The following is a 57,671-nucleotide window of genomic DNA, read 5'->3' as shown; positions in this document are numbered from 1 at the left end:
GTCTTGCCAAGAAGGTTTATGCCTTTGACGTGCAGGAGCAGGCGCTCGAAAAGACTCGTCAACGCTTGTCGGACTTGGAAATTGAAAATGCGGAACTCATTTTAGATGGCCATGAAAATCTGGACCGTTATGTCACGGAACCGATTCGTGCAGCTATTTTCAATCTGGGCTATCTGCCATCTGCAGATAAGAGTGTTATCACCAAACCCCACACGACTCTTGAGGCCATTGAGAAAATTCTTGACCGCTTAGAGGTGGGTGGTCGTTTAGCTATTATGATTTACTATGGTCATGATGGCGGCGATATGGAGAAGGATGCTGTGCTTGAGTACGTTATCGGTTTGGACCAGCGTGATTTTACAGCCATGCTTTACCAACCCCTTAATCAAATTAATACCCCACCATTTTTGGTGATGTTGGAGAAATTACAATGATTACAGATATTAAAGAGAAGCTTGCAGATATGCAGGCCAAATATATAGATAAGCAAAGTGCCGAGGATACTTTAAAAAAGGTTGATAATCGTAAAACGGCTAAAATTAAGAAAAAGTTAGCTAGTCTTGAGGTTGAACGTTGCCATAAACTTTTGGCCAAAGAAGATGTCACTGCCATTGATAAAAAAATTAGTAAGCAAAAAGAACTATTCTCAAACTGTTGTCATAAGGAAGGGTAGGAGGAGCTATGCATTTATCATTAGCTTTGCTTGTTCTTCTTTTTAGCTTGATTTTATCGAATGTTATCAATCGTGTCTTTCCACGTCTTCCCCTACCTTTGATTCAAATTATTTTTGGAGTGGGTATTGGTTTTCTTTTGAAGGGACGCGCTTTCGAGCTTGAAACAGAACTTTTCCTAGCTTTCATTATTGCTCCCTTGCTGTTTCGGGAGGGTGAAGAAAGTGATATCACCAGTATTCTACGTAACTGGAAACTTATTCTATTTTTGATTTTTCCAGTTATCTTTGTGTCTACCTTGGGAATCGGTTATCTTGCTAAGGCCGTCTTGCCTGCTGCTGTGCCTTTGTCTGCCTGCCTAGCCATTGGGGCGGCTCTTGGGCCAACGGATTTAGTGGCCTATTCAGCTATTTCTAAACGTTTCAGTTTTCCAAAGTGGATTAGCTACATTTTGCAGGGGGAAGGTCTTCTGAACGACGCCTCTGGCTTGGTCGCCTTTCAGGTGGCGGTGACTGCATTGACCACAGGTACCTTCTCTCTCCTTGGGGCGAGCTGGAATTTGGTTATTTCTGTGCTTGGTGGTTTTTTAGTTGGCTTGATTACAGCCTTATTTAATCGTCTCTTTTTAACCATTTTGGACAATATGGATGCTGCTGATGTCACAGGTGCTCTCTTACTAGAGTTGGTACTACCGATTTCCTCTTACTTTGTAGCCGAGGAAATTCATGCTTCTGGAATTATTGCTGTTGTCGTAGCAGGGATTTCGCTTGCCAGTCGTTTCAAAAAAATCACCGTTTTTGATGCTAAGTTGGATAGTGTTTCTCATACGATTTGGGGAACCATTACCTTCATGCTTAATGGCATGGTCTTTTTCCTCTTGGGAACAGAACTTCCAACCCTAGCAGCCCCAGTACTGCGTAGCAGTACTTACGATAATCTCTGGATGCTTCTTGCTATCATCCTTCTAACAGCGACCATGTTTGGTATTCGTTTTGTTATGATTAGTGCAGTATTTGCTCAAAGAGCTTGGAGGGCCAAACGATCACTAAAAAAAATCTGGAAGGGTGCTACTCTGTTAACCTTTTCAGGTGTTAAAGGAACGGTTTCCATTGCAACCATCCTTTTGCTTCCAGTTGCCAATATGACTGCTCTGGAACATAGTCTTTTGCTCTTTACGGTAGCGGGTGTGACCTTGCTGAGCTTCTTAACAGGGATTTTAGTCCTACCTAAGCTAGCGACTGGACCAGCGCACACGACCAACCATTATATGCAGATTGCCATTCTCAATGATGTGGTCGATGAGTTGGAAAAAGATCTAAAACAGTCTACCAATCAAGGGGCTGTCTATGCTACTATTGACAACTACAATCAACGCTTGGAAGATTTAATCTTGGAGCAGGAATCAAATGATGTCAAAGAAGAGTTGGCCAATATCCGAGTAATGATTATGGAAATTGAGAGTGAGGGTCTGGAATATGCCTACAAGAAGGGTAAGATTTCAGAACTCGAATACAATCTCTACCAACGTTATATCAAGGGCTTGGAACGTCGTATCAACCGTGGTTTTGTCTCTAGCCTTTCTTACGCCCTAGCTGTCTTTGTGCGTGGCCTTCGTAGATTGTTACACTTAGCTCTTACTTTCAAGTTTCATATTGATCAGGATGAAACGAGAAGAGGTCCTAGGTTGACGGAAGAAAACCGCGACCATATGACTGAGCTCTATTTGACAAATACTGAGCAGATTTTGGAAGCCCTGAGTAATCTGGAAGGTGTTTATCATTCAGATCTCTTGTCTTATCTGAAACGCAGTCGCCTTCAAGAGGCTGAGATTATTCAATCAGGTGCCTTTGTTGAGCGGGTTATCACCCATCTTCATCCAGACAATATTGATGAAATGTTGCGTGGCTACTATTTGGAACGTAAGGTTATCAACGAGTACGAGCAGGCTGAACTTATTTCTAGCCGTTATGCCAAGCAGCTTCGTAAGGAAGTCAATACTTTGGAGGATTACTCTCTCAAAGAAACTAGCAACACGTTAACCTATGATATGATTAATCTGGCTCGAGGTCGAGCTTAAGCAATGAATGTTATCACAAAAAGAAGCCAAGAAAAATTTTGGCTTCTTGTTCATATATTTTTATAGAACAGCTTATCGTTCCAGCCTTAATTTTGTACGGCGTATCGAAAATAAAAGAGGAGTAGCCATAAAAGAACAAGTCCCCTAGACCTAGTCTGGGGGACTTCTTGTTTTGATGTTGTTTTAGAATTGGACCTAAATCAAGCTACTTTATGACTGATCTCTATAAAAGAGGGTTAATGTAAAAACGATGGTCGTCAATTGGAATAATTTGAACAGGATTTTGATAGAAGTCAGCTAAGACTTCTGGTGTGATGACATCATTTTTGGGTCCTTGTGCTACGATCTTTCCTTGACGGAGTAGGAGAATATGGTCCATGTTTTCAGTGATTTCCTCAGCGTGATGAGTGACGTAAAGAACCAGTGGAGCATGAGGAAGCGAGGTAATACGATCAATCTGACGCAAGAGTTTTTCACGAGCAAATAGATCCAAGCCAACAGTTGCTTCGTCAAGGATGATGATGTCGGGATCTTCCATCAGACTACGAGCAATTAAACAGATTTGCTTTTCTCCCTGAGAGAGACCACGGTATTTACGACCAATCAAATCACCAGCACCAAGTGAAGTCAGCATATCCTTGGCTTCTTGTAGCTCTTTGTCTCCATAGGCTTTGTAGAGGATTGAGCTCTTGTATTTACCTGTAAGGACGATTTTTTCAGCTGTCATATGTTGAGGAAGACGCTCAGTGATGAAGGAGCTGACGATACCGATATGTTGACGAAGACCTGTGATGTCTCCATTCCCAAAGGTGTAGCCTAGTATCTCAGCCTTTCCCTCAGAAGGAAAGAATTCAGCTGTCAACAAACGTAGGAGGGTTGATTTTCCAGCACCGTTAAGTCCCAGAATAGCCCAAGTTTGACCTTTTTCAACTGTCCAGTTAAGGCCAGACAAAAGTGTTTTTCCTTGGCGGGCCAAACTGACATTTTCTAATCGTATAAGTGACATAAGTCTCTCCTTTGATGATAAATTACTCTAATTATAGCATAAAATAGACACCTTTATTGGGAAATTATGGTATAATGAAAGTCAGAATTTTTTTTTAGAGGAGAAGAAAAAATGGAAGACTCGAGTGGTCAGTCCTTATTATTTCAATCTATTTTACTACTAATTTTAACCTTGCTTACAGCCTTTTTCTCAGCATCTGAGATGGCTCTCGTATCACTTAACCGCTCACGTGTAGAGCAAAAGGCAGAAGAAGGTGATAAGAAATTTATTCGCCTACTCAAGGTTCTTGAAAATCCAAACAACTTCCTATCAACTATCCAAGTTGGTATTACCTTTATTAGCCTCTTACAGGGGGCCAGTCTCTCTGCGTCACTAGGTGCAGTGATAGCGACTTGGTTTGGTCATGCGGCTTGGGCTAAGACAGCAGGTAGCATGATTTCTTTGGTTGTCTTGACCTATATATCTATCGTTTTTGGGGAACTTTATCCAAAACGTATCGCTATGAATCTTAAAGAGAACTTAGCCATCTACTCAGCTCCTGTCATTATTGTTACAGGTAAGATTGTTACTCCCTTTGTTTGGATTCTTTCGGCATCAACTAACCTTTTATCTCGTTTGACACCTATGACCTTTGATGATGCGGATGAGCAGATGACACGTGATGAGATTGAGTACATGTTGACTAAGAGTGAGGATACTCTTGAAGCCGAAGAAATTGAAATGCTTCAAGGGGTATTCTCTCTTGATGAATTGATGGCGCGTGAGGTTATGGTCCCTCGTACAGATGCCTTCATGATTGATATCGAAGACAATACTCAAGAAAATATCCAAGCTATTCTCAAGGAAAGTTTCTCACGTATCCCTGTTTACGAAGATGACAAGGATAAGATTATCGGTGTCATTCATACTAAAAACCTTCTAAAAGCAGGTTTTGAACTTGGTTTTGAAAATATTAAACTTCGTCGAATCATGAACGAACCTCTCTTTGTTCCAGAGACTATCTTCGTAGATGATCTCTTGGCAGCTTTTCGTAACACCAATAATCAGATGGCTATCTTGCTTGATGAATACGGTGGCGTTGCTGGTCTTGTTACCTTCGAGGACCTTTTGGAAGAAATCGTTGGTGAGATTGACGACGAAACAGATAAAACTAGTGTGGAAGTTCGTGAAATTGGTGAGAATACTTATATTGTCGAAGGAGCTATGACTCTTAACGACTTCAATGAACATTTTGATACAGAACTTGAGAGTGATGACGTTGATACTATCGCAGGTTATTATTTGACTGGTGTGGGGGCCATCCCAACTCAAGAAGTCAAGGAACACTATTCAGTTATCAACAAGGACAAACACCTCGAATTTATCAATGATAAGGTTAAGGATGGTCGCGTAACCAAACTTAAGGTAATCATCACGGTAGCTCCAGAAGAGGCAGAAGAATAGTTTTTTCCACGTTTTTATTAGAAAATGTTGGAACCCAAAAACGACTATCTACTAATTAGGCATTTTCTCTCATTATGAGTGAAAGTGCTTTTTCTTATCTATCTTGGAATATCCGCTTATCAAAATAATAAGATTAGAAAATGTCTATAAAGTACGTTATAAAGCCTTTTTTAACTATCCAAACTGCTAGACTTTGTCATAAAAAGAACTATAATTTTGGAGATACTCTAACATATTTTAGCGTGTTGATAGATTTAGAATAAAAATAAATAAGATTTTAATTAAAACAGTCTTTTATTACTTTTTTTATGGTAGAATATTAATTAACTGATAAATGAAAAAAAGGAGAATCTTAATGGCTTCTAAAAAATCTATATATAGTAGCTTGCTTTTACTCACCCTTACCCTAGGAGCTTTTGTACCAGTAACTTCTTTTGCGGACGACGGTATTGCGACAAATGATGCTGTTCTTACACAACCAACGACAGATCGTGTAGCAACAGGTCCTTCAACAGCCCCAAGTGATGGTGACTTGGCTCGTAGCAATGATTCAAACACAGGTGCGGCAACGCCAACAACACCTACAGCTCCTGAAGTACCAGCTGAACCAACAACACCAGCAACTCCAGAAACACCTGCGACACCGGCTCCAACAGCTGATTCATCAACAACACCAGCTGATAAACCAACTGAGAAACCAGCCGATAAGCCAGAAGAACCGGCCTCACCAACTGATAAAGGGACAAGTGAATCACCTCAAAACCCTGAAACACCTGCAGTGAACGTTAATGGACAACCTGTTGTTACTGTAACACCAACAGCTCCAGTTATCACTGCAGCTGGCCAAACAATTGTGTCTACACAAAACAGCCAAATTGTCATCGCCAACACTGATGGTACAACAAGTGTTGTTGCTCCTGAAGCAGTAGGATTCAAAGTGAATGCTGACGGTACATTGACTGGTAAAGATGCTAAAGGTAAGGAAGTTACACTTCCTAAGACTGGTGAAGCATCAACAGTAATCTTGACATTGGCAGGAACATTTTTCCTTGCTGCTGCAGCCTTTTTGGGGCTCAAGAAACGTGCCTAATAATATAGATGATAAAAGACTGGATTTTTCCAGTTTTTTACTTTTTCTTCTGGTATAGTATAGATATCATTTAATTTTAGATGTATTATAGTATAACCTTTGCTTGAATTGAGGCAGATATGGAGCATGTTTCCGATAAAAGAGGTATAATAAAAACATGTAAAAAGCGTTTACAAGGAGGCTGCCATGGCAGAAATTGATTACAGTCAGGTGACTGGACTTGTTCATTCAACCGAAAGTTTTGGATCCGTAGATGGTCCGGGTATCCGTTTTATTGTTTTCATGCAAGGCTGTAAGATGCGTTGCCAATATTGTCATAATCCAGATACTTGGGCTATGGAGTCAAATAAGGCTGTTGAACGTACGGTTGAAGATGTCTTAGATGAGGCTCTTCGTTTCCGTCATTTCTGGGGTGAGCATGGTGGTATCACTGTATCAGGTGGTGAAGCCATGCTTCAGATTGATTTTGTCACTGCCCTCTTTACAGAGGCTAAGAAGCTAGGAATTCACTGTACGCTTGATACTTGTGGGTTTGCTTACCGCAATACTCCTGAGTATCATGAAGTTGTTGACAAACTTTTGGCTGTGACTGATTTGGTTCTACTTGACATCAAAGAGATTGACCCAGAGCAACACAAGTTTGTAACTCGTCAACCTAATAAGAACATTTTAGAATTTGCACAATACCTGTCTGATAAACAAGTGCCAGTCTGGATTCGTCATGTTTTGGTACCTGGCTTGACTGACTTTGATGAGCACTTGGTTGAATTGGGTGAATTTGTGAAGACCTTGAAAAATGTCGATAAATTTGAAATTCTTCCATATCATACGATGGGGGAATTCAAGTGGCGTGAACTTGGCATCCCTTATCCATTGGAAGGTGTCAAACCACCAACTGCAGATCGTGTTAAAAATGCTAAGGCTCTTATGCATACAGAAACCTATCAAGAATATAAGAATCGTATCGGGGTTAAAACCTTGGATTGAAAAAGAAGCTCTTGACAAGAGCCTTTTTACTTTGTTATTATTTAGGAAGCAATAAAGAGCAGGTAAATTATGTTTCGTATTTTAAAAATTGATGATGACTTTGTTTACCTTAGTCATCCCGATGGGCGCCTGAAAAAAATAGATCGTGCCCTTTTTGATTTTGATATAACATTAGGAAATCGTGTTGAGGTCTATCAAGATGGAGAATTGACAGTGGTTACTCCAGCGGAAGTCCAAACGGACTTGAGCCTTGAGGGAGACAAATCTGTTAAGTCTCATCTCTTGCAAGGGATTTTAGATCTTTTCCTTGAGACTCTTAATATTCACAACAATCATTTGAGTGACTTGAAGAAGATTTTCACGCAATTATTGATTACACTCTTCATGGCTTGGAGCTTGTTGGGAGTTATTCTGGTTGAGATTCTTCTCTTTGCAGAGTCAATTATTGTCTTCCTATGGAGACTCTTGGTTCGTCTTATTAAGTGGATGCATATTAAAGACAACACTAAGGTCTTGATTGATGAGACGCAAAAACGTCATGCTAAGCGTGAGCGTCAAAAAGCTCAAAGACTTGAGCAGGAAAGACGTCGTCAGGAAGAGCTAGAAGAACGTGAATACCTTCGTGAAACAGAACGTCAAAAGGAACTCATGATTGTTGAAGCTAGCCTTAGTCAGGAAGCAGAGCGTGAGAGCCTTTCAACTAGCCTTGCTTTGGAGCAAGCAGGTGCCTCAAGTCAATCTGCTAGTGAAGACTTGGTCGAAGAAAGCCAGTCAACTTCAGAGTCAGAAGTGATGTCTGAATCAGCAAAGTCTGAAAAATAGAACAAAAAAAGAACTGAGAGTTAAAATCTCGGTTCTTTTTCATATGAAAAAAAGCACCAGAGGTGCTTGAGAGAGGTGACTAAAGTGTTTTTTCAGAGTCACGAACAATGAGCAAGTCAACTTTTGCGTGACGGAGAATGTATTCAGAAGATGAACCAATAAGCAAGCGTTCAAAAGTATTGAGACCAGTGGCACCAACCATAATAAGGTCAACATTTTCCTTATCAGGGATATCAACAGCCAAGAGGCTCTTAGGATTACCGAACTCAATAACTTTGCGAATCTTGGTTAAACCAGCTTCTCTGGCTTGGCGTTCAAAGTCAGCCAAAACAGCTTTAGCTTCGTCTTCTAGTTTTTCATAGATATAAGAGTCGAAAGTCGCAACGCTTTGAAGGGCGCGTGTATCGATAACGTGTACCAATAGTAACTGAGCATTATTACGTTTTGCAACGTGCACACCTTTAATAAAGGCCAGTTCTGATTCGTAAGAACCGTCGACAGCTACCATAATACGTTCATATTGTTGAGACATAAGCTCTACCTCCTATCTTTAGCTTTATTATACTCCTTTAATTTAAAAAATGAAAGCGTTGTTATGGATTTTCTGAAATCTTTTTTTGACTGCTTACTTTAGGATGTCCGTAGTAATGTGAAGATTTCAGTATTATCTAAAAATTGAAGATTGCATGAAAAAGAGGTATAATACAATCTGTTATTAGCTTCGTAAGAAACATGATAATTAAACAATAGGAAGACAAGTCTTCAGAAATGATACCAAATGGCTGAGCCTAAATAAAGTTGGTGTCAATAAAAGTGGAAATCCCCATCAGGTGTTGAATTTTCTTATTTTCTGCTAGATGTATCTGCTTTTAGTATCTTTTGAAAGGATTAACTTATGAAAACATTTGATAAATCATCAAAGTTGGAACACGTTGCCTATGATATTCGTGGACCAGTTTTGGATGAAGCCAACCGTATGATTGCTAACGGTGAAAAGATTCTTCGTCTTAATACGGGAAATCCTGCGGAATTTGGCTTTACAGCACCGGATGAAGTCATTCGTGATTTAATTATGAATGTTCGTAACAGTGAAGGGTATTCGGATAGTAAAGGGATTTTCTCAGCTCGTAAGGCGATTATGCAGTATTGCCAGTTAAAGGGATTCCCAAATGTAGATATTGATGATATTTATATTGGTAATGGTGTTTCAGAGATGATTTCCATATCTATGCAGGCCTTGCTTGATGATGGAGATGAGGTCTTGGTCCCAATGCCAGATTATCCTCTTTGGACAGCCTGTGTCAGTCTAGCAGGCGGTAATGCCGTACACTATGTATGTGATGAAAAATCTAACTGGTATCCAGATATTGATGATATCAAATCAAAGATTACATCAAATACTAAGGCAATTGTAGTCATCAATCCCAATAATCCTACAGGTTCGCTCTATCCTAAGGATGTTCTTGAACAGATTGTGGATATTGCTCGACAAAATGATTTGATTATCTTTGCGGATGAGATTTATGACCGCTTGGTTATGGATGGTAAAAAGCATACTGCGATTGCTAGTCTTGCACCAGATGTTTTCTGTGTGTCTATGAATGGTCTTTCTAAGTCTCACCGTATCTGTGGTTTCCGTGTAGGTTGGATGGTTCTCTCTGGACCTAAAAAGAATGTCAAAGGCTATATTGAAGGGCTTAATATGTTGGCCAACATGCGTCTTTGTGCTAATGTGCTCTCCCAACACGTTATTCAGACTTCACTTGGTGGTTACCAATCCGTGGATGAACTCTTGATCCCTGGTGGGCGTATCTATGAACAACGTGAGTTTATCACGAATACCGTAAACGCTATTCCAGGGCTTTCGGCTGTTAAGCCTGACGCAGGGCTTTACATCTTCCCTAAGATTGACCGTAACATGTATGATATTGAAGATGATGAAGAATTCTGTCTTCGTCTCTTGAAGAAGGAGAAGGTTCTCCTAGTTCCAGGTAAAGGCTTTAACTGGAATGAACCAGATCACTTCCGTATTGTCTACCTTCCTCGTGTGGAAGAGTTGGCTGATCTCGGTAACAAAATCGAACGAGTCTTGTCATATTACAAGCGTTAATTTCTTAAAAAACTGGACAAAAAGGCTTGTCCAGTTTTTATTGTCTCTAAAAAGGGGATGTATTTGAGTAAAATCCGAACATTTTTCCTAAAAATGCCATAATATACATAATATAATGAATAGTAAAATAATAAATAATTTTCAGACAATTGTTTGCAATTTCTGGGTTAAGTGTGCTATAATGATAGGGCTAGTAGGTCTTGACGCAGAAGATTAGTACAAGGCTTGATATTATTATGATTACAATAGAAAGTGAAGACAATAAATATGGCAAATTTGCTGGCTAAAACACGTAAAATTACATCTATCTTGCAACGCTCAGTAGACAGCTTGGAAGGAGATCTTCCATACAACAATATGGCTGCTCAATTGGCAGATATCATTGATTGTAACGCTGCTATCGTTAATGGTGGTGGTGCTCTCCTTGGTTTTGCCATGAAGTACAAAACCAACAATGATCGTGTAGAAGAGTTTTTTGAAGCCAAACAGCTTCCAGAAGAGTATACACGTGGTATCAGCCGTGTTTATGACACTCAAGAAAACATTGGTATTGACAGTGACTTGACCATTTTCCCTGTGGAATCAAAAGATGACTTCCCAGATGGTTTGACTACAATTGCCCCTATCTATGGTGGTGGGATGCGTCTTGGTTCTTTCATCATTTGGCGTAACGACCATGATTTTGTGGATGAAGATCTTATCTTGGTTGAGATTGCCTCTACGGTTGTTGGTTTGCAGTTGTTGAACCTTCAAACAGAGAACTTGGAAGAAACAATTCGTAAACAAACGGCTATCAACATGGCAATTAATACCTTGTCTTACTCAGAAATCAAGGCAGTTTCAGCTATCTTGAATGAGTTGGACGGTTTGGAAGGTCGCTTGACAGCGTCTGTTATCGCTGACCGTATCGGAATTACACGTTCAGTTATCGTTAATGCCCTTCGTAAGTTGGAATCAGCTGGTATTATTGAGAGCCGTTCACTCGGTATGAAAGGGACTTATCTTAAAGTCCTTAACGAAGGTATCTACGATAAATTGAAAGAATACGAATAAGAAGAATACTGAAAGAAAGTGAGGTAGGAGGAGCCTGCCCCACTTTTTTTAAAGGAGAAAGTAATATGACAAAGGCATTGATATCAATTGATTACTCTTATGATTTTGTGGCAGATGATGGGAAGTTGACGGCTGGTAAGCCTGCTCAAGCCATTGAAGACCGTATTGCTCAGGTAACTCAAGAGGCCTATGACAATGGGGATTATATCTTCGTTGCTATGGACCGACATGATGAAGGAGATACCTTCCATCCTGAAACCAAGCTCTTTCCACCGCACAATATTGCAGGGACGTCTGGGCGAGAACTTTATGGTAAGTTAGCTGAAGTATATGATGCTATCAAGGATGATAATCGTGTCTTTTGGATGGACAAGCGACACTATTCAGCCTTTTCGGGAACGGATTTAGATATTCGTTTGCGTGAGCGTCGTGTGACGACAGTTGTTTTGACAGGAGTTTTAACGGATATTTGTGTCCTACATACAGCCATTGATGCCTATAATTTGGGCTATGATATCGAGGTTGTAGCGAGTGCAACAGCTTCCTTGACACCTGAAGCTCATGACTTTGCTATTGGGCATTTTAAGAATGTTCTTGGAGCAACAATTGTGGAGTAAGAAGATTTATGATTGAGAGTGGGAATCTGTCCTACTCTCGTTTTTTGTCGAAATCATAGGATAGTATCAGTTTTTCGTAGTTTACTATAAGAAAACGATTCCATATTAGTATATACTATTACTGAAATAATCTTGAATCATAAAGAGGTAGAACAATGACTAAAAAAATGACTTTTCCTGATGGATTTTTGTGGGGTGGGGCGACAGCGGCCAATCAATGTGAGGGTGCCTATGATGCTGATGGGCGTGGTCTAGCCAATGTTGACGTGGTGCCAATTGGTGAGGATCGCCTTTCTATTATCACTGGACGTCGTAAGATGTTTGATTTTGAGGATGGCTATTTCTATCCAGCTAAGGAAAGTATCGACATGTACCATCGTTACAAGGAAGATATTGCTCTCTTTGGTGAAATGGGATTTAAGACCTATCGTCTTTCTATTGCTTGGTCACGTATTTTTCCTAAGGGTGATGAGGCTGAGCCAAATGAAGCTGGGCTTGCCTTTTACGAGGACCTCTTCAAAGAATGTCACAAGTATGGCATTGAGCCTTTGGTGACAATCACACACTTTGATTGTCCCATGCACTTGATTACAGAGTATGGTGGCTGGCGTAACCGTAAGATGCTTGGTTTCTATGAAAATCTTTGCCGTACCCTTTTCACACGTTATAAAGGTTTGGTTAAGTACTGGCTCACATTCAATGAAATCAATATGATTCTCCATGCACCATTTATGGGAGCAGGACTCTGCTTTGAAGAGGGTGAGAATGAGGAACAGGTTAAATACCAAGCAGCTCACCATGAGTTGGTAGCTTCAGCTATGGCGACGAAGTTGGCCCATGAGATTGATCCTGAAAATAAGGTAGGTTGTATGTTGGCAGCAGGTCAATATTATCCAAATACAGCCCACCCACGTGATTACTGGGCAGCCATGCAAGAAGATCGTAGTAGCTATTTCTTTATTGATGTTCAGGCTCGTGGAGAGTATCCAAATTATGCTAAGAAGCAGTGGGAACGTGATGGCATTGAGATTGAGATGACTGAAGAAGATTTGGCCCTTCTTAAAGAGTATACTGTTGATTTTATTTCTTTCTCTTACTATGCAAGTCGTGTGGCTTCAGGTGATCCAGAAGTTAATGAAAAGACCGCTGGAAATATCTTTGCCTCTATTAAAAATCCATATTTGGAAGCTTCAGAGTGGGGCTGGCAAATTGACCCACTAGGTCTTCGTATTACCCTTAACGCCATTTGGGATCGTTACCAAAAACCGATGTTTATTGTTGAAAATGGTCTCGGTGCTGTGGATACACCAGATGAAAATGGTTATGTCGAAGATGATTATCGTATCGACTACTTGGCAGCTCACATCAAGGCCATGCGTGATGCTATCAATGAAGATGGTGTAGAGCTTTGGGGCTACACAACATGGGGCTGTATCGACCTTGTTTCTGCTGGAACTGGTGAAATGAAGAAACGTTATGGCTTCATCTATGTAGACCGTGACAACGATGGTAATGGTAGCCTGAAACGCTCTAAGAAGAAATCATTTAACTGGTATAAAGAAGTTATCGCAAGTAACGGTGCCTCTGTAGAATAGTCTATGAGTTGAGAGGTGTTCGCTGTTTTAAACCACGTGCTAGTCTGAATTCTATTTTACGCGTTTAACGAACACTAAAAGAAAATTGATCTCCAATTAAAGTCAGCCTTAGGGTTGGCTTTTTTTGTAAGAGATAGAAATTGTAATGTTTTCTAAAAAATGATATTCTTATTAGAGTTTGAGAGGAAGAAAACATGGGGAAAAAATCAGTTGTATTTGTAGCAGAGCTATCCTATATGGAAAAGTTAGAGGTGGCTCTAAAATCTTTGTGTGCACATAAAGGGCAGTGGAAAATTTATGTGCTAAATGAGAATTTACCAACAGAATGGTTTACGCTGATGAATCGTCGTCTAGAGGCTATTGATTCTGAAATTCTCAATTGTCGTGTGTCTGCCGAAAGCTTTAAACAATTTTCGCTTCCAAGTACGCATATTCATTATGCGACTTTTTTCCGTTATACAATTCCTGAGTTTGTTCAAGAAGATCGCGTTCTCTATTTGGATTGCGATATGATTTTTACGCAGGATTTGTCACCACTTTTTGAAGTGGATCTTGGCGGATTTGGTATTGGAGCGGTGGTGGACCGTCCGACGACGACAGATGGTTTTAACGCTGGCTTGATGGTTATTGATACCGATTGGTGGCGACAACACAAGGTGACAGAGTCTCTTTTTGACTTGACAAAAGAGCATCATCAAAATGTTTATGGGGATCAAGGAATCTTGAATCTTTATTTCAAGGATGCTTGGTATCAACTCCCATGGACCTATAATCTCCAAGTGGGTTCTGATAAGGACCAGTATGGTTATGGAGATTTGGAATGGTATGATGCTTTTAAAGGGGTACCAGCGGTTATTCATTATACTTCCCACAATAAGCCTTGGACGTCCAAACGTTTCAATCGTTTCAGGGATATTTGGTGGTTTTATTATGCCCTATCTTGGGAAGAAATCTTATTGAGAAAGCCATCCTTAAAGCTTAGCTTTAGTGACATGGTAGGTGATTTTCCTTACCATACGGCGATTTATACTAATACTGCAGACATCTTTGAATTGGAACATTTGCTGCAGGCTCTTCCAGATGTAGCTTTTCATGTTTTGGCTCATTCTCATTTCGGATTTAATTTGGTGAAGTTGGAGCAGTATCCAAACCTTATTCTCTATCCATCCTTTGATCCCTTGACTAGTCGAAAGGTCTTAGAAAAAATAGATTTCTATTTGGATATCAACCCATTTGACGAGGTTGATCATATCACAGAAACGATTCATCAGTTGGGGCTTCCGATTTTCTCTTTTGAAGGAACAAATCACGACCAAACTGGGCAAAATCAAGTGTTCAAGAATGACCAAGTAGACCAAATGGTAAAGGCTGTTCGAGATTATATAGATACGATTGAGAGATAGACCATGGAAAATAAAGAAGTAGTTAGTATTGTTATTCCCATTTATAATGTGGAAGCTTATTTAAAGCAGTGTTTGGAAACGATAGTGAATCAGACTTATCCAAACCTTGAAATAATTCTTGTCAATGATGGTTCCCCGGATAAGTCAGAGGAGATTTGCAAGGAGTTTTTCAAGCGAGATTCGCGTATTCGCTATGTGCGACAAGTTAATGGTGGCCTATCTGCAGCCCGAAATACAGGAATTGATTTAGCCACAGGTGATTACATCACTTTTGTAGACCCAGATGATTGGGTAACAGAGGATTATGTGGAGACCTTGTACACTCAGCTTAAGAAGTATGAGGCAGATGTTTCTATTGCCAACTACAACTTGTTCAACGAGAGTACCAGTAAGTTTTTGATTAAGGTAACGGAGAATGATTATTCTGAAACCCTCTATGAGGGGAGAGATATTATAGACCAGGATGCCATCCAAGAAACAAGAGATATGGCCTGGGCATGTGCTATGATGAAACTCTATAAAATCTCCTTATTTGAGGACCTTCGTTTTCCTGTTGGGAAGAATGTCGAAGACAATTTCCTTATGTACAAACTCTTGTTAAAGGCCAATCGTGTTGTTCATACTGAAAAATGTATCTACTGGTACCGAGTGGGTCGTAAGGATACGCTGTCGCAGGTCTGGACAGAGAAGCGTGTCTTAGATGAGATGGAAGCCAAGAATGAAAAACTAGCTTTACTAGGTATGTTGGGCTATGATTTGACCTGGCACCGTTATATTTATAAGACACGTCTGAAGCGGGCCATTGAAAAAATGGAAGAAGCTAATCTTCAAGATACTGAGACCTATAAGACGGCGCAGGTTAACTTGAGATTTTTGGAGCAATAAAGGTCGAGGGTTAAGCTATTTATTGCTTGGATTAGTCAGAAAGGATAACTATGCTTATTATTGCACAAGAACCTTGTCAGGCAACGGAAAAACTGAGAAGATTACTAGACTCCTTTGGTATCCAATCCCGTATGTTTTACACGAATTTTGAAACGGATGTTGATAAGGACACGATTAGTTTAGCATCGTCATTTATTTATTCCTCTGAGGAAGATTATCAAGGGACACCACTCTTTTTTAACGATTTGTCAGTTCCCTTATACTGGGAATTGTGGACTTTAGGGATTACGACCTATATTTTTGATGGTCAAGACCGCCGTGCCAGTGTCATTTTCCGTGACAATCTAAAGGAACGTACGGTCAAACAAGTTCAATGGTTTGGACAAGGGGAAAAAGTTGTTGCGGTTGATGATTATAATCGCTATGGCTGGCGTACCAAACAGCGTCTTCTGGATGATCAGGGGCAAGGCATAATGGATATTTACTTTAATCGTAACCAAGAAGAGGTCTTGATTCACTATATTCAAGATGGATACCTGATTGATCAGGGGTCTGAAGGAAGAGATAGGATTTTTTCAGGTAGGGAAGAATTAACTAAGGCTGTTTTGAATCAGATTCTGAAGTCAGACGAAGCTATCATCTGTATGGATTCCAATCTAATCCCGACATTGCAGACCTTGAATGTTAATCGTCTGGTCTATTGCTCCGATAGTCATGATGGTCTTGAGCTTATTCAAAATCAAGTGAATCATGTTTTGATTACTAATTATTATCCACAAGAGGAACGGAAGTCAGGCATGATTTATTTAGCTGGTGCGGAACAAGAAGGTTCTCAGACTTTTGTGCCTCAAGCCATGGTGATGACTGCTTCTGAAAATATTGAGGGCCTAGCTGACTTAATTGATGCTTTCCCGGATATTGACTTTCATATCGGAGCTCAAACTAGTATGGGGCCAAAATTGACTTGTCTCGAAGATAAGAGAAATGTCCATCTTTATCCAGGAATTCGTCAGGAGAAATATCAAGAGCTACTTAGGAATTGTTTCATTTATTTAGACTTGAATTATGGAAGTGAAGTGTCTGATGCAACTTTGGATGCGATTGAAAATGGGCAGTTGATTTTTGGCTTAGAATCAACGGTTCATCGTCACTACTATAAGGACTTACCAACAGTCTATACTTCCTTAGAGGAACTAGAGCAGGGGTTCCGACAACTCATACAGCAAACAGAGTTTTACCCCAAGGCTCTTGAAAGTCAGAAAGAGGTTTTGAAACTTGCCGAGAGGGAAGAAATCTTAGCTTTCTTTACTAGATTGGAGGGGGAAAAAGATGACGATTTACACCTTTAACCTATTGGTGGGTTATGAGCCTAATGGTGTGGATGTGGCCCAGGCGTCTAGAGCTTTGATGCTACGTGAATTAAAGGAGCCTGCTAAGTTTGTCTTTACGACCTGGCCGCAACCCTATAAATTAGATTACTATCTTTCTTTAGGACATCGCTACGAGGAGCTCCTCCATGCCTATCTTAGCTTTACAGATCAAGACAGTCATATTCCATCTTTGACAGTGGGGGCCTTGCAGCAAAAATTTAAGTTGACACGTCTAGATTTGAAGAGCCAAAGCGAAACAGACTCTGTTTATACCTGTTCTGATGGTACTTCTTTGGTCTTCAAGATGGATCCCTACCAAAAGGGTAGTGTGAGGTATGTAGATTACCACGTCAATGGCATCCTATTGAAGCGTGAGTGGTATGGAACAAGTAAATTGGTTACAGAATACTTTGAAAAAGGCATCATCATCAGGAGAAGTTATCACAATAAAGATGGTCGCATCGCCTTTGAAGAACTCAAGCAAGGAGCCAGTTGGTTATATAGGCTAGGCACTGAGATTTTAGTGACCAAGACAGAGGTCATGCGTCGTTTTCTAGCAAGACTCCCACTGACAGCTACGGATACCTTGTTGCTGGATAGGGCTTCCTTGATGGAATTTATGCGACCGATTTATGAACTGGATTCACCTGCAAAGCTAGGCTTTGTTTTTCATTCAGAGCATGAGTTTGAAAATGGGGACCTCTATTATGAGTATTATTACATCTTTAAGTACGCCCAACGCTTTGACTTCTTTATCACAGCTACTGAGGCACAAAAGGCTGTTTTAGAGAATACGCTGCAAAAGCAAGGTGTCACAGACGCCGCTATTTATGCCCTAGCAGTGGGACATTTGGATAAGCTTAGTTTTCCAGAGGAGCAGAGGAAGCCTCTTAGTTTGATGACTGCTTCGCGATTGGACCCACGTAAACGCTTGGATTTGGCTATAAGAGCCGTTGCCCTTGCCCATCAAAAAGAGCCTAACCTTCGCTTTGACATCTACGGTAAAGGTGGGGAGCAAGAGAATCTACAAGATCTAATTGATACTTTAGGGGCGAATGATTACATCCAACTTAGAGGACATGCGGATTTGCGTGACGTCTACCCACAGTACGAACTTTATGTCACTACCTCTCAGTGGGAGACCTTTGGTTTGACCCTGATGGAAGCGGTAGGAGCAGGTTTAGCCCTGGTTAGTTTTGATGCCCGTTACGGCAATCCAACCTTCATCAAAGATGGTGAGAATGGCTATCTGGTTACTTATAGCGAGACTATGGATGAGGACCTGCTTGTTTCTCAGATGGCGGATAAAATTGTATTTGCCTTAGAGAGTGATCTTGAGTCTATGCACCAAGCCTCATATGAGTTGGCCAAACAGTATTTGAAACCTGAAATTCTAGAGGCTTGGAGAAAGCTCTTGATAGCCATACGATAAGTGTTTTGAAAAAGCTCTATCTCTGTAAACTGTAGTAACAAAAAAGTTACTACAGTTTTTTTATCCTCCAAGCAAAATAGGCCTAATTATGGTAAAATAGAACGTATTGAAAAATCATCATTTCACGAAAGGAAGCAAGATGAAAATTACGCAAGAAGAGGTAACCCACGTTGCCAATCTTTCAAAATTGAAATTCTCTCCAGAAGAGACAGCTGAGTTTGCGACAACCTTGTCGAAGATTGTCGACATGGTGGAATTGTTGGAAGAAGTGGACACAACTGGTGTGGCCCCAACAACGACTATGGCTGATCGTAAGACCGTATTGCGTCCGGATGTTGCTGAAAAAGGGACAGACCGTGACCGCTTGTTTAAAAATGTACCTGAAAAAGATAACTACTACATCAAGGTGCCAGCTATCCTAGAAGATGGAGGAGATGCCTAATGTCATTCAACAATAAAACCATTGAAGAGTTGCACGACCTCCTTGTCTCTAAGGAAATTTCAGCAACCGAATTGACACAAGCGACACTTGACGATATCAAGGTGCGTGAAGAAGCGGTCAATGCCTTTGTGACGGTGGCTGAAGAAGCAGCACTTTCCCAAGCTAAGGCTATTGACGAAAAAGGAATTGATAAAGATAACCTCCTGTCAGGGATTCCACTCGCTGTCAAAGACAATATCTCAACAGATGGTATCTTGACGACTGCGGCTTCAAAAATGCTCTACAACTACGAGCCTATCTTTGATGCGACAGCTGTTGCCAATGCAAAAGCCAAAGATATGATTGTCATCGGGAAGACCAACATGGATGAATTTGCTATGGGTGGATCTGGTGAAACATCTTACTATGGGGCGACTAAAAATGCTTGGGACCACAGCAAGGTACCTGGTGGATCTTCTAGTGGTTCAGCAGCTTCTGTCGCTTCAGGACAAGTCCGCTTGTCACTTGGTTCAGATACAGGTGGTTCTATCCGCCAACCAGCTGCCTTCAACGGAATCGTAGGTCTCAAACCAACTTACGGAACGGTTTCTCGTTTCGGTCTTATTGCCTTTGGTAGCTCACTTGACCAAATTGGTACTTTCTCACCGACGGTTAAGGAAAATGCCCAATTACTCAATGTCATTGCCAGTGAAGATGCCAAGGATTCAACTTCTGCACCTGTTCGTGTAGCAGACTTCACTTCTAAGATTGGTCAAGACATCAAAGGCATGAAGATTGCCCTCCCTAAGGAATACCTCGGTGAAGGGATTGACCCAGAAGTCAAGGAAACTATCCTTAACGCTGCTAAACACTTTGAAAAATTGGGAGCAACTGTCGAAGAAGTCAGCCTACCTCATTCTAAATACGGGGTTGCCGTTTATTACATCATCGCTTCATCTGAAGCTTCTTCAAACTTGCAACGTTTCGACGGTATTCGCTATGGTTTCCGTGCAGAAGATGCTAAAAACTTGGATGACATCTACGTGAACACTCGTAGCCAAGGCTTTGGTGATGAGGTCAAACGCCGTATCATGCTTGGTACCTTTAGTTTGTCATCTGGTTACTACGATGCCTACTACAAGAAAGCTGGTCAAGTCCGTACCCTCATTATCCGAGACTTCGAAAAAGTCTTTGCGGATTACGATCTTATCCTTGGTCCAACAGCTCCAAGTGTAGCCTTTGATTTGGATTCGCTCAACCATGATCCGGTTGCCATGTACTTGGCTGACCTCTTGACCATTCCAGTCAACTTGGCAGGTCTTCCAGGAATTTCGATTCCTGCAGGTTTTGCGCAAGGTCTTCCAGTTGGTTTGCAGTTGATTGGTCCTAAGTATTCTGAAGAAACAATCTACCAAGCTGCAGCTGCCTTTGAAGCTACGACGGATTACCACAAGCAACAACCCCTTATTTTCGGAGGTGACAATTAATGAACTTTGAAACAGTCATCGGACTTGAAGTCCACGTTGAATTGAATACAAACTCAAAAATTTTCTCACCAACCTCTGCCCACTTTGGGAACGAGCAAAATGCCAACACTAATGTGATTGACTGGTCTTTCCCAGGGGTGCTTCCTGTCTTGAACAAGGGTGTTGTGGACGCTGGGATCAAGGCTGCTTTGGCCTTGAATATGGATATCCATCAGCACATGCACTTTGACCGTAAGAACTATTTTTACCCTGATAATCCAAAGGCTTACCAAATTTCACAATTTGACGAGCCAATCGGTTACAACGGTTGGATTGAAGTGCAATTGGAAGACGGCTCAACGAAGAAAATCGGGATTGAACGGGCCCACTTGGAAGAAGATGCTGGTAAGAACACGCACGGAACAGATGGATTCTCTTACGTAGACCTTAACCGTCAAGGGGTTCCATTGATTGAAATCGTGTCTGAAGCAGATATGCGTTCTCCAGAAGAAGCCTACGCCTATTTGACAGCTTTGAAAGAAGTCATCCAATACACTGGTATTTCAGACGTCAAGATGGAAGAAGGATCTATGCGTGTGGATGCCAACATTTCCCTTCGCCCATACGGTCAAGAGGAATTTGGTACCAAGACTGAGTTGAAAAACTTGAACTCTTTCTCAAACGTCCGTAAAGGTCTTGAATACGAAGTGCAACGCCAAGCGAAAATCTTGCGTTCAGGTGGTGTCATTCGTCAAGAAACACGTCGTTATGATGAAGCTAATAAGAGCACTATCCTTATGCGTGTCAAAGAAGGAGCAGCGGATTACCGTTACTTCCCAGAACCAGACCTTCCATTGTTTGAAATTTCAGATGAGTGGATTGAGGAAATGCGTACTGAGTTGCCAGAGTTTCCAAAAGACCGTCGTGCTCGCTATGTGGCAGAGCTTGGCTTGTCTGACTATGATGCCAACCAATTGACAGCGACGAAAGTCACTTCTGACTTCTTTGAAGCAGCTGTAGCCCTTGGCGGAGATGCCAAACAAGTGTCTAACTGGCTCCAAGGTGAAGTCGCGCAATTCTTGAACGCAGAAGGCAAAACGCTTGAAGAAATCAAGTTGACACCAGAAAACTTGGTCGAAATGATTGCCATCATCGAAGATGGAACCATTTCATCTAAGATTGCCAAGAAAGTCTTCGTTCATTTGGCGAAAAACGGTGGCGGTGCGCGTGAATACGTCGAAAAAGCTGGATTGGTACAGATTTCAGACCCAGAAGTCTTGATTCCAATCATCCACCAAGTCTTCGCAGACAATGAAGCAGCCGTAGCTGACTTCAAGTCAGGTAAACGTAACGCTGATAAAGCCTTCACCGGCTTCCTCATGAAAGCAACCAAAGGCCAAGCCAACCCACAAGTAGCCCTCAAGTTACTTGCTCAAGAATTGGCTAAGTTGAAAGAAGAGTAATAAATTTTTTCTAATATAAAAACTAGTCTCATTCTTTGTTGAACATAGAATATAGGCTAGTTTTTTTGATATACTCGGGAATGGAGGTAAATATGAAAAAGTTTATAAAAGAATTCTTTCTTAATGAAATAGTATTGATTACTTTTCTACTTTTGTTTAGTCTAGTGGTTTATTTTTTTTATAATAACTTTAATTTAGTTTTCCTATTATGGATTATACAAAGTGGTGTAATAATATTTCTTAAATATAGGTTTTCAAATTCTATAATTGGTAAAACAAAATTAGATAAAGTATGTATTTATTTTATTAGGTTATTGTTTCTGTTTATTGAGACTCTGTGTTGTTTTCAGTTCTTTGCTATCTTCTTTGTTATTAGTTATAAACTCTTTTATAAAAATTATGGACTTATACTTGGTTTATCATTTGTTCTTTTTTTAATAAGTATGATTGTCTTGGGTTATCTTTATGAAAAATATCAGATTTCAAAAAGATTTGATGAAACATTATCGCAGTTTGTATTTAATGGATTAGTCTCGGGGATTCTATTTTTTCTTTTTTTATTCTTATTTTTTGATTTGTTTATATTTATTATTTCACTGAATCCTGATACTGAAAAGGTATCTGATAGTGCAGTAAGTATTTTAGTCTGGTTTTTACCGCTGCTTTTACCATATGTTAAAGAGTTTTCCGAGATGCAAAGTAAATATTTTGATGGCTCTAATACAGAAACAAGTACTGTATATGATTATTTTGAAACTTGTTTTAAAATAATCTGGTTTATCTATTTAATAGCAATTAGGATTTATTTAACATTATTATCTAAAGGACAAATGTTTAACATTCCTTTTAGAGGACGAAATTTCAAGATAGAACTCAAATATCCTGAAAGTATAGGAGAATTTTTTATTTCCACCATGTTATCATTCGCAATAACAATGTTAATATTTATTGGGATTCAAACATTATATGAGAAAGTCTTCATTACTAATAATATTAATAGATATATAATCAAGAAAAATAAAAAGATAAATGATTATGATTTTATATTTAAGTTGGATAAGTCTGACAATAGTATCCAGTTTCGAGGAATAGTATATAATGAAAAGCTATTTGGAATAAAGGGCAATAGTAAACTAGATAACTTAGGAATAGAAGATTGTCTTATCTTTAAACCATTTATAGATGAAAAAACCAATCCCAATTTTTTTTATAGTACCGGAGGAACAAAAGAAGAATATATTGAGTACATTTCAAGTTCTATGGGAGTTAAAAGAAAGGATTTCGAAAAAGCGATTAGTAATCCTTGGAAATCCAAAATATTGAGTTATGTTGGAAACTATTGTCCTAATGATTAACGAACAAATTTAAAGTAAAGTATTTTTTCGAAAGATCATAATCAAGTTCAAAGACCTAGGTTATACTTAGGTCTTTTTTGTTATACTAATGGTATTCAATAAAACATCTATTAAGTAGGAGCAACCCAATGAACAAATTCTTAAGAGTCCTATTTATCCTCGTCATTCTCGCCATGACTGGTGCCATTATTTTTCAGCTATTTTTCCCAACCTATATGGGAAGTCACTCGGGGTACGGTATTTCAGTTGGCTGGCAGAGGGAGATTGGTATTTGGAATGTGGCAGTCCTTGTCATCCTGATTGCCGTAAACTTTAAGTACGATTGGTTTTATCTGAGAGCTGTACTGATAGCTTTGATTATTGGAGGCCTTGGAATTGGGACTAATCATTTCCTTAGCTATCTTCAATATCATCACTCAGTCAACGCCATAGGTGCACTTGAAAATTATCTTTTAGTCCTTGGCTGGGTTGTAGGTTGGTGGCTAGAGGTGTCTCGAATCAAAAAGAAATAAGGTAACTATTGTTTAGATTAGGGAGGTACTTCATAGGATACTTCCCTTATTTTTTTGGTCTCTTTTTCCTTGACAAGTAAAAAGAGAACGTTTACAATTTGATGTATAATGTTTCCTGAAAAGAAAACCAAAAATTGTGAAAACAAGGAGATCATCATATGGCTACTATGAAAGCAGCTCGCTGGCATGCAGCGAAAGACGTTCGTATCGAAGAAGTGGAAGTACCTGAAGTACAGCCTCATCAAGTAAAAGTGGCAGTTAAGTTCACAGGGATCTGTGGTACAGATTTGCATGAATATTTGGATGGACCAATCTTCATTCCAACAGAAGAACATGTGTATTCTGGTCAAAAAGCACCGGTTACTTTGGGACATGAATTCTCTGGTGAGATTGTAGAAGTCGGAAGTAATGTGACTCGTGTCAAAGTTGGCGATCGTGTAACCATCGAACCAATTCTTGCAGAGCACAACTTGATTGGTGATTATAACCTTGATCCAAACTTGAACTTCGTCGGCCTCGCTGCAGATGGTGGTTTTGCGAAATACTGTGTCCTTGATGGTGATCTTGTCCATGTGATTCCAGATAGCTTGAGCTATGAACAAGCCGCTCTTACAGAACCTGCTGCTGTAGCTGTGTATGCAGTCCGTCAATCTGCTTTGAAAGCTGGGGATACAGCTGTTATCTTTGGCTTGGGTCCAATTGGTCTTTTGATTGTTGAAGCCCTTCGTGCAGCAGGCGCATCAAAAATCTATGCGGTTGAATTGTCTCCTGAACGTCAAGCGAAAGCAGAAGAATTGGGAGCAATTGTTGTTCGCCCAGAAGAAGGGGAAACAGTCGTAGAGGCTATCCATCGTTTGACAGGAGGTGGAGCAGATGTTTCTTACGAAGTTACTGGGGTTCCGGTTGTTTTAGGCCAAGCCCTTGCAGCTGTTCATAAAGCTGGGGAATGTATGGTCGTATCTATCTGGGAACGTGAAGCCAGCATCAATCCAAATGAATTCGCCATCCAAGAAAAATCTCTCAAAGGAATTATTGCCTACCGTCATATCTTCCCTAAAGTGTTGGAATTGATGGAACAAGGCTACTTCCCTGCTGATAAATTGGTTACTAAGAAAATTAAATTGGAGAATATCGTTGAAGAAGGTTTTGTTGAATTAACCCAAGATAAATCTCAAATTAAAATCCTGGTTCAACCAGAATAAGCTTATAAAGGTCGAATGAATAGATAAAGGTCGAAACCGTTTTGTTTCGACCTTTTTGTGTTACAATAACAGAAACAAATAGATTTGGGAGGCGACTATGTCAAAGACGCTAAAAGGTAGTCTGATGGTCATAACTGCTGGGATTGCCTGGGGAGTCTCAGGGGTTTCTGGTCAATACCTGATGGCTCATGGGGTTAATGTCAATCTTTTGACGAGTTTACGTTTGATTCTAGCTGGGACCTTACTAACGGCTTCGGTCTTTTTTAGGCAGCGAGACAAATTAGTACAAGCCATTAAAGATAGGAAAACCTTAGTAAGTATCGCCTTATTTGCTCTCTTTGGTCTGGTCTTGAATCAGTATGCCTATCTCAGTGCTATTCAGTACACCAACGCTGGAACTGCGACAGTCTTACAGTATGTCACGCCAGTCCTTATTCTGGCTTTTTTGTGTGCAAAGAACCGCAGATTTCCAACGGTCTCAGAGTTAGTGGCGATTATCATGGCTATTGCGGGAACCTTTATTATCGCCACGCATGGTCAGGTGACAGAGTTGGCTATCACACCTATTGGCTTGTGCTGGGGCCTCTTCTCGGCAGTAACCTATGCACTCTATATCTTACTGCCTGCTAAAGCTATTGAAAAGTGGGGTAGTCTGATTGTCATCGGTCTAGGAATGTTACTCGGTGGTCTAGTCTTTCCAATTGCTATCCAAGCCTGGAAGTATGAGTTACCCTTGACTGGTGGAAATCTTTTAGCACTCTTTGGGTTGGTCTTCATCGGGACAGTTTTTGCTTATACAGTTTTCCTCAAGGGAACAACCATGGTTGGCGCTGTCAAAGGAAGTCTTCTGGCATCGGTAGAACCAGTGGCATCGGTCATTTTAACGGTCTTAATCATGGGTGACCACTTCTTTGCCATTGATGTGCTTGGAATGATTTTAATTGTTCTTGCTGTTATCCTCATTTCGCTTAAGGATTTAGTAGCCCTTAAAAAACAAGAGAAAATTCAAAGATAAAGATAGAGCCCAAGTGATTGTGGTTCTTTTTCGATACCTTCATGTCAAAGATGTTCTTAAAAAATAGGACTTAAGTCCCACACATAAACCTTAAAAATATGGTAAAATAAGAGGTAAACTAACATTTTGGAGAGAAAATGAGTATAGACGATTACAGGCCCCATTTTATGGTGGAGGCTGTTTATGATTTGAAACCTGACCAACTACGTGAACACGGTATTCGTGCTGTCTTGGTCGATTTGGATAATACCTTGATTGCTTGGAATAACCCTGATGGGACTCCTGAGCTACGTGCTTGGTTAGATGAGATGACAGAGGCTGATATCCCTGTGGTTGTGGTTTCTAATAATAAGCATGAGCGTGTTGAACGTGCGGTTGCGAATTTCCACGTAGATTTCGTAAGTCGTGCCATGAAGCCTTTTACTAAAGGAATTAATGAAGCGATTGAGCGTTATCACTTTAACCGCGATGAAGTTGTTATGGTGGGTGACCAGCTCATGACTGATATCAGAGCTAGCCACCGAGCAGGTATTCGCTCGATTTTGGTCAAACCCTTGGTACAATCAGACGCTTGGGTAACCAAGTTTAACCGTTGGCGTGAGCGTCGCATGTGGAAAAAGATTGAAAAAGCATATGGTCCAATGACCTTTAACAAAGGAATTTAATGGAAGAATTATTTTGTATTGGCTGTGGAGCCCAAATTCAAACAGAAGATAAAGAAAAGGCTGGTTACACACCCGCTAGCTCGATAAAAAAAGCTGAAGAAACAGGCGAGTTGTACTGTCAACGTTGTTTCCGTCTTCGTCACTATAATGAAATTGTGGACGTCCACATCACAGATGATGAATTTTTAAAATTGCTTCATGAAGTTGGAGACAGTGACGCCCTCGTTGTCAATGTTGTTGATATTTTCGATTTCAATGGATCAGTTATTCCAGGCTTGTCACGCTTTGTTTCTGGTAATGATGTGCTCTTGGTCGGAAATAAAAAGGATATCCTGCCGAAATCTGTTAAAGATGGTAAGGTGACCCAATGGTTGACAGAACGTGCCCATGAAGAAGGAATGCGTCCTGTGGATGTCATGTTGACGTCTGCCCAAAATCATCACGCTATTAAAGAGTTGATTCAACGTATTGAAGATCTCCGTAAGGGATGTGATGTTTATGTTGTCGGTGTTACGAATGTTGGTAAGTCGACCTTAATTAATGCGATTATCAAGGAAATCACAGGTGATAAAGATGTTATTACGACTTCTCGTTTTCCTGGAACAACTCTTGATAAGATTGAAATTCCTCTGGATGATGGTACTTACATTTTTGATACACCAGGAATCATTCACCGCCACCAGATGGCACACTATCTGTCAGCCAAGGACCTCAAGTACGTTAGTCCTAAGAAGGAGATTAAGCCAAAAACTTACCAGTTAAATGCAGGTCAAACCCTATTCCTAGGTGGTCTTGGACGTTTTGACTTTATTGATGGGAATAAGCAAGGTTTTACAGCCTTCTTTGATAATAACTTGAAGCTTCATCGCACCAAGCTTGAAGGCGCAGATGTCTTCTATGATAAGCATGTTGGAAGTCTTCTCATGCCTCCTGGACCAAAGGAGCTTGCCGATTTTCCAAAACTTGTCCGTCACGAATTCACCATTAAAGATAAGACAGACATTGTCTTCTCAGGACTAGGCTGGATCCGTGTCCAAGGAAAAGCTGACCAACCAACCATCGTTGCTGCCTGGGCACCAGAAGGTGTTGGCGTCGTCGTACGAAAAGCGATTATTTAAACTTAATAAAGTAGTTAAAAGCATAAAAAGCGTCTTTTCAATGAACATGAAGTTTGCCTAGATTTAGGTCATGAGCAAACGATGTGTTTTTCGCTGTGATAGTAATCCAAGTAACATAAAATGTTACTTGGATTCGGAATTTTTGAGACCTTAGGCTCAAAAATTAGCTATGAAATCGAAGGTTTGCTAGCACCGTATCACCTAAGAAAAACAGCAAAAAAATTAAAAGGAATAAACATGTCATTAACATCAAAACAACGTGCCTTCCTCAAATCGGAAGCACACACTCTCAAACCTATTGTACAAATCGGGAAAAACGGTCTTAACGACCACATCAAAACTAGCGTTCGTAACGCCCTTGATGCTCGTGAATTGATCAAAGTAACCCTACTCCAAAATACCATGGAAGATATCCATGAAGTTGCCGAAATCTTGGAAGAAGAAATTGGCTGTGATACAGTCCTTAAGATTGGACGTATCTTGATTCTCTATAAAGAATCAGCTAAAAAAGAAAATCGCAAGTTGTCACCAAAGGTCAAGGCTATCCAAAAATAGTTGCTGACTTTGCTTGGTGAAGGAAAAACTAAGGTATAGGAACACTTTTGAAGCATTAAAGCTAGCCTTAAGTCAGTTGTATAATGCTTGAGAAAGAGGAGGCGTACATGGCACTAGATCTCGTAACCCCATTTACAAAGGTTCAACTAGAGGAAGAAATCAAAGATACAGGCCGTAAGCAAGTGGGAATATTAGGTGGAAATTTCAATCCTGTTCATAATGCCCACTTGGTTGTTGCTGATCAGGTACGTCAGCAGTTAGGTCTCGATGAAGTTCTTCTCATGCCTGAATATGAGCCACCTCATGTCGATAAAAAAGAGACCATTGATGAAAAACACCGCCTTAATATGCTTATGTTGGCTATTAACGGTATCGAAGGATTGGACATCGAAACCATTGAGTTGGAACGTAAGGGAATCAGCTATACATATGACACCATGAAGCTCTTGACAGAGGCTAATCCTGATACGGATTATTACTTTATTATTGGAGCGGATATGGTCGAATACCTACCTAAGTGGCATCGTATTGATGAACTTATCGAGATGGTCCAATTTGTTGGTGTTCAGCGTCCTAAGTATAAGGCTGGAACCTCTTACCCAGTTATTTGGGTGGATGTTCCCCTTATGGATATTAGTTCAAGTGCAGTCAGAGCTTACATTAAGAAGGATCGCACACCTAACTTTATGGTGCCACAGTCTGTACTTGCCTACATCAAGAAAGCGGGGCTCTATAAATGACCTATGAAAAATATCTAGACTATTCTCGTGAAGAACTTCTTGAAAAGATTCGAGCGGTCATGAGCCCTAAACGCTTTAATCATGTCCTGGGTGTTGAGCGAGCTGCTATTGCTCTTGCTGAAAAGTACGGATATGATACTGAGAAAGCCGGATTGGCTGGTTTGCTTCATGATTATGCCAAGGAACTCCCAGATCAGGAATTCTTGGGGCTTATTGATAAATATAAGCTTGATCCTGAATTGAAACAATGGGGAAACAATGTCTGGCATGGCATGGTTGGGATTTATAAAATCCAAGAAGATTTGGGATTGACTGATTCCGAAATTCTACGCAGTATTGAAATCCATACCGTCGGAAGCCATGAAATGTCAACCCTAGATAAGATAGTCTATGTGGCTGATTATATTGAGCATAACCGTAATTTCCCTTTGGTAGAGGAAGCTAGACAAGTAGCAGAGCAATCCTTAGATAAGGCCGTTGCTTTTGAGACAGTCCATACGGTAGAACACTTGGCTCATCAGGCCTTGCCGATTTTCCCACAAACCCTGGAAACCTATAATGCTTTTGTGAAATACTTGAAAGATTAATAACAAATTACTGGAGAATATCATTGACTAAAGAAGAATTACTTGAATTGGTTGTCAAAGCTGCTGATGAAAAGCGAGCTGAAGACATTGTTGCCCTTGATTTGTACGGCCTTACAAGCCTAACAGATTACTTTGTTATTTTGAGTGCAATGAATAGCCGTCAGTTGGAAGCTATTGCTGACAACATTCGTGAAAAAGTGAAAGAAGCTGGCCTTGATGCTAGCCACATGGAAGGTGACAACAAGGGTGGTTGGATTCTTTTGGATCTTAACGACGTCGTTGTCCACATCTTTACAGAAGATGAACGTGCTCACTATAACCTTGAAAAACTCTGGCATGAAGCACCAATGGTGGATGTGTCAGCTTATTTGGCATAAAAATTGAACTCAGTTGGCGACAACTGGGTTTTGTTGCTTAAACTAAAGATTTAATAGGAAGGATAGAGCCTTGTGTTTAGTTGGTTTGTTAACTGAACACGAGCTAAAGGCAGTGAGAAAAAGATAAACTTTCTTTGTGTCAGGTGATACGGCAGAAAGTTTCCTATTTTCTCTGTGCTTTTGACGCTCTTTGTATCTTGATTTATGGCTACTTATGAAACTTTTGCGGCGGTATACGACGCTGTTATGGATGATAGTCTTTACGATTTGTGGACGGATTTTTCACTCCGTCATTTGCCAAAGACTAAGGATAAAAAGAAATTGCTTGAATTGGCTTGTGGAACTGGAATTCAGTCTGTACGCTTTTCTCAAGCTGGTTTCGATGTAACTGGACTCGATTTGAGTGCTGATATGTTGAAGATTGCTGAGAAGCGAGCAGCTTCTGCCAAACAGAAAATTGACTTTATTGAAGGCAACATGTTGGATTTATCGCAAGCGGGCAAGTATGACTTTGTGACCTGCTACTCAGATTCAATCTGCTATATGCAGGACGAAGTAGAAGTCGGAGACGTCTTCAAAGAGGTTTACAATGCCCTCAATGAGGATGGCGTCTTCATCTTTGATGTGCACTCAACCTATCAGACGGATGAGGTTTTCCCTGGCTATTCCTACCATGAAAATGCAGAAGACTTTGCTATGCTTTGGGATACCTATGAGGATGCGGCACCACATTCTATTGTCCATGAATTGACCTTCTTTGTCCAAGAGGAAGATGGAAGCTTTAGCCGACATGATGAGGTCCATGAGGAGCGTACCTATGAGGTCTTGACTTATGATATCTTGTTGGAGCAAGCTGGCTTCAAATCTTTCAAACTTTACGCTGATTTCGAGGATAAGGAGCCGACTGAAACTAGTGCACGTTGGTTCTTTGTGGCGCAAAAGTAAGAACCTATGAGAGTTACAGGTATTATTGCTGAGTTCAATCCTTTTCATAACGGTCACAAGTATCTCTTGGATCAGGCTGAAGGTGTAAAAATTGTTGCTATGTCTGGGAACTTTGTTCAGCGAGGTGAGCCAGCTATTGTGGATAAGTGGACTAGGGCTCAGATGGCTTTGGAAAATGGAGCAGACCTCGTGGTTGAGTTGCCCTTCCTGACATCAGTCCAGTCTGCCGATTATTTTGCTGCTGGAGCCGTGGATATCTTATCTCGACTGGGAATTGATAGCCTTACCTTTGGCACGGAAGAAGTTCTAGATTATCAGAATATAGCAGATGTTTATTCTGAAAAGTCTGAGGAAATGGAAGCCTTTGTGGAGAGTTTGCCGAGTGATTTGTCTTATCCACAGAAGACGCAAAAAATGTGGGAAAAGTTTGCTGGTGTGGACTTTACTGGCAATACCCCCAACCATATTCTAGGATTAGCCTATGCCAAAGCTTGTGTTGGTAAGGGTATTAAGTTGACTCCTATCCAGAGACAAGGAGCTGGCTATCATTCCTCAGACAAGGAAGTATCTTTCGCCTCAGCGACCAGTCTACGTCTCCACAAGCAAGATAGTGATTTTGTGGATAAGTTCATGCCCAACAGCAAACTTTTTCAGACTTCTCCACAGGTCTCTTGGGATAATTATTTCCAATTGCTGATTTATCAGATTTTTACAAATCCTGATTTGACTAGTGTTTTCCAGGTGAATGAAGAGATTGCTAGTCGTCTAAAGGCTGCTATCCGTGAGGTTTCTTCTGTGGAGGAACTCGTGGATAAGGTGGCGACCAAACGATATACAAAGGCACGGGTACGTCGTATTTTGACCTATATTCTGGTTGGAGCTGTAGATAATCCTTTACCCCAGGCTGTTCATGTTCTTGGATTTTCTCAAAAAGGGCAGGCTCATCTCAAATCTGTGAAAAAGTCTGTGGATATAGTGGCTCGGATTGGAAGGGAGCCTTGGGATATTCTTACACAACAAGCGGATAATGTTTATCAATTAGGTAATCCCGAGCTTTCCGAACAAAACTTCGGACGCATACCGCATAGAGTAAAATAGCTTTATAGAAGGTCTACCTCTGGTAGGCTTTTTTACTTTTCGGAAAATATTCTTAAAAAGGTCAAAAAAGATCAAATAAAACTATTGACCTTTACTGACTAATAGTGTATGATAGTTACATAAGGATTTATCTTCCTTATAAATCTTGTGGCGTGGGTTAGTTCCTTGTAAAAAGGTAATTATAGCTTGGCTACAAAAAAATGATAACAAAGGTCAAAAAAAGTCAAAAAAACTATTGACTATTACTGACCAATGTTGTACAATATAAACATAAGGAAATGAAATCCTTATGAAGGCTGTGTAAATAGCCCATATACCAATAAAAAAGTCTTGCAGCTAGTCTGCAAAAATTTTCATCTGAAAGGTCAGTAAAAGTCAAAACCAAATTCTTGACCTGATCAAATGAAAGGTATATGATAAAACTATAAGGAAAAAGGATTCCTTGATATTCAAGTTTCTTTCTGAAAAAACTATTTATAGTTTCGAAAGGGGCTTGGAAGTTAGCTATATTGAGAGATTCACAGAAAGAAGGTGGCTCTTATGCTAAATGACAATTTGTTTAAGACTGAGAAAGTTCTCAGTCTCCTACCAAGAGCAAAACCTGAAATTATTAGAAGAGTAGTTGAAGCTACTAAAAATTTTTAGGGTTTTGGTCAGTAAAAGTCAAAACTTACACATTAACATAAAAAATAACATTTAAAAAATTTCACAAGAAAACACAAAACGAGGTAATTATATGAACAACAACTTTAACAATATGGACGATCTTTTCAATCAATTGATGGGGAACATGGGTGGTTACCGTTCAGAAAACCGTCGCTACATGATTAACGGTCGTGAAGTGACACCTGAAGAATTTGCTATCTACCGTCAAACAGGTCAATTGCCTAGTAATGAAGGTGAAGCAGTGAACCCAACTCAACATCAAGGTAAAGGACCTAAACAAGATGGTATTCTTGCTAAACTTGGTCGTAACTTGACTGAAGAAGCTCGCGAAGGTAAATTGGATCCTGTTATCGGACGTAACAAAGAAATCCAAGAAGCTTGCGAAATCTTGGCTCGTCGTACCAAGAATAACCCAGTCCTTGTCGGGGACGCTGGTGTTGGTAAAACAGCTGTAGTTGAAGGTTTGGCTCAAGCTATCGTTAATGGTGATGTCCCAGCTGCTATCAAGAACAAAGAAATCATCTCAATTGATATTTCTGGACTTGAAGCTGGTACGCAATACCGTGGTAGCTTTGAAGAAAACATTCAAAACTTGGTAAATGAAGTCAAAGAAGCTGGAAATATTATCCTCTTCTTCGATGAAATCCACCAAATTCTTGGTGCCGGAAGCACTGGCGATGGCCAAGGGTCTAAAGGTCTTGCTGATATCTTGAAACCTGCTCTTTCACGTGGTGAATTGACAGTGATTGGTGCAACAACTCAGGATGAATACCGTAACACTATCTTGAAGAACGCTGCTCTTGCTCGTCGTTTCAACGAAGTTAAGGTTAATGCTCCTTCTGCTGAAGATACCTTCAAGATTCTCCAAGGTATCCGTGATCTTTATGAAAAACACCACAATGTTATCTTGCCAGATGATGTCTTGAAAGCAGCAGTAGATTTCTCTGTCCAATACATTCCACAACGTAGCTTGCCAGATAAGGCTATCGACCTTGTCGATGTAACAGCGGCTCACTTGGCTGCTCAACACCCAGTGACTGATGTGAATGCTGTTGAACATGAAATCGAAGAAGAAAAAGCTAAACAAGAAGCTGCAGCTGCCAAAGAAGACTACGAAGCAGCTCTAAATGCTAAAGTTCGCATTGAAGAACTTGAAAAGAAAATTGCTAACCACACAGCAGACCTTAAAGTCACTGCAACTGTTAACGATGTGGCTGAATCTGTAGAACGTATGACTGGTATCCCAGTATCGCAAATGGGAGCAACTGATATCGAACGTTTGAAAGATATGGGCCACCGTTTGCAAACTAAGGTTATCGGTCAAGATAAAGCCGTTGAAGCAGTGGCACGTGCCATCCGTCGTAACCGTGCAGGATTTGACGAAGGTAACCGTCCAATTGGTAGCTTCCTCTTTGTAGGACCTACTGGTGTTGGTAAAACTGAGTTGGCTAAACAATTGGCTCTTGATATGTTCGGAACAAAAGATGCTATCATCCGTTTGGACATGTCAGAATACAGCGACCGCACAGCCGTTTCTAAATTGATTGGTACAACAGCTGGTTATGTTGGTTATGATGACAATAGCAATACTTTGACAGAACGTGTTCGCCGTAACCCATACTCAATCGTCCTTCTCGACGAAATTGAAAAGGCTGACCCTCAAGTCATCACCCTTCTCCTCCAAGTTTTGGACGATGGTCGTTTGACAGATGGTCAAGGTAACACTGTAAACTTCAAGAATACTGTGATTATCGCAACTTCAAACGCAGGCTTTGGTTATGAAGCTAACTTGACAGAAGATGCTGATAAACCAGAACTTATGGATCGTTTGAAACCTTACTTCCGTCCAGAATTCCTTAACCGTTTCAATGCTGTCATCGAATTCTCACACTTGAGCAAAGAAGATCTTTCTAAGATTGTAGACCTTATGTTGGTTGAAGTTAACAAGACGCTTTCTAAGAAAGACATTGACTTGGCAGTTAGCGAAGCTGCTAAAGAATACATGACTGAAGAAGGCTACGACGAAGTCATGGGTGTTCGTCCACTCCGTCGTGTGGTTGAACAACAAATCCGTGACAAAGTCACAGACTTCCACTTGGATAACCTTGATGCTAAACACCTAGAAGCTGATATGGAAGATGGTGTCTTGGTTATCAAAGAAAAAGATGCTGAATAAGAAGTATAAAACCTCCTAATCCTATTATGAAGCAGAGATGTTAGTAGACATCTCTGTTTTTTCTTTTTTATTTAAGACTTTCCTTGGGTGCTAGGGACGGAAGCGACTTCCTAACGGAATTCCATTCCTAAGATTTGAGCCTAAGTCTCAAATCTTCCGAGTGAGAGAAGCAATGGTGCTTCTCTCACCTTTAGCACAGCGAAAAGTCTTGTTTTGGGTATAGCTGTGACTTTTATATTTATTCTTAAATATAAAATGAGATAAAATTATTTAAATTATAATAATCTAAAAACTAACTTAAATTTAGATTCTATTTTCAAGAAAACGTTGACAACGTATATATATATATATAATGTTTACAGAAAATTAAATTTAGGTGAGGAATTCTTATGAAAAAGAAAAATTGTTTATTTACTTTTGCAGTAATTTTACTATCTATAGCACTAACAGGTTGTTCGGCCAGTAAAAACATAATAAATACTGCAAAAAATATTTCAGGAAGAGTTACAAGTAAATCTTCAAGTTCTTCAACAACGTCAAGTTCTTCAGGTTCTGTAAGTTCAAGTAATTTTAACCCTCAGGACACATCTGATACCACAATTGAGAGTATTTCAACCTATAACGACTATCTAACGATGTATTCGAAAATTGTTGATGAATATCTAACGAATTATCAAAATGCTGTTGCTGGTACAGTACTTGATGACGCAAATACAATTGAGCAAATGAAGCAAGAATCATTAAAGTCTTTGGAAGAACAGAAGAAAGAATACGGTCCGATGGGAAATACTAAGATTGTTGGTAAAGATAGTCTAGTTGAATTCTTGAAAAATTACCGTAATGGGTTGAAAGAATATACAGATAATATTTCAACCCAAATTCAATAATATAATTAAGGAGAACAAATGAAAACAAAAACATTAGCTGTCACAAATGGAGTAGTAGGACTAATCGGAGGAATCTTTCTTCTTTTTGGAATCTGGTTTATTTTAGGTGTAGCATCTTCGGGCTCAGAGGTTGCGACTGGATTAATGACTTTATTTGTATATCTTGTAAAGTTAGCCCTACTAGTACTTGGAATAGTTGGTGCTGTCTATTATAAAGGAGATACTCCGGTAGGAACTGCTCCTAGTGTACTCTTGATTGTTGGAGGAGCGATTTCTCTTATTCCTTTCTTAGGATGGATTGGCGGAATCTTAGGAATAATAGGTGGTTCATTGTATCTAGCGAGCCTGAAAAAATTTCTTTAATAGATGAATATGAGAAAATTATTTCAAGGAGTGTAAAATGGATTTATTTTGGCCAATGTTTTTCTTTATGGCATTCGTGGTAATTATCATGATTTTTGCTACAATTTCAGAGGTAATCAATAAATTAGGTAATATAGCAAAATGGCTCGGTTTAGGAGCGATAGCAGGAAATGTAATAAATAATAAAATCAATTCAGACACTGCTATAAAACAAGGTAGAACTTGGAGGAAAAGTCGAAAAAATCGTAATAACGGATTTTTAGACGATTTTGAAGAGTTTGTCTCGCCATCTTATGAATCAGATGAAGAACATGAGTTGTCTGATGAAGAGAGCTTTAGAGAATATCAAGAATTTAAAAAGTGGAAAGCAACACAAAAAGGTAAGTAGCACAGGCTACTTACCTTTATTCTTTATCATCACCCTGATACTTTTGCAAGCGTTCCTGGATGATGTTGAGTCGGGGTTCGAGGTCTTTCTTGAAGACGCGTGTTTTATAGTTAAGGTCTTGTTTGATGTCAGCGAGAACTAGGTTTTGTTCCTTGATGATGTCAAGGTTGCGTTTGATATTGTCCAGATCGTGAGAGATATTTTCTCGTGATTGGTTGAGGTCTAGGATTTCCTCTTTGATGTCTTCACGTCGTGTGTAAGCGTAGTAGGCACCGTAGGCAAGAGTTCCAAGAGCTAGAAAGCGTCCGATTTTCATTCTGTTACCTCTTTAGCGATGCTGTCAGCAAGGTCGGCCAGGGCAGCGAAGTCTGGTTCGTGTTCGTCAAATCCCATGTGGATACCATCGTCTGCACCGTAACGAGGAACGAGATGAATATGAGCGTGGAAGACGGTTTGTCCAGCAACTTCTTCGTTGTTATTAAGGATATTCATGCCGATTGCTCCAGTTGCTTTTTGCACGGCACGGGCAATTTTAGGGACACGGCTAAAGACAGTCTCAGCGGTCTCAGCAGACATTTCTAAGATGTTACGAACGTGCTCTTTAGGAATAACCAAGGTATGTCCTTTTGTAGCTTGTGAAATATCGAGGAAGGCTAGAACCTTGTCGTCCTCGTAGACTTTTGATGAAGGGATTTCTCCAGATATAATTTTACAGAAAATACAATTATCCATAATAACGACCTTTCCATGAGTTTTTGTTATAATAGATTATATCATACCAAAGAGAGAAAAGATAATGCTTAAATTAGAAAAGGTGACGGGTGGTTACGCTAATATTCCCGTCCTAAAAGATGTGACTTTTGAGGTGGCTGATGGTGAATTGGTTGGTCTCATTGGTCTTAATGGTGCTGGGAAATCAACAACAATTAACGAGATTATTGGTCTCTTAACACCTTATGGGGGACAGATTGCCATTGATGGGTTAACTATTCAACAAGATCCAGCTAGCTATCGTCAGAAGATTGGCTATATTCCTGAAACGCCAAGTCTCTATGAAGAGTTGACGCTTCGTGAACATTTGGAAACGGTGTTGATGGCCTATGGGCTTGATGTGACTGAGGGGATGGCACGTGCGGATAAATACCTCAAGCTCTTTCGCTTAGATGAAAAATTGGACTGGTTCCCGACTCAGTTTTCAAAGGGAATGAAGCAGAAGGTTATGATTATCTGTGCCTTTATTGTGAATCCAAGTCTTTTCATTGTTGATGAACCCTTCTTGGGCTTGGACCCCTTGGCTATCTCCGACTTAATTGAGCTTTTGGCTGAGGAAAAAGATAAGGGCAAGGCAATTCTCATGTCTACACACGTTTTGGATTCGGCTGAGAAGATGTGTGACCGCTTTGTAATTTTGCACCATGGACAGGTCTTGGCCCAGGGAACTCTCGAGGAGCTCCGTCAGACTTTTGGCGATGATAGTGCTAGTCTTAACGATATCTACATGCAGTTAACTAAGGGAGAATTGTCATGATAGCTAAGCTATTTATGGAGCGTAGCAAGCGATTCAATGCCCGCTGTGCTAAGTATAGCCGCTACGTCTTTAATGATCACTTTATCTTGGTTCTACTCTTTCTGCTAGGTTTTGTCTTGGTGCAGTATAGCCAGTTGCTTCGACATTTTCCAAAGAATCCGTGGGCAATCATTCTTGGTTTGCTTGTGCTTTGTCTTCTATTACCTTTCTGGGGGAATATTGCGACCTATTTAGAGCCAGCTGATAAGCATTACCTTTTGGTGAAGGAAGAAGAAGTGCTAGACCATGTTAAGAAGGCAACGGGGCGTGCTTTTAGATTTTGGGTAATCGTACAAAGCCTGATTTTTATTTTGGTTATTCCCCTCTTTTTAGCCTTGGGGCTTCCAGTTTGGGGAGTTATCCTTGTAGCTGTGGCTATGGCTATTCTTAAGTACTTTATTTTCCAGAAAAAGGCCCAACCTTTTTATAAGCAGTCTGGCCTGAATTGGACTGAGGCTATTGCAGCGGAAAATAAGCGTCAACAATCGATTCTGAAGTTCTTTTCACTCTTTACCAATGTTAAAGGGATTACGTCGAGTGTTAAACGCCGTGCTTATTTGGATGGTATTCTCAAACGTACAAAGAAAGACAAGGAACATACTTGGTACAATCTTTACCTAAGAGCCTTCTTGCGTTCTGGGGATTACTTTGCCCTTAGTTTACGCCTGTTTGCCCTAACACTTCTAGTTATCTTTTTGGTTCCTGAAAAATGGTTGGCTATGGTGCTTGTGGTTGTTTTTGACTACCTCTTGCTCTTCCAGCTCACGGCACTTAAATCGCACTTTGCTTATCAGAGAATGGCTAATCTTATGCCAGTTGGAAAAGACATGCAGGTAAGCAATCTTAAGCGCTTGATTAGCCAGATTGTACTTGGGATGACTCTGGTACAGGCTGTTTGTCTCTTCGACCTTAAGTTTAGCCTGATTTTGGTTGGAATGATGCTAGTTCTGAGCCTTGTTTACCTACCAGCCAAGCTTAATAAGATGATTGACTAACACCTATTAAATAAGTTAAAATAGAAACGAATGACTAAAGAAAAAGGAGATGCCTAGGTGACATCAACAGATAAAGATTTGAGCCTGACTCCTCTCAAAGGAAATAGTGGTAAGGCCTATATGGGAACTTACCCAAACGGAGATCGCGTCTTTGTGAAGATGAATACAACACCAATCTTGGCAGCTCTTGCCAAGGAACAGATTGCGCCCCAGCTCTTGTGGGCTAAGCGTCTGGGAAATGGTGACATGATGAGTGCACAGGAGTGGCTTGATGGTCGTATTTTGACCAAACATGACATGAACAGTAAACAGATTATCCAAATTCTTGGTAATTTGCACCGCTCTAAACACTTGGTTAATCAACTCTTGCAGTTGGATTATCATATTGAAAATCCTTTTGATCTTCTGCACGAGTGGGAGGAAAATGCCGCTTACCAATTGCGTGAGAATGGCTTCCTTCAAGATGTTGTTAGAGATTTGAAACGCCATCTTCCTGAGTTTCGTGCGGAGATTGCAACAATTGTTCACGGAGATGCTCGTCATAGTAACTTTGTCATCACAACCTCAGGATTGATTTATTTGGTTGATTGGGATTCTGTACGTCTAACAGATCGTATGTATGATGTGGCGCAGATCCTCAGCCATTACATTCCATTGGCACATTGGCCACAGTGGTTGTCATACTATGGCTATAAGAACAACGACCTTGTGATGGACAAAATTTACTGGTATGGGCAGTTTTCATATTTGACACAGATTTCAAAATTCTTTGATAGTCGTGATATGGAACATGCCAACCGAGAAATTTATGAACTTCGTAAATTCAGAGAGACCTTGCACAGATATTAGAAAGTAGACATGCGAGTTAGAAAACGTAAAGGTGCAGAGGAACACCTAGCTAACCATCCTCAGTACGTTATCCTTGAGCCGGAGGCTGCTAAAGGTAAGTGGCATGAGCTTTTTGGTAATGACAATCCTATCCATATCGAGGTAGGATCTGGTAAGGGGGCCTTCATTACTGGTATGGCCCAACAAAACCCTGACATCAACTACATTGGTATTGATATTCAGCTGTCTGTATTGAGCTATGCCTTGGATAAGGTTTTGGCTTCGGGTGCTGAAAATGTCAAACTCTTGCGCGTGGATGGCTCAGCCTTGACCAATTATTTTGAAGATGGCGAAGTGGATATGATGTATTTGAATTTCTCAGATCCATGGCCTAAGAGTCGCCACGAGAAACGTCGTTTGACATACAAGACTTTCCTAGATACTTATAAGCAAATTTTGCCTGAAAATGGAGAGATTCACTTTAAGACAGACAATCGTGGACTTTTTGAATACAGTTTGGCGAGCTTTTCACAGTATGGAATGGTTCTCAACAAAGTTTGGTTGGACCTTCATGCCAGTGTTTATGAAGGCAACGTCATGACTGAATACGAGCGTAAGTTCTCAGAAAAAGGTCAGGTCATCTATCGAGTAGAGGCCCAGTTTAAAGATTAACTCTTGAAAACTTGATTAAAAATAATGATTAGCCATTAATAGGCTAATCGTTTGATGTGGAGAGGTCGCATAGAGGCCGAGTGCGCACGCTTGGAAAGCGTGTAGTCCTTAACGGGGCTCGGGGGTTCGAATCCCCTCCTCTCCTTTGAGAAATAGACAAAAAATCCCTTCTATGACAGAAGGGAACTTTTTGTTGTCCTTAATTGAAAAATCTTTCTAATCCCAAGGGCTTTGAATACCTGCTACCCAACCAGTACAGAGGGCGCTAGTGATATTAAAACCGCCGGTATGGGCATTGATGTCAAGGACCTCTCCTGCAAAGTGTAGGTGAGGGACTTTTTTACTTTCTAGGGTCTTGGGATTAATTTCCTTAAGGTCAACGCCACCTTTAGTCACAAAGGATTTGGCAAGTGACATTTTACCTGTGATTGGAATTTCCATGTCCTTAAGCTGACTAATAATGCTTTCCAAGTCTTTGGGGTGCAGTTGTTTAACCTTGCTGTCAGCCTTGTCTTCTGCTAGGAATTCAGCGACACGCTCAGGCACAAGCGCTTTGAGGGTGTTTTTGACAGATTTCTCACGGTTTTCCTCAAAGTAAGTCTTGAGATTTTCTTGGCTTTGGTTAGGAAGAAAGTCCAGATGAGCGATCTCACCACCCTTAACAAAGCTGGAAAGACGTAGGGCAGCTGGTCCAGATAGGCCAAAATGGGTGAAGAGAAGATCATGGGTAATTTTGTGTTTGCCATAGGACAGAGTGACATCGTCAAGAGAAATTCCCTGTAAAGCCTTGTGGGGAAAGTCCGTTAGGAGTGGACTTTCCGCAGCTTCAAGATTAGTGACATGGAGCTTAAAATGGCGGGCAATATCATGTCCAAAACCAGTTGAACCAGTCGATGGGTAAGATTTTCCTCCAGTTGTAATGATGAGTTTATCACTGGTAAAAGTCTGGTCTGAAGACTTAACTTGGAATTGCTCATCAACCTTTTTGACGGAGACAACTTCTGTATTGGTAAGGATACTAGCACCTAGTTCTTGAATTTTATTTTCCAGAGCTTGGATGATGGTCCGTGATTTATCTGTCTTAGGGAAAACACGTCCGTGATCCTCAACCTTGAGTTTGACACCATTGTCCTCGAAAAAAGCAATGATATCGTGGTTATCAAATTGTGAAAAGACGCTATAGAGGAAACGTCCATTACCAGGAATGCCTGCTAGAAGATCGTCTAAAGTCCCGTTGTTAGTAACATTACAACGTCCACCACCAGTACCAGCCAGCTTCTTTCCGAGACGTTTATTTTTTTCAATTAGGAGAGTTTGTTGGCCATAGAAGGCTGAGGCAATGGTCGCCATCATGCCAGCAGGCCCCCCACCAATAACGATAGTATCAAAATGTTTCATGCCTTTATTTTAGCATAATTTAAAAAGGGAGAATAGTTGGTAAATGGTCAGTTTTTTTAGACAATTTATGTTAGAATAGGAGTAGAAGTTTAAATTAGAATAGTTATTAACTATGGAGGAAAATATCGTGTCTGAAAATAACATGAAACACCGTTCATCTGTTTACGATAGCATGGTTAAATCACCTAACCGTGCCATGCTTCGTGCGACTGGGATGACGGATGATAGTTTTGAAAAGCCTATTGTTGGGGTTATCTCAACTTGGGCTGAGAACACACCATGTAATATCCACTTGCACGGTTTTGGTCAAATTGCCAAAGAAGGTGTTAAAGACGCGGGTGCTTGGCCAGTTCAATTTGGTACGATTACCGTTGCCGATGGTATTGCCATGGGGACACCAGGGATGCGTTTCTCATTGACATCTCGTGATATCATTGCCGACTCAATCGAAGCAGCTATGGGTGGTCACAATGTCGATGCCTTTGTTGCTATTGGTGGTTGTGATAAGAATATGCCTGGTTCTATGATTGCCATTGCTAACATGGATATCCCAGCGATTTTTGCCTATGGTGGTACCATTGCGCCAGGTAATCTTAACGGTAAGGATATCGACTTGGTTTCTGTTTTCGAAGGTATCGGTAAATGGAACCACGGTGATATGACTGCCGAAGAGGTTAAAGAACTTGAATGTAATGCCTGCCCTGGCCCTGGTGGTTGTGGTGGTATGTATACTGCCAACACAATGGCGACAGCAATCGAAGTAATGGGTATGAGTCTTCCAGGATCATCATCTCACCCTGCAGAATCGGCTGAGAAAAAAGCAGATATCGAAGAAGCAGGTCGTGCGGTTGTTAAGATGCTTGAACTAGGTCTTAAACCATCAGATATCTTGACACGTGAAGCCTTTGAAGATGCCATCACCGTCACAATGGCACTTGGTGGTTCAACAAATGCGACACTTCACTTGCTTGCTATTGCTCACGCAGCTAATGTTGATTTGACACTTGAAGATTTCAACGATTTCCAAGAGCGTGTGCCTCACTTGGCTGACTTGAAACCATCAGGTCAATATGTCTTCCAAGACCTTTACAACGTCGGTGGTGTGCCAGCCGTTATGAAATACCTTCTTAAGAATGGTTTCCTTCACGGTGATCGTATCACATGTACTGGTAAGACTGTTGCAGAAAACTTGGAGGCCTTCGATGATTTGACACCAGGTCAAAAAGTCATTATGCCGCTTGAAAATCCTAAACGTGCTGATGGTCCATTGATTATCTTGAAAGGTAACTTGGCTCCAGAAGGTGCGGTTGCTAAAGTATCAGGGGTTAAAGTTCGTAACATTACTGGTCCTGCTAAAGTATTTGACTCAGAAGAAGATGCCATCGAAGCCGTTCTTTCTGATGAAATCGTTGATGGCGACGTAGTTGTTGTACGTTTTGTAGGTCCTAAGGGTGGTCCTGGTATGCCAGAAATGTTGTCATTGTCATCAATGATCGTTGGTAAGGGGCAAGGGGACAAGGTTGCCCTCTTGACAGACGGACGTTTCTCAGGTGGTACTTACGGACTCGTTGTTGGTCACATTGCTCCTGAAGCTCAGGTTGGTGGACCTATTGCTTACCTCCGTACAGGTGATATGGTTACAGTTGACCAAGATACTAAAGAAATTACTATGCACGTTTCAGACGAAGAGTTGGCGAAACGTAAAGCTGAGACTGAGTTGCCACCACTTTATAGCCGTGGTGTCCTCGGTAAGTATGCTCACATCGTTTCTTCAGCATCTCGTGGTGCCGTTACCGACTTCTGGAACATGGATAAATCAGGTAAAGCCTAATTACATGATATAAAATAAAATCACACCGGCCATTTGTTCGATGTGATTTTTTGGTGTTAAATCCTAAGACAGTTGATTATAGTATCATGACAAGTGATCGTCTATCTGCTGTTAGCCTGATAAAAAACCGGTTGGAGATGTCCAATCGGTTTTCCTTTTATTTTCCGCCTCGAGGTGAGATACCAAGAGCAATGCGTCCATAACGACTGATACGTGTCATCTTCCAGACTGGTGAATAAGTGGTCTCCACCTTGACAGAGTTAATGCCGTCGATGGCTTTTAGCTTTTCAGCGATTTCATAAGGCATTGTCTCTTCACAGCCACAACCAGTATCAGTAAAGGTCATAAGGAAGTAGCAGTGGCCATTTTCATCGACAGTGATTTCATAAATCAAACCAAGGTTGTAAATATCTAGCTCAATCTCAGGGTCGAATACAGTGGTCATTTGTTCAACGATTGCCTCTAAGAAGGGCTGGGCCAAATCATTGACCTTAATATCATCACGGAAGTTTTTCATAGGACTCATTCTTTCTATTTTGCTTTTGTTTATTATGGCATAATTTAGGGCTTTTTTCAATCTCAGATGGCAATATGAGGCTTTAGTGAGCGAGTGGATTGACAATAAAAAAACTCCAACAGTTAAACCGTTGAAGATAATGTGATTTATGCTTCAATATCAAGCAGTTTTGCAACCAAAGTTGCTCGAATGCCACCCATAATTGGAGCAAGAATGAAAATCCCAAACCTTGTGGAATTGTTCCCACCATTCCTAGATACAACAGATCTGATACCGACCAAAGCCAATTTGGAAGTACCGATTGTTTAAGTCAAAGACTTTCCTTCTATATACATTTATACCCACACCTAGTTTACCAAAAGCTTAGCTTCCTATCAAGTAAATTGTTTGAAGAGTGAAAGGAAAAAATGACTTTAAAAGAGTCCTTCAGATATCCAGAATAACTAGTCAAATTGACAGAAAGGTGTGATTGTGATATTCTCATAGTAAGACATTTCAAGAGAAAATGAGGCTATTATGAGTATTGAAAAGACAGTCAGCGAGATTGCTGAAATCCTTGGCGTTAGTCGTCAAGCAGTCAATAATCGTGTCAAACAACTTCCAGAAGAAGATCTAGAAAAAAATGCTAAAGGGGTTACTGTCGTTAAACGCAGTGGCTTGATTAAGTTGGAGGAAATCTACAAGAAAACCATCTTTGACGATGAGCCAATCGATGAAGAAACAAAGCAACGTGAGTTGTTAGAGATTCTTGTAGACGAGAAAAACTCTGAGATTGCCCGTCTTTATGCTCAGTTGAAGGCTAAGGATGAGCAGTTGTCTAACATGGATGATCAATTGCGTGTCAAAGACGTTCAAATCGCTGAAAAGGACAAGCAAATCGATCAACAGCAACAATTGACCTTGACTGCTATGAAGGACAAGGAAGAGCTTAAACTGGAACTCGATGAAGCTAAGGTTGAGGTTGACGAAGCTAAGGCCCAAGTGGAAGAAATCCAGACCAAACAAGAAGAAGCTTCTAAAAAAGGTTTCTTTGGACGTCTATTTGGAAAATAAAAAAGAAGCTGGGACTCAGTCTCAGCTTTAACTATTATAGGAGAGAAAATGGAAAATTTAGAAACTTATATTGCCTTTGATTTGGAGTTCAACACAGTGGACGGGGTTAGACATATTATCCAAGTATCGGCCGTTAAGATGGACCAGCATGAGGAAGTGGATCAGTTTGATTCTTTTGTCCATTCGGATGTTCCTTTGCAGTCCTTTATCAATGGTTTGACGGGGATTACAGCGGATAAGATTGCCAAGGCACCAAAGCTGGAGTCCGTTCTGGCGGATTTTAAATCATTTGTTGGCGACAGTCCACTTATCGGCTACAATGCCCTTAAGTCAGACTTGCCTATTTTGTCGGAAAATGGTTTGGACTTGGAAGAGCAATATGCTTTAGATGTTTTTGATGAGTCTTTTGACCGTCGTGCTTCGGATTTGAATGGTATTGTCAATCTCAAGCTAACCAGCGTAGCAGATTTCTTCGGAATCAAGGGACACGGGCATAACAGCTTGGAGGATGCTCGGATGACCGCTCAGATTTACGAGAAGTTTCTCGAATTAGATGAAAATGCCAAACTTTTGGAACAACAGGAAGAAGTCAGTAACAATCCTTTTGCTGCTTTAGGTTTGGGTGGCCTTTTCGACTAAAGCTTTACAAGAGCTGTAAAGTCTGTAAAGAGTGATAGCTAACTTTTTCTGTAAGAAAAGAAAATCCTCTAGGGTTATAGCTTGCATATTACCTTGCGTTATAAGGTAGAATCTAGGTATCAAAGGTGGTGAAAGACCTCCCTTGATAGAAAATCTTAAAAGGAGGTGACTGAGATGTCGCAGTTTTCAACAGGAGAGTTGGCTAAAGCAGCAGAAGTGTCTGTTAGGACCGTCCAGTACTATGATCAACGAGGGATCTTGACGCCATCTGAAGTCACAGAGGGTGGTCGGAGAATCTATCACGACTCAGATTTGGAACGACTACAAGTCATTTGTTTCTTAAGAGATTTGGATTTCTCAATCAAACAAATCCAAAAACTCTTGCAAGAGGAGAATAGGGAACAGGTTTTAGAGCTTTTATTGACAGACCAAATTGAAAGCTTGGAAAAGTCTTCAGAGGAAATAGAGGTCAAACTAAAACGTGCCCGTCACTTGCAAAAAGCAACTGCTAAACGACATCAACTTTCGTTGGAAGATTTGTCAGACATTTCACGTCTTATGGAAAATCAAAAATCATGGCGTCATTTGCAGTTGAGAATGTATGGGAGTGTCATTCTAACCTCCCTTCTTTATCTGATGGGTCTACTGGTTGTCATTTATTATTTTAAGGATCCCAGAGGTTTGTTTGTTGTCTGTCCTGCTTTTATTATAGTAATGAATTTAGTGATGTTTCACTATAGAAAGCAGTTTGAATACCTCTGTCCTAATTGTCATAGGACCTTTGATCCAAGTTTTAAAGAATTTGCTCTTGCAGGTCATACACCTAGGACTCGTAAGCTGACTTGTCCTCATTGTCATGTGAAGTCCTACTGTCTAGAGTTGGCTAAGACTAAAACAAAATAAGTTATCGAACACAAAAAAACGCTTGAGAATTACTTCTCAGGCGTTTTTAGCTTATTCAACTGAGCTTAGGGCTTCAAGCATATTAAGTTTGGCAAGACGTTTGTTGACGACGAAGCCAAGGATAATAAGGATTATGCCGATAAGAACAGCTGGTAAAAGGTAGGTAGCCAGTCCGATAGATGGATCAAACATGATACGATCTGGCGGAATGATGCTTACCATATATTGGTGGAGTGCCTGTCCAAGACCGAACCCAACGAAGATACCGATGATTGAAAGGTAAATGGTTTCACGATAGATGTAGAGGGATACTTCGTTATTGTAGAAACCAAGAACCTTAACGGTTGAAAGTTCGTGGATACGTTCTGAAACGTTGATGTTAGTGAGGTTATGGAGAACAACCACAGCAAGGAGAATGGAAACCGTAATCAAGATACCAATAACCTGTGTCAATGAATTGACCATAGTGCTAATCTGCAGTTTAAGGTTGTTGTTTTGAACAACACCGTAAACATTAGGTAAGTTGATGAATTTGGCTGCCATATTTTCAACATTTTGCTTAGTTGGTTCAGCGAGAGTAACAAGGTTGGCATTATTCACTGAAGGTGTCCCAAAAGCTTTTTGGTAGTAGCTAGCATTCATAAAGAGGAAATGCCCCATGTACATTTCAGTGATACCAGCTATCTTAATCTTGACAGATTCATCCTGACTGTTTTGCACAGTAATGGTATCTCCAACCTTGAGGTTTAGGAGTTTTGCCATTTTTTCAGAGATAATAGCTCCGTCATTAGATAGCTTGAGAGTCTTATTACGCTCTCGGTCATGCAAGCTAACGTAACTATCAACGAGTTTATCGTCACGGTCGTTAAAGACAAGGGTTGAGATTTCTTGGGTGTCCTTGTTGCTACCGGCAATTTTTTGCAAGGTTTCAAAATGGACATTCAAGTATTCTTTAACGTCTTTGCTATCGAGGAGTTTAGTGAGTTCCTCATCCAAAGCACTTGACGTATTTGGTTGCTTGGCAACAATCATATCATAGTGAATGATATCTTCAAACTGTTGCTGGTTAAGGTTAGATACAGAAGATCGAATGCCTAAACCTGCGAAGAGCAGTGCGATAGAACCTGCGACACCAAAGAGGGTCATAAACATCCGTTGCTTATAGCGGAAAATATTACGCATGGTAACCTTTTCCGTAAAGCTGAGACGTTTCCAAAGAGGTGTGATGCGCTCTAGGACAATCTTAGCTCCTGCACGAGGTGGTTTTGGAAGGAGGAGTTGGGAAGGTTTTTCCCAGAGCTCTTTCTTGGCAACCGCAAAGGCAGGTAGCACAGCAGATAAGAGACCTAAAAGGAAGGCCACAAGGGTAAGTCCTAGGTAGAAGTGCAATTCGAAAGCAGGAAGCTGCAAATCGCTCTTATAAGTATTGTGGATTAGAATCGGAAGTAGTGTATGACCGGTAATAACACCTGCAGTTGTACCAGTAATACTCGTTATCAAACCATAAATGACGAATTTATGGATAATTCGCGAATTACTGTAGCCTAGGGCGTTGAAGATACCAGCCTTACCACGTTCCTCTTCAACAAAGCGTCCCATAGTTACAAAGGTAACCAAAGCTGCCATAAAGTAGAGAGCGACAGGGAAGATGTTACTCACATCGTGAATGATGTTAATATTACTTTCATATGCAACATATCCCTCAGAACCCGGAATCTCTCGACGAGAGTAGAATTGATAGCTAGGCGCTGGTAAATTATCAACCATTGCTTGACTTTCTTCGAGTTCTTTTTGCTTGGCTTCAATCTTGGTAGTAGCTTCTTTGACGCTAGCGGCTTCGGCAGGGTTGCTTGTAGCCATTTGCTGGGTCTGTGCGAGTGCTGTTTCAAGTTCTTGTTTAGCTTGAGTAATTTGAGCTTTAGACTGTGACTTGATTTCAGCGAGGCGTTTCTCAGGTTCGTCTTTAAAGAGTTCCTTGAGTTCAGCCTTTCGTTCAGAAATCTTATTTGCGTATTCCTCACTAAAAGGACTAACGTTTTCTAAATCCTTGTAGCGGATGCGGGCAATCATGTAATCATTAGAGGTGAAGTCCGTCTCTGGAACAATGGCATAGCCATCCAGTTTCCCCGTACCAGCACTGGCATTACCAAGACGGTTCCTAGAGAGAAGTTCAGAGGAATTAACAAAACCAGTAATGGTATATGTTTGTTCCTTTAACTGTTTTTGCCCTGAGCTATCTACTGGCTCAGAAAAGTTAATCTTATCTCCGACGCTATATTCTTCTTTATAAGTTGAGGAAAGAGCGATTTCCCCGTCCTTAGTAGGAAGTTTCCCCTCAATAAGGTCGTAAGTAGAGATTTTCTTAGGTTTAGAGAAAATACGAAATGCCGTATTCGTCCCCTTGATAACAGCATCTTTGAAATAACCATATTCGATGTCTACATTCTTTTTCTTAATCGAATTGAGAAGGTCCTGATCGGTTTGGTTGATACTGTAAGTGCTGATTAAGCTCAAGTCAGCTGTTTGATGCGTCTTGAAGAAGTGTTCCCCAGTTTTTTTCATATTAGGAGAAGTTACTTTAAGACCAATCAAGGCAAAGGATCCCAGTGCCATAAGTAAGGCAATAGAGAGCATACGCCCTTTAGAAGCTACAAAGGTTCGCCAAACATCTTTCCAATAAGTTGTTTTTTTCATGACGGTGCTCCTTTCTAGTATTCCAAGTCCTCGATTTTTTGTGGATTAGGATTAAGTTCCACACTCTTAATCTTGGCATCGTGCATTCGAATGACACGATCGGCAATTGGAGCTAGAGAAGCATTATGGGTCACGATAATAACAGTTGTTCCCTGTTTGCGAGCCATTTCTTGAAGGAGGGTCAGGATTTGTTTCCCTGTTTGATAATCCAGAGCCCCTGTTGGTTCATCACAAAGAAGAATCTTTGGATTTTTGGCAACGGCGCGTGCAATGGCAACACGCTGTTGCTCCCCACCAGATAGTTGTGATGGGAAGTTGTCTAAGCGGTCTCCCAAACCGACTTCGACGAGTGTTTGAGTAGCATCTTTAGCGTTTGGAACGATTTCAGATGCTAGTTCGACGTTTTCCCTGGCTGTAAGGTTTGAAACTAAGTTGTAAAATTGGAACACAAAGCCAACGTCCTCACGACGATATGTTGTCAGTTCTTTGGCTGTGTATTCAGAGATATCCTTACCATCAATAATGACGCGACCTTCGTCATTGGTGTCCATACCACCCAAGATGTTAAGAACGGTTGATTTCCCTGCACCAGAGGCACCGAGAATGACGACAAGCTCCCCTTTTTCAATATCAAAGCTTACGTCGTTGTTTGCGATAATTTCCAGATCACCGGTTTTATAGCGTTTATAGCTATGCTTCATTTGAATATAAGCCATGAATTTCCCTTTCATACGAAAATAATGATGCTGATAATTACCTATCTTTCCGTACTCTATTGTAACGGATTTTCCTTGGAATATCTAGGTTTTGAAGCAAAAAAAGGTTTAAAAGACGATAAGATTTTCTTACATGTGACAGAAATTTGAGCGAAGCGTTTACACATGAGAAAAAACTATTCTAGATGAGCTTTGAGTGAGGTGAAAATTTGGTGAAATAGTTATAAAGTTAGGTTATTTTTAGTCTTTTACTGAGTAGATTTACTGTTTTTCCAAATTTACATCATTGTCGGAGAGTTTAGGTCGGTAAATGTTTCATAATAGGGTTGTCATAGGGAATCTGCTTTTGCGTCAGAGTCGATGATGAATAAAGAGTTTTTCATAGTTTCGAGCACGGATCTATCCAGAATACCGCCATTTTTTTGAATTTGGAGGATACATTTTCTATAAGGGTTAATTTATTCATTGGGAAATAGGGGCCTTTTGGTAATCGTTTTTTTGTGTTAGTTATTTTTAAAGAAGTTGTGATTACCTTAAAATGTGATATCTAAATGAGGGATGTACATTTTTAGAATGAGTTGTTTATTGGGAGGTGGTTTATAAAGTTGTTTATAAATCCTTTTGTTGTAACTTTCTTTGAACTAATTGAGGGACTTTAGTTTCTAATCTTATTTTAGGGTATTGAGAGTTCGACATTCTTACTCAAGAATTCTATTTTATAGTTACATTTAAAGTGTTTGGACAGAATTTTGCTATCCGATAAAATTTTGGGGGAGATGAGTCAGCAAAAGTGGTTTTTGAAGAATCTGTCTAAAAAACAAGTATTGTTTCCCTAAGTACTACTTAAAGAAATTACCATTTGCATAGCTTAAAAAAGCTAATCTGATAATAGATTGTCATCAATTTTAAGACATGAAGTTGTCATTTATTTAAAATGCTTAAAAATTAAAGAAATACTTGAAATCAAGGATTTTGCATGCTAAGATTGTTATCTGGGTGAAGGGTTGGTCAAACAGCTCAATCAACCTTTTACCTTCTACAGCAGCAAATTGGACTCGGTTGTTAGCCAGTTAGAGCTAACCAAACAAATAGTGAGGGATTTATGAATAAGAAAAAAAATAATGGTTTTATCGGCAAAGCAATAATCAGCTTGATTACTACTTTGGGGACTCTAGCTCTATTCATGGGTACCAGTGGAGCTTCAGCTGACGTTAAAGAAGCGCCAAAACTTGATTTAGATGCCAATCAAACTAAGGTTCAAACCGTTAGTGATGAGGAATTGAAGACTCATGATGGGCAAGCTCAAGATACGAAGAAACAAGATACATCTGGACAAAAACAGCCAGAAACTGAAGGATCTAAGACTTCAGATGAGGAAACTCCTGATTACATCGTTATCACTGAAGTAGTGGATTCGTCGGAGCATAAGCAGGACTCCAATCAAGTGGTTGATGGCGTCGCTCAAACGCTCGACCCAGACTTGTTGAATGAGATTTTAGCTCAAACTAGCGAAGTTGGAGAATACCAGATTTATGTCAAGAATGATGATGAGCTATTAATTTCAGGACCTGTACCTACCCAAACAGCGAACGAAGATGTGAATTACCCTACTTTAGAAAGTTCATTAAATTCAGCGAGCATCTACTTAGGTCAAAAGAATCGCTATAAATTGGCCAATGAAGAAGACGCACAGTCAGGTCTTGCTTTGGTTGAAGAATAAAATTTTTATATGACTATCACAAAAAGACTTGGATTTCTTGTCCAAGTCTTTTGTATGTTATGACTGAATTGCTTAATGAGTGTATAGAAAAAAGGAACCGCGAGATTCCTTTTTATTTTTTAGAATGGCAATTTACCTGCAAAGGCACCCATTGATTTTTTAGTCGCTTCATCAATTTGTCCAAGAGCATTGTTAAGTGCTTGAACAGTCATATCTTGAAGTGTTTCCACATCATCAGGATCCACGACAGCATCAGAGAAAGTGATGTTAACCACTTTTTTGTCACCAGTTAATTCAGCAACAACTAAGTCTTGTGCTGATTTTCCAGTGAAGGTTGTAGCAGCCAATTCAGCTTGGCTTTTTTCCATTTGTTTCTGAAGCTTTTGAGCTTGCTTCATCATGTTCTGCATGTTCATCATAATAGATTCTAGATTCCTTTCATATCAAGGGATTAGCCCCTGTTTCTTAAATTTTACTGCCCACTTCTGACCAGAAATAAGTAGTATAAAAATCTTAACTATTATACCATGTTTAGCTTGATTGACAAAGTGGGGAGAGGCATTGGAGAAATTTATAAAGACTTGATTTTTTCATATTCATAACAAATGTTTGAGCAAGTACAAATCATTAAATTGTAAGACTTGTGATAAATACTGTACAATGGTTTATTGTTAATCCAGTCAAAATTCGATTGGAGATAAAAAAGAAAGAGAAGATAAGGATGCAAAAAAGAAATATTTTAGCGATTTTTGTAGGACTAATTATAGGGCTGTATACAGTCTTAGGAATGAGCCTATTTACTTTTTTAAATTTAAAATACCACTCTGTTTATTATGCTCAGCACATCCCTCATAAGGTGGGGACAGAGCCAGATCTCGTTATGTTGGTAGAGAATATGGGATGGATTTATACGCCGGAGATTGATGGTATTCGATACGACGATGATGGAACAAATGCTATTATAAATACTAAAAGCAAAACTTTTTTAACAAAAAGCTTAGGAAGCTTTTTATATGATAAGGATAATATGACTATCGGTTTTGACAGTACGTTTAGATTTGACCACGTCAGTTATTTTTCAGAAGAAGCAAAAAGAACTAAAGTTAATGAATCACAAATTAAACGAGAGATTAGGGAAGATTTTTCCCCAATTATGAAGGTTCAAACAAAACCCTTGATCAATCTTCAGTGGTTGTTTAATTTACTTTATCAAAGTAGTTTCAACTAGAGAAAAAGAAAGAGAAGTGACAATGCAAAAAAGAAACATTTTAGTGCTCTTTGTAGGACTAATTATAGGGCTGTATACAGTCTTGGGAATGAGCCTATTTACTTTTATTAATATAAAATTTAACTCTGTTTATTATGCTCAGCATATTCCTCATAAGGAGGGAACAGAGCCCGACATCATTATGCTGATGGAGAATATGGGTTGGGCTTATACACCGGAAATAGATGGTATTAGCTATGATAATGATGGAATGTACGCTATAACTAGAAATAAAGGAACGAAAACGTCTATATTAGGTCTTTCAGGTGATACTCTATATTTTAGTTCGGCATCTGGTGATGGCTATCTTTTAAATCGTAATTTTTCTCTCCAAGATGCTTTTGATGAACATTATCACAAGATTAAGTATAATCAACGAAAAGTCCAAAAAGAAATTAGAGAAACTGTTCAACCTGTGATTGATGCTCAAGCAAAACCATTAATCAATCTTCAATGGTTGTTTAATTTACTTTATCAAAGTAGGTTTAATTAGGAAATAAGATAGCATAGAAGTGTTTTGTAGGAACTCTTGCCTTTGCTATTTGAAAGTAGTTTAGGTTGAGTGAAATAGTTGGGAGAGTGGTTCGATATAATAGGTCTATTTCCTGGCTATCTATGACGGCTAACCTTTGAAAACACCTCATTTTTATGCTACTATGAAAGTTATGAAAAAACAGTTACAAGGCTTGACGCAGGTGGAGGTCAAGCGGCGGATAGATGCCGGTAAAACAAATCATTTTAAAGCAAAAACTGGCTCCAGCAACTGGGAGATTTTTAGGCGTAATGTCTTTAACTCCTTTAATATGCTCAATTTTGCTATTTTTGTGGCCTTGATTGCTGTTCAGGCTTGGTCGAATCTCTTTTTCTTCGGAATCATTGTGCTTAATGCCTTTACGGGTATGATGACAGAGTTGCGTGCCCGTCGCATGATTGATAAGCTCAATCTCATGAATAAGGATCAGATCCGTGTGGTGCGTGATGGCGAGGTGACTTCTATTAATCCTCAGGATATTGTCTTGGATGATATCATGCTCTTGTCTGCGGGTGAGCAGGTGCCTAGTGATGCCGTGGTTGTTGATGGGATGGCTGAGCTCAATGAGGCTATGCTGACGGGTGAGAGTGACCTTATTCTCAAGAAGGATGGGAAGGAGTTGCTCTCGGGTTCTTACCTTGTGAGTGGTCAAGTTTATGCTAAGGTTATTAACGTAGCCGAGGACAATTACGCCAATAAGCTCATGCTAGAGGCCAAGACGCATAAGCCAATCGTGTCACGTATCCTCTATAATATGGATAAGATTGCTAAGTTTACGGGCAAGATTGTGATACCGTTTGGGCTTGCGCTCTTTTTTGAGGCTTACTTGATTAAACAGCTCTCTCTTCAAGAGTCGGTAGTTACTAGTTCGACAGCTCTTTTGGGAATGTTGCCTAAAGGGATTGCCCTTCTGACAATTACCTCTCTTTTAACGGCTGTTATTAAGCTTGGAATGAAGCATATCCTGGTGCAAGAGATGTACTCTGTTGAAACCTTGGCGCGTGTCGATGTGCTTTGTTTAGATAAGACAGGGACGATTACACAAGGAAAGATGACCGTTAAGGGTCTGGAACTACTATCAGAGCGTTTTACGAAAGAGGAGTTGGAGCGCTTGCTTGCGGCTTATATGCAGCATAGCAAGGATAAAAACGCAACAGCCCAGGCGATTCGAAATGCCTATGAAGGTCTGGAACATCATTATCAGGTGGGCGACGTTATTCCATTTTCAAGTGATCGTAAATGGGGTGCTGTGAGCGTTGATGGGCTTGGAACTCTCTTTTTGGGAGCACCTGAGATGCTTCTTAAGGAAAATCCAAAAGCAGTCGATCAGGCTCAGGCTCGTGGTTCTCGTGTTTTGATTTTGGCATGGAGTCAGTCAGCGGTTGATACAGAGACTATGAGTTTGCCGAATGACGTTGAAGGCTTGACCTTGCTTGAAATTGCCGATCCGATTCGTGAGGATGCTGCAGAAACTTTGGAATACCTACGTTCAGAAGATGTGACGCTTAAGATTATTTCTGGTGACAATCCTGTGACGGTTTCTCATATTGCCCACCAGGCTGGTTTTGCGGATTATCAAAGCTATATTGACTGTTCTAAGGTCAGTGATGAGGAGTTAGAGGCTTTGGCTGAAGATACGGCAATCTTTGGTCGCGTATCTCCGCATCAGAAGAAGTTGTTAATCCAAACGCTTAATGCCAATGGGCATACCACAGCTATGACTGGTGATGGTGTCAACGATATCTTGGCACTACGTGAGGCGGACTGTTCGATTGTTATGGCTGAAGGGGATCCCGCTACACGTCAGATTGCCAACTTGGTGCTAATGGATTCCGAGTTTAAGGATATTCCTGAAATCCTATTTGAGGGACGTCGTGTGGTTAATAATATTGCCCACATTGCACCTATTTTCCTCATCAAAACGGTCTATTCCTTCCTTTTGGGACTTATCTGTATTGCCAGTATTGTTTTTGGAAAGGCAGAGTATCTCTTGGTCTTCCCATTCATTCAGGTTCAGATGACTTTGGCGGGGCAATTTATCGAGGGTCTTCCACCATTTATTTTGACCTTCGAACGTAATATTCGACCTGTTGAGAAACATTTCCTCAGACGTTCGCTTCAGTTGTCTATTCCTAATGCCTTGATGCTGGTTATCAGTGTTCTTATTTTCCATCTATCTCAGGTCTATCTTGGCATGAGCAATACGGACATGCTGACGCTGTCTTACTATATGATGGGATCAACGGGTGTTCTTGCCGTTATTCGTGCTTGTATCCCGTTGAATAAGGGGCGTGTGGCCTTGATTATTTACTCAGTCTTTGGTTTCTTAATCAGTTCTTACTATCTTCGAGATGTGATTGAAATTTCGACACTTAATAGCTACACCTTGCCAATCTATCTGGTAGCAATGGCTATCTGTACACCGCTTTTCTTTTGGATTAGCTACAAACAAGGTGCTTTCCAAAAAACATAAGTCAAAACTCGAGCTTGGTAACAGGCTTGAGTTTTTTTGATACCTCAACAGTAGGAAAGGCCTTGATGTGTATGAGGTATGGTACAATAGAGGCATGAAAACAGTAGGGCACTTGACGCCAAAAGTCATTAAAGCTTTTGATTTGGACTACAAGCCTGGTGAAGAAATCACGCTGTCTGCACAACGTAAGAAGCATATGGAAAAACATCGCCAGGAATTCAGTGATTTTGATGCCACCTATGAACGTATTCCGGAGATTATTGCTCATCCGGACTATATCGGTCGCCATCCTAATGGCCAGTCCTTGGAATACATCAAACGTATTGATGGTAATGTTCTGGTGGCGGTCAGATTATGTGATAAACTTAATGTCCGTACCATGTTTGTGATTAAAGATTCTAAGCTGAAAAATTATCTAAATGCTGGTAGAGCTAAGAAAATGTGATATAATATAGATAAGAAATAACAACGAGGGCGGAAGAGGCAGCCGCCGCACCTTCGGGTCTGAAAGAGATGCAGGACTGTCACCCTGCCGTTGTTTATCATACCGAGAAGTCCCTTTTGGGACTTTTTTATTGTCTCTCGAAAACCACTAGCTGTGCTAGTGGTTCCGAAAAGCTTTTAGCGATGTATCAAAAAAGTCCCCCTAAAGTGTTATATTAGATAAGGTTTCCCGACCACTAACTAATATACAAAAGGAGGACCCCTGATGAGACAGGATAATAATAGTTTAGCACATACTACATGGAATTGTAAGTATCATATTGTTTTCGCCCCAAAATATAGACGTCAGATAATTTATGGGAAATACAAAGCAAGTATTGGTCAAATCTTACGGTTATTATGTGAAAGAAAAGGTGTTGAAATTCATGAAGCAGAAGCTTGCCCAGATCATATTCACATGTTAGTGAGTATACCACCGAAACTAAGTATTTCTTCATTTATGGGATATTTAAAGGGTAAAAGTAGCTTAATGATATTCGACCGACATGCTAATTTAAAGTATAAATATGGGAATCGCAAATTTTGGTGTCGAGGCTTTTATGTTGATACGGTTGGGCGAAATCAGAAGCGAATTGAAGAATATATTCGTAATCAATTACAAGAAGACGTGATAGCAGATCAGCTCAGTCTTTTTGAGGAATATGATCCGTTTACAGGTGAGAAGAATAAAAGAAAGTAATCTTAAAGAGACCCGCTAGACGGGTCAGCTAGCAAAGGTGGTGCTGAAGGGAAACCATTCGGTAGGCCTTTAGGCCTCGGCCGGTAGCAGAGGCTTTCAGCCGAAGAGCAAGCCACCCGTTCT

General features: G+C 40.3%; 57 protein-coding genes and 1 tRNA gene (1 of these 58 running past the window's edge). 49 read left to right on the top strand and 9 right to left on the bottom strand.

Going from position 1 to position 57,671, the window contains the following annotated elements; genetic code table 11:
• The 3 genes in view from ACT170_RS08630 to ACT170_RS08620 are tightly spaced (at most 8 nt apart) and all read left to right on the top strand, a layout consistent with a single transcriptional unit that may run on beyond the window.
• Positions 1-434, top strand: the 3' portion of a protein-coding gene (locus ACT170_RS08630; protein ID WP_014634968.1) for a tRNA (mnm(5)s(2)U34)-methyltransferase. The gene continues 115 nt to the left of window position 1, outside the view; the window shows 434 of its 549 coding nt (coding positions 116-549); its start codon lies off the left edge, out of view; its stop codon occupies positions 432-434.
• Positions 431-673, top strand: a complete 243-nt coding sequence (locus ACT170_RS08625) for a hypothetical protein (protein WP_014634967.1) — start codon at positions 431-433, stop codon at positions 671-673. Before ACT170_RS08630 ends, ACT170_RS08625 begins: the two co-directional genes overlap by 4 nt.
• An 8-nt stretch (positions 674-681) precedes the next feature.
• Positions 682-2,748: a cation:proton antiporter gene (locus tag ACT170_RS08620; protein WP_048790211.1), complete on the top strand. Its 2,067-nt coding sequence runs from the start codon at positions 682-684 to the stop codon at positions 2,746-2,748.
• A 223-nt stretch (positions 2,749-2,971) separates the two neighbouring features.
• Here the strand turns inward: ACT170_RS08620 and ACT170_RS08615 are convergent, their stop codons facing one another.
• Positions 2,972-3,754, bottom strand: coding sequence for an ABC transporter ATP-binding protein (locus tag ACT170_RS08615; protein ID WP_084869526.1), 783 nt, complete (start codon positions 3,752-3,754; stop codon positions 2,972-2,974).
• Between the two features lie 111 nt (positions 3,755-3,865).
• On the opposite strand from ACT170_RS08615, the gene ACT170_RS08610 reads away from it, so the two are divergent.
• The 4 genes from ACT170_RS08610 (at position 3,866) to ACT170_RS08595 (ending at position 8,096) form a co-directional block, all read left to right on the top strand.
• A complete protein-coding gene (locus tag ACT170_RS08610; RefSeq protein ID WP_444818210.1) occupies positions 3,866-5,197 on the top strand; it encodes a hemolysin family protein in 1,332 nt (443 codons plus the stop codon).
• A 355-nt stretch (positions 5,198-5,552) separates the two neighbouring features.
• On the top strand, positions 5,553-6,287 hold the full coding sequence (locus ACT170_RS08605) for an LPXTG cell wall anchor domain-containing protein (protein WP_444818209.1): 735 nt from the start codon (positions 5,553-5,555) through the stop codon (positions 6,285-6,287).
• Between the two features lie 186 nt (positions 6,288-6,473).
• A complete protein-coding gene (gene pflA, locus ACT170_RS08600; RefSeq protein WP_417164089.1) occupies positions 6,474-7,274 on the top strand; it encodes a pyruvate formate-lyase-activating protein in 801 nt (266 codons plus the stop codon).
• Positions 7,275-7,343: 69 nt separating this feature from the next.
• On the top strand, positions 7,344-8,096 hold the full coding sequence (locus ACT170_RS08595; RefSeq protein ID WP_444818208.1) for a hypothetical protein: 753 nt from the start codon (positions 7,344-7,346) through the stop codon (positions 8,094-8,096).
• 79 nt (positions 8,097-8,175) lie between these two features.
• On the opposite strand, the gene ACT170_RS08590 is transcribed toward ACT170_RS08595, so the two are convergent.
• On the bottom strand, positions 8,176-8,628 hold the full coding sequence (locus tag ACT170_RS08590) for a universal stress protein (protein WP_002884397.1): 453 nt from the start codon (positions 8,626-8,628) through the stop codon (positions 8,176-8,178).
• A 363-nt stretch (positions 8,629-8,991) separates the two neighbouring features.
• Here ACT170_RS08590 and ACT170_RS08585 point away from each other — a divergent pair, with 363 nt between their 5' ends.
• From ACT170_RS08585 to ACT170_RS08455, 27 genes are all read left to right on the top strand, one after another.
• A complete protein-coding gene (locus tag ACT170_RS08585; RefSeq protein WP_139723736.1) occupies positions 8,992-10,206 on the top strand; it encodes a pyridoxal phosphate-dependent aminotransferase in 1,215 nt (404 codons plus the stop codon).
• Positions 10,207-10,473: 267 nt separating this feature from the next.
• Positions 10,474-11,259: a GTP-sensing pleiotropic transcriptional regulator CodY gene (gene codY / locus ACT170_RS08580; RefSeq protein WP_002884784.1), complete on the top strand. Its 786-nt coding sequence runs from the start codon at positions 10,474-10,476 to the stop codon at positions 11,257-11,259.
• Positions 11,260-11,324: 65 nt separating this feature from the next.
• Positions 11,325-11,876: a cysteine hydrolase family protein gene (locus ACT170_RS08575; RefSeq protein WP_070437872.1), complete on the top strand. Its 552-nt coding sequence runs from the start codon at positions 11,325-11,327 to the stop codon at positions 11,874-11,876.
• 155 nt (positions 11,877-12,031) lie between these two features.
• Entirely contained in the window at positions 12,032-13,471 is a 1,440-nt protein-coding gene (locus ACT170_RS08570) for a 6-phospho-beta-glucosidase (protein ID WP_084915349.1), read from the top strand.
• Positions 13,472-13,665: 194 nt separating this feature from the next.
• Positions 13,666-14,874, top strand: a complete 1,209-nt coding sequence (locus ACT170_RS08565; RefSeq protein WP_038676671.1) for a glycosyltransferase — start codon at positions 13,666-13,668, stop codon at positions 14,872-14,874.
• A gap of 3 nt (positions 14,875-14,877) precedes the next feature.
• A complete protein-coding gene (locus tag ACT170_RS08560) occupies positions 14,878-15,759 on the top strand; it encodes a glycosyltransferase family 2 protein (protein WP_021147408.1) in 882 nt (293 codons plus the stop codon).
• A 50-nt stretch (positions 15,760-15,809) separates the two neighbouring features.
• On the top strand, positions 15,810-17,108 hold the full coding sequence (locus ACT170_RS08555; RefSeq protein ID WP_444818207.1) for an accessory Sec system glycosyltransferase GtfB: 1,299 nt from the start codon (positions 15,810-15,812) through the stop codon (positions 17,106-17,108).
• Positions 17,089-18,561 (top strand): glycosyltransferase, encoded by a 1,473-nt coding sequence (locus tag ACT170_RS08550; protein WP_444818206.1) that lies wholly within the window; start codon positions 17,089-17,091, stop codon positions 18,559-18,561. The genes ACT170_RS08555 and ACT170_RS08550 overlap by 20 nt, the downstream gene beginning before the upstream one ends.
• A gap of 139 nt (positions 18,562-18,700) precedes the next feature.
• A complete protein-coding gene (gene gatC / locus ACT170_RS08545; protein ID WP_002884769.1) occupies positions 18,701-19,003 on the top strand; it encodes an Asp-tRNA(Asn)/Glu-tRNA(Gln) amidotransferase subunit GatC in 303 nt (100 codons plus the stop codon).
• Positions 19,003-20,469: an Asp-tRNA(Asn)/Glu-tRNA(Gln) amidotransferase subunit GatA gene (gene gatA / locus ACT170_RS08540; protein WP_444818205.1), complete on the top strand. Its 1,467-nt coding sequence runs from the start codon at positions 19,003-19,005 to the stop codon at positions 20,467-20,469. The genes gatC and gatA overlap by 1 nt, the downstream gene beginning before the upstream one ends.
• Entirely contained in the window at positions 20,469-21,911 is a 1,443-nt protein-coding gene (gene gatB, locus ACT170_RS08535) for an Asp-tRNA(Asn)/Glu-tRNA(Gln) amidotransferase subunit GatB (protein WP_003018306.1), read from the top strand. Before gatA ends, gatB begins: the two co-directional genes overlap by 1 nt.
• A gap of 92 nt (positions 21,912-22,003) precedes the next feature.
• Positions 22,004-23,266, top strand: coding sequence for a hypothetical protein (locus tag ACT170_RS08530; protein ID WP_041826701.1), 1,263 nt, complete (start codon positions 22,004-22,006; stop codon positions 23,264-23,266).
• A gap of 128 nt (positions 23,267-23,394) precedes the next feature.
• Positions 23,395-23,778, top strand: coding sequence for a hypothetical protein (locus tag ACT170_RS08525; RefSeq protein ID WP_444818204.1), 384 nt, complete (start codon positions 23,395-23,397; stop codon positions 23,776-23,778).
• 158 nt (positions 23,779-23,936) lie between these two features.
• On the top strand, positions 23,937-24,980 hold the full coding sequence (locus ACT170_RS08520) for a 2,3-butanediol dehydrogenase (RefSeq protein ID WP_037602457.1): 1,044 nt from the start codon (positions 23,937-23,939) through the stop codon (positions 24,978-24,980).
• 97 nt (positions 24,981-25,077) lie between these two features.
• Entirely contained in the window at positions 25,078-25,995 is a 918-nt protein-coding gene (locus tag ACT170_RS08515; protein ID WP_444818203.1) for a DMT family transporter, read from the top strand.
• A 137-nt stretch (positions 25,996-26,132) separates the two neighbouring features.
• On the top strand, positions 26,133-26,660 hold the full coding sequence (locus ACT170_RS08510; RefSeq protein WP_002884676.1) for a YqeG family HAD IIIA-type phosphatase: 528 nt from the start codon (positions 26,133-26,135) through the stop codon (positions 26,658-26,660).
• Positions 26,660-27,778 (top strand): ribosome biogenesis GTPase YqeH, encoded by a 1,119-nt coding sequence (gene yqeH / locus ACT170_RS08505; RefSeq protein ID WP_038676657.1) that lies wholly within the window; start codon positions 26,660-26,662, stop codon positions 27,776-27,778. The genes ACT170_RS08510 and yqeH overlap by 1 nt, the downstream gene beginning before the upstream one ends.
• A 237-nt stretch (positions 27,779-28,015) precedes the next feature.
• A complete protein-coding gene (yhbY, locus tag ACT170_RS08500; protein WP_002884193.1) occupies positions 28,016-28,333 on the top strand; it encodes a ribosome assembly RNA-binding protein YhbY in 318 nt (105 codons plus the stop codon).
• Positions 28,334-28,440: 107 nt separating this feature from the next.
• The gene (locus ACT170_RS08495; RefSeq protein WP_002884372.1) at positions 28,441-29,073 is read left to right on the top strand and encodes a nicotinate-nucleotide adenylyltransferase; all 633 of its coding nucleotides are present in this window, start codon (positions 28,441-28,443) and stop codon (positions 29,071-29,073) included.
• Positions 29,070-29,660: a bis(5'-nucleosyl)-tetraphosphatase (symmetrical) YqeK gene (gene yqeK, locus ACT170_RS08490; protein ID WP_014634946.1), complete on the top strand. Its 591-nt coding sequence runs from the start codon at positions 29,070-29,072 to the stop codon at positions 29,658-29,660. Before ACT170_RS08495 ends, yqeK begins: the two co-directional genes overlap by 4 nt.
• Positions 29,661-29,683: 23 nt before the next feature.
• The gene (gene rsfS / locus ACT170_RS08485) at positions 29,684-30,037 is read left to right on the top strand and encodes a ribosome silencing factor (protein WP_014632696.1); all 354 of its coding nucleotides are present in this window, start codon (positions 29,684-29,686) and stop codon (positions 30,035-30,037) included.
• Positions 30,038-30,241: 204 nt separating this feature from the next.
• Positions 30,242-30,982: a class I SAM-dependent DNA methyltransferase gene (locus tag ACT170_RS08480; RefSeq protein ID WP_014634945.1), complete on the top strand. Its 741-nt coding sequence runs from the start codon at positions 30,242-30,244 to the stop codon at positions 30,980-30,982.
• A 6-nt stretch (positions 30,983-30,988) separates the two neighbouring features.
• Positions 30,989-32,080 (top strand): nucleotidyltransferase, encoded by a 1,092-nt coding sequence (locus ACT170_RS08475; RefSeq protein WP_444818202.1) that lies wholly within the window; start codon positions 30,989-30,991, stop codon positions 32,078-32,080.
• Positions 32,081-32,816: 736 nt separating this feature from the next.
• Positions 32,817-34,922 carry an AAA family ATPase gene (locus ACT170_RS08470; protein ID WP_070655450.1) on the top strand — a complete coding sequence of 702 codons (2,106 nt, stop codon included), beginning with the start codon at positions 32,817-32,819 and terminating at the stop codon, positions 34,920-34,922.
• A gap of 389 nt (positions 34,923-35,311) precedes the next feature.
• Positions 35,312-35,809 (top strand): hypothetical protein, encoded by a 498-nt coding sequence (locus ACT170_RS08465; RefSeq protein WP_245085241.1) that lies wholly within the window; start codon positions 35,312-35,314, stop codon positions 35,807-35,809.
• 18 nt (positions 35,810-35,827) lie between these two features.
• On the top strand, positions 35,828-36,172 hold the full coding sequence (locus ACT170_RS08460; protein ID WP_155123768.1) for a hypothetical protein: 345 nt from the start codon (positions 35,828-35,830) through the stop codon (positions 36,170-36,172).
• Positions 36,173-36,209: 37 nt separating this feature from the next.
• Positions 36,210-36,560 carry a ribonuclease gene (locus ACT170_RS08455; RefSeq protein ID WP_183139907.1) on the top strand — a complete coding sequence of 117 codons (351 nt, stop codon included), beginning with the start codon at positions 36,210-36,212 and terminating at the stop codon, positions 36,558-36,560.
• A 16-nt stretch (positions 36,561-36,576) separates the two neighbouring features.
• On the opposite strand, the gene ACT170_RS08450 is transcribed toward ACT170_RS08455, so the two are convergent.
• Positions 36,577-36,876 carry a hypothetical protein gene (locus tag ACT170_RS08450; RefSeq protein WP_022496188.1) on the bottom strand — a complete coding sequence of 100 codons (300 nt, stop codon included), beginning with the start codon at positions 36,874-36,876 and terminating at the stop codon, positions 36,577-36,579.
• Complete coding sequence (locus ACT170_RS08445; protein ID WP_002891660.1) at positions 36,873-37,292, bottom strand: HIT family protein; 420 nt, start codon at positions 37,290-37,292, stop codon at positions 36,873-36,875. Before ACT170_RS08445 ends, ACT170_RS08450 begins: the two co-directional genes overlap by 4 nt.
• Positions 37,293-37,356: 64 nt before the next feature.
• On the opposite strand from ACT170_RS08445, the gene ACT170_RS08440 reads away from it, so the two are divergent.
• The 5 genes from ACT170_RS08440 (at position 37,357) to ACT170_RS08420 (ending at position 40,767) form a co-directional block, all read left to right on the top strand.
• The gene (locus ACT170_RS08440; protein ID WP_444818201.1) at positions 37,357-38,088 is read left to right on the top strand and encodes an ABC transporter ATP-binding protein; all 732 of its coding nucleotides are present in this window, start codon (positions 37,357-37,359) and stop codon (positions 38,086-38,088) included.
• The gene (locus tag ACT170_RS08435; protein WP_444818200.1) at positions 38,085-39,122 is read left to right on the top strand and encodes an ABC transporter permease; all 1,038 of its coding nucleotides are present in this window, start codon (positions 38,085-38,087) and stop codon (positions 39,120-39,122) included. The genes ACT170_RS08440 and ACT170_RS08435 overlap by 4 nt, the downstream gene beginning before the upstream one ends.
• Before the next feature lie 57 nt (positions 39,123-39,179).
• The gene (gene ccrZ, locus ACT170_RS08430) at positions 39,180-39,971 is read left to right on the top strand and encodes a cell cycle regulator CcrZ (RefSeq protein ID WP_002884270.1); all 792 of its coding nucleotides are present in this window, start codon (positions 39,180-39,182) and stop codon (positions 39,969-39,971) included.
• Between the two features lie 9 nt (positions 39,972-39,980).
• Complete coding sequence (trmB, locus tag ACT170_RS08425; RefSeq protein ID WP_414327676.1) at positions 39,981-40,622, top strand: tRNA (guanosine(46)-N7)-methyltransferase TrmB; 642 nt, start codon at positions 39,981-39,983, stop codon at positions 40,620-40,622.
• 58 nt (positions 40,623-40,680) lie between these two features.
• Positions 40,681-40,767: transfer RNA gene (locus ACT170_RS08420), tRNA-Ser, on the top strand.
• A gap of 71 nt (positions 40,768-40,838) precedes the next feature.
• Here the strand turns inward: ACT170_RS08420 and ACT170_RS08415 are convergent.
• Positions 40,839-42,020, bottom strand: a complete 1,182-nt coding sequence (locus ACT170_RS08415) for an NAD(P)/FAD-dependent oxidoreductase (RefSeq protein ID WP_444818199.1) — start codon at positions 42,018-42,020, stop codon at positions 40,839-40,841.
• A gap of 112 nt (positions 42,021-42,132) precedes the next feature.
• Between ACT170_RS08415 and ilvD the strand changes: the two genes are divergently transcribed.
• Complete coding sequence (gene ilvD, locus ACT170_RS08410) at positions 42,133-43,851, top strand: dihydroxy-acid dehydratase (RefSeq protein ID WP_014632703.1); 1,719 nt, start codon at positions 42,133-42,135, stop codon at positions 43,849-43,851.
• A gap of 157 nt (positions 43,852-44,008) precedes the next feature.
• Here the strand turns inward: ilvD and ACT170_RS08405 are convergent, their stop codons facing one another.
• On the bottom strand, positions 44,009-44,368 hold the full coding sequence (locus ACT170_RS08405; protein ID WP_022495745.1) for a metal-sulfur cluster assembly factor: 360 nt from the start codon (positions 44,366-44,368) through the stop codon (positions 44,009-44,011).
• Between the two features lie 516 nt (positions 44,369-44,884).
• Here ACT170_RS08405 and ACT170_RS08400 point away from each other — a divergent pair.
• From ACT170_RS08400 to ACT170_RS08390, 3 genes are all read left to right on the top strand, one after another.
• Complete coding sequence (locus ACT170_RS08400) at positions 44,885-45,421, top strand: DUF536 domain-containing protein (protein ID WP_002884601.1); 537 nt, start codon at positions 44,885-44,887, stop codon at positions 45,419-45,421.
• Positions 45,422-45,469: 48 nt separating this feature from the next.
• Entirely contained in the window at positions 45,470-46,060 is a 591-nt protein-coding gene (locus ACT170_RS08395) for a 3'-5' exonuclease (protein ID WP_201036073.1), read from the top strand.
• Positions 46,061-46,234: 174 nt separating this feature from the next.
• A complete protein-coding gene (locus ACT170_RS08390) occupies positions 46,235-46,963 on the top strand; it encodes a MerR family transcriptional regulator (RefSeq protein ID WP_048790356.1) in 729 nt (242 codons plus the stop codon).
• A gap of 51 nt (positions 46,964-47,014) precedes the next feature.
• On the opposite strand, the gene ACT170_RS08385 is transcribed toward ACT170_RS08390, so the two are convergent.
• Entirely contained in the window at positions 47,015-49,657 is a 2,643-nt protein-coding gene (locus ACT170_RS08385; protein WP_048790357.1) for an FtsX-like permease family protein, read from the bottom strand.
• 14 nt (positions 49,658-49,671) lie between these two features.
• Positions 49,672-50,373 (bottom strand): ABC transporter ATP-binding protein, encoded by a 702-nt coding sequence (locus ACT170_RS08380; protein ID WP_002884692.1) that lies wholly within the window; start codon positions 50,371-50,373, stop codon positions 49,672-49,674.
• Between the two features lie 1,102 nt (positions 50,374-51,475).
• Between ACT170_RS08380 and ACT170_RS08375 the strand changes: the two genes are divergently transcribed.
• Positions 51,476-52,093, top strand: coding sequence for a signal peptide protein (locus tag ACT170_RS08375; protein ID WP_444818198.1), 618 nt, complete (start codon positions 51,476-51,478; stop codon positions 52,091-52,093).
• Between the two features lie 119 nt (positions 52,094-52,212).
• On the opposite strand, the gene ACT170_RS08370 is transcribed toward ACT170_RS08375, so the two are convergent.
• The gene (locus tag ACT170_RS08370; RefSeq protein WP_038676628.1) at positions 52,213-52,512 is read right to left on the bottom strand and encodes a YbaB/EbfC family nucleoid-associated protein; all 300 of its coding nucleotides are present in this window, start codon (positions 52,510-52,512) and stop codon (positions 52,213-52,215) included.
• Positions 52,513-52,814: 302 nt separating this feature from the next.
• On the opposite strand from ACT170_RS08370, the gene ACT170_RS08365 reads away from it, so the two are divergent.
• The 5 genes from ACT170_RS08365 to tnpA all read left to right on the top strand — a co-directional run bounded on the left by ACT170_RS08365 (position 52,815) and on the right by tnpA (position 57,548).
• Positions 52,815-53,321 carry a hypothetical protein gene (locus tag ACT170_RS08365; RefSeq protein ID WP_148512895.1) on the top strand — a complete coding sequence of 169 codons (507 nt, stop codon included), beginning with the start codon at positions 52,815-52,817 and terminating at the stop codon, positions 53,319-53,321.
• Between the two features lie 22 nt (positions 53,322-53,343).
• Positions 53,344-53,853 carry a hypothetical protein gene (locus ACT170_RS08360; protein WP_444818197.1) on the top strand — a complete coding sequence of 170 codons (510 nt, stop codon included), beginning with the start codon at positions 53,344-53,346 and terminating at the stop codon, positions 53,851-53,853.
• Positions 53,854-54,016: 163 nt separating this feature from the next.
• On the top strand, positions 54,017-56,365 hold the full coding sequence (locus tag ACT170_RS08355) for a cation-translocating P-type ATPase (protein ID WP_444818196.1): 2,349 nt from the start codon (positions 54,017-54,019) through the stop codon (positions 56,363-56,365).
• Between the two features lie 94 nt (positions 56,366-56,459).
• Positions 56,460-56,810 carry a PBECR3 domain-containing polyvalent protein gene (locus tag ACT170_RS08350; RefSeq protein WP_014634923.1) on the top strand — a complete coding sequence of 117 codons (351 nt, stop codon included), beginning with the start codon at positions 56,460-56,462 and terminating at the stop codon, positions 56,808-56,810.
• A gap of 264 nt (positions 56,811-57,074) precedes the next feature.
• On the top strand, positions 57,075-57,548 hold the full coding sequence (gene tnpA, locus ACT170_RS08345; RefSeq protein ID WP_002891962.1) for an IS200/IS605 family transposase: 474 nt from the start codon (positions 57,075-57,077) through the stop codon (positions 57,546-57,548).
• Positions 57,549-57,671: the final 123 nt, after the last annotated feature.

Source organism: Streptococcus sp. cx1 (assembly GCF_052384325.1).
Lineage (GTDB): Bacteria > Bacillota > Bacilli > Lactobacillales > Streptococcaceae > Streptococcus > Streptococcus salivarius_G.
This window is presented reverse-complemented; position numbering and strand designations above follow the sequence as displayed.

Coding starts and splice junctions, on each gene's coding strand:
- ACT170_RS08605 (WP_444818209.1), top strand. CDS start 5,553: ATGGCTTCTAAAAAATCTATATATAGTAGCTTGCTTTTACTCACCCTT.
- ACT170_RS08390 (WP_048790356.1), top strand. CDS start 46,235: ATGTCGCAGTTTTCAACAGGAGAGTTGGCTAAAGCAGCAGAAGTGTCT.
- ACT170_RS08590 (WP_002884397.1), bottom strand. CDS start 8,628: ATGTCTCAACAATATGAACGTATTATGGTAGCTGTCGACGGTTCTTAC.
- ACT170_RS08575 (WP_070437872.1), top strand. CDS start 11,325: ATGACAAAGGCATTGATATCAATTGATTACTCTTATGATTTTGTGGCA.
- ACT170_RS08550 (WP_444818206.1), top strand. CDS start 17,089: ATGACGATTTACACCTTTAACCTATTGGTGGGTTATGAGCCTAATGGT.
- ACT170_RS08625 (WP_014634967.1), top strand. CDS start 431: ATGATTACAGATATTAAAGAGAAGCTTGCAGATATGCAGGCCAAATAT.
- ACT170_RS08515 (WP_444818203.1), top strand. CDS start 25,078: ATGTCAAAGACGCTAAAAGGTAGTCTGATGGTCATAACTGCTGGGATT.
- ACT170_RS08415 (WP_444818199.1), bottom strand. CDS start 42,020: ATGAAACATTTTGATACTATCGTTATTGGTGGGGGGCCTGCTGGCATG.
- ACT170_RS08475 (WP_444818202.1), top strand. CDS start 30,989: ATGAGAGTTACAGGTATTATTGCTGAGTTCAATCCTTTTCATAACGGT.
- ACT170_RS08465 (WP_245085241.1), top strand. CDS start 35,312: ATGAAAAAGAAAAATTGTTTATTTACTTTTGCAGTAATTTTACTATCT.
- ACT170_RS08585 (WP_139723736.1), top strand. CDS start 8,992: ATGAAAACATTTGATAAATCATCAAAGTTGGAACACGTTGCCTATGAT.
- ACT170_RS08495 (WP_002884372.1), top strand. CDS start 28,441: ATGGCACTAGATCTCGTAACCCCATTTACAAAGGTTCAACTAGAGGAA.
- ACT170_RS08455 (WP_183139907.1), top strand. CDS start 36,210: ATGGATTTATTTTGGCCAATGTTTTTCTTTATGGCATTCGTGGTAATT.
- ACT170_RS08385 (WP_048790357.1), bottom strand. CDS start 49,657: ATGAAAAAAACAACTTATTGGAAAGATGTTTGGCGAACCTTTGTAGCT.
- ACT170_RS08450 (WP_022496188.1), bottom strand. CDS start 36,876: ATGAAAATCGGACGCTTTCTAGCTCTTGGAACTCTTGCCTACGGTGCC.
- gatC (WP_002884769.1), top strand. CDS start 18,701: ATGAAAATTACGCAAGAAGAGGTAACCCACGTTGCCAATCTTTCAAAA.
- ACT170_RS08620 (WP_048790211.1), top strand. CDS start 682: ATGCATTTATCATTAGCTTTGCTTGTTCTTCTTTTTAGCTTGATTTTA.
- trmB (WP_414327676.1), top strand. CDS start 39,981: ATGCGAGTTAGAAAACGTAAAGGTGCAGAGGAACACCTAGCTAACCAT.
- ACT170_RS08435 (WP_444818200.1), top strand. CDS start 38,085: ATGATAGCTAAGCTATTTATGGAGCGTAGCAAGCGATTCAATGCCCGC.
- ACT170_RS08510 (WP_002884676.1), top strand. CDS start 26,133: ATGAGTATAGACGATTACAGGCCCCATTTTATGGTGGAGGCTGTTTAT.
- ACT170_RS08355 (WP_444818196.1), top strand. CDS start 54,017: ATGAAAGTTATGAAAAAACAGTTACAAGGCTTGACGCAGGTGGAGGTC.
- tnpA (WP_002891962.1), top strand. CDS start 57,075: ATGAGACAGGATAATAATAGTTTAGCACATACTACATGGAATTGTAAG.
- ACT170_RS08405 (WP_022495745.1), bottom strand. CDS start 44,368: ATGAAAAACTTCCGTGATGATATTAAGGTCAATGATTTGGCCCAGCCC.
- yqeH (WP_038676657.1), top strand. CDS start 26,660: ATGGAAGAATTATTTTGTATTGGCTGTGGAGCCCAAATTCAAACAGAA.
- ACT170_RS08520 (WP_037602457.1), top strand. CDS start 23,937: ATGGCTACTATGAAAGCAGCTCGCTGGCATGCAGCGAAAGACGTTCGT.
- ACT170_RS08525 (WP_444818204.1), top strand. CDS start 23,395: ATGAACAAATTCTTAAGAGTCCTATTTATCCTCGTCATTCTCGCCATG.
- ACT170_RS08395 (WP_201036073.1), top strand. CDS start 45,470: ATGGAAAATTTAGAAACTTATATTGCCTTTGATTTGGAGTTCAACACA.
- ACT170_RS08375 (WP_444818198.1), top strand. CDS start 51,476: ATGAATAAGAAAAAAAATAATGGTTTTATCGGCAAAGCAATAATCAGC.
- ACT170_RS08440 (WP_444818201.1), top strand. CDS start 37,357: ATGCTTAAATTAGAAAAGGTGACGGGTGGTTACGCTAATATTCCCGTC.
- ACT170_RS08570 (WP_084915349.1), top strand. CDS start 12,032: ATGACTAAAAAAATGACTTTTCCTGATGGATTTTTGTGGGGTGGGGCG.
- ACT170_RS08400 (WP_002884601.1), top strand. CDS start 44,885: ATGAGTATTGAAAAGACAGTCAGCGAGATTGCTGAAATCCTTGGCGTT.
- ACT170_RS08360 (WP_444818197.1), top strand. CDS start 53,344: ATGCAAAAAAGAAACATTTTAGTGCTCTTTGTAGGACTAATTATAGGG.
- ACT170_RS08610 (WP_444818210.1), top strand. CDS start 3,866: ATGGAAGACTCGAGTGGTCAGTCCTTATTATTTCAATCTATTTTACTA.
- codY (WP_002884784.1), top strand. CDS start 10,474: ATGGCAAATTTGCTGGCTAAAACACGTAAAATTACATCTATCTTGCAA.
- ACT170_RS08480 (WP_014634945.1), top strand. CDS start 30,242: ATGGCTACTTATGAAACTTTTGCGGCGGTATACGACGCTGTTATGGAT.
- ACT170_RS08380 (WP_002884692.1), bottom strand. CDS start 50,373: ATGGCTTATATTCAAATGAAGCATAGCTATAAACGCTATAAAACCGGT.
- gatA (WP_444818205.1), top strand. CDS start 19,003: ATGTCATTCAACAATAAAACCATTGAAGAGTTGCACGACCTCCTTGTC.
- ACT170_RS08445 (WP_002891660.1), bottom strand. CDS start 37,292: ATGGATAATTGTATTTTCTGTAAAATTATATCTGGAGAAATCCCTTCA.
- ACT170_RS08470 (WP_070655450.1), top strand. CDS start 32,817: ATGAACAACAACTTTAACAATATGGACGATCTTTTCAATCAATTGATG.
- ACT170_RS08370 (WP_038676628.1), bottom strand. CDS start 52,512: ATGATGAACATGCAGAACATGATGAAGCAAGCTCAAAAGCTTCAGAAA.
- ACT170_RS08555 (WP_444818207.1), top strand. CDS start 15,810: ATGCTTATTATTGCACAAGAACCTTGTCAGGCAACGGAAAAACTGAGA.
- ACT170_RS08565 (WP_038676671.1), top strand. CDS start 13,666: ATGGGGAAAAAATCAGTTGTATTTGTAGCAGAGCTATCCTATATGGAA.
- ACT170_RS08350 (WP_014634923.1), top strand. CDS start 56,460: ATGAAAACAGTAGGGCACTTGACGCCAAAAGTCATTAAAGCTTTTGAT.
- yqeK (WP_014634946.1), top strand. CDS start 29,070: ATGACCTATGAAAAATATCTAGACTATTCTCGTGAAGAACTTCTTGAA.
- pflA (WP_417164089.1), top strand. CDS start 6,474: ATGGCAGAAATTGATTACAGTCAGGTGACTGGACTTGTTCATTCAACC.
- ACT170_RS08615 (WP_084869526.1), bottom strand. CDS start 3,754: ATGTCACTTATACGATTAGAAAATGTCAGTTTGGCCCGCCAAGGAAAA.
- yhbY (WP_002884193.1), top strand. CDS start 28,016: ATGTCATTAACATCAAAACAACGTGCCTTCCTCAAATCGGAAGCACAC.
- ACT170_RS08530 (WP_041826701.1), top strand. CDS start 22,004: ATGAAAAAGTTTATAAAAGAATTCTTTCTTAATGAAATAGTATTGATT.
- ACT170_RS08595 (WP_444818208.1), top strand. CDS start 7,344: ATGTTTCGTATTTTAAAAATTGATGATGACTTTGTTTACCTTAGTCAT.
- ACT170_RS08365 (WP_148512895.1), top strand. CDS start 52,815: ATGCAAAAAAGAAATATTTTAGCGATTTTTGTAGGACTAATTATAGGG.
- gatB (WP_003018306.1), top strand. CDS start 20,469: ATGAACTTTGAAACAGTCATCGGACTTGAAGTCCACGTTGAATTGAAT.
- ilvD (WP_014632703.1), top strand. CDS start 42,133: ATGGAGGAAAATATCGTGTCTGAAAATAACATGAAACACCGTTCATCT.
- ACT170_RS08460 (WP_155123768.1), top strand. CDS start 35,828: ATGAAAACAAAAACATTAGCTGTCACAAATGGAGTAGTAGGACTAATC.
- ACT170_RS08560 (WP_021147408.1), top strand. CDS start 14,878: ATGGAAAATAAAGAAGTAGTTAGTATTGTTATTCCCATTTATAATGTG.